At 38.9% G+C, this 57,191-nt stretch carries 58 protein-coding genes and 1 riboswitch (2 of these 59 only partly in view); of the genes, 19 read left to right on the forward strand and 39 right to left on the reverse strand.

Going from position 1 to position 57,191, the window contains the following annotated elements; all coding sequences use genetic code 11:
• From traM to ACOV1Q_RS09445, 5 genes are all read left to right on the forward strand, one after another.
• A protein-coding gene (gene traM, locus ACOV1Q_RS09425; protein ID WP_265164250.1) for a conjugative transposon protein TraM crosses the window boundary here: on the forward strand, positions 1–323 show its 3' end. The gene continues 607 nt to the left of window position 1, outside the view; only the last 323 of its 930 coding nucleotides appear in the window; the start codon falls outside the window, past its left edge; it ends in the stop codon at positions 321–323.
• Complete coding sequence (locus tag ACOV1Q_RS09430) at positions 320–1,159, forward strand: DUF4138 domain-containing protein (RefSeq protein ID WP_424494134.1); 840 nt, start codon at positions 320–322, stop codon at positions 1,157–1,159. The genes traM and ACOV1Q_RS09430 overlap by 4 nt, the downstream gene beginning before the upstream one ends.
• An 8-nt stretch (positions 1,160–1,167) precedes the next feature.
• Positions 1,168–1,530 (forward strand): hypothetical protein, encoded by a 363-nt coding sequence (locus ACOV1Q_RS09435; RefSeq protein ID WP_265164252.1) that lies wholly within the window; start codon positions 1,168–1,170, stop codon positions 1,528–1,530.
• An 82-nt stretch (positions 1,531–1,612) separates the two neighbouring features.
• Positions 1,613–2,638, forward strand: a complete 1,026-nt coding sequence (locus tag ACOV1Q_RS09440; RefSeq protein ID WP_159039955.1) for a nucleoid-associated protein — start codon at positions 1,613–1,615, stop codon at positions 2,636–2,638.
• Positions 2,625–3,827 carry a hypothetical protein gene (locus tag ACOV1Q_RS09445; RefSeq protein WP_265164255.1) on the forward strand — a complete coding sequence of 401 codons (1,203 nt, stop codon included), beginning with the start codon at positions 2,625–2,627 and terminating at the stop codon, positions 3,825–3,827. Before ACOV1Q_RS09440 ends, ACOV1Q_RS09445 begins: the two co-directional genes overlap by 14 nt.
• 45 nt (positions 3,828–3,872) lie before the next feature.
• Here ACOV1Q_RS09445 and ACOV1Q_RS09450 read toward each other — a convergent pair whose 3' ends face one another.
• The 7 genes from ACOV1Q_RS09450 to ACOV1Q_RS09480 form a co-directional block, all read right to left on the reverse strand.
• Entirely contained in the window at positions 3,873–4,064 is a 192-nt protein-coding gene (locus tag ACOV1Q_RS09450) for a hypothetical protein (protein WP_424494135.1), read from the reverse strand.
• Complete coding sequence (locus ACOV1Q_RS09455) at positions 4,061–5,644, reverse strand: type IV secretory system conjugative DNA transfer family protein (protein ID WP_424494136.1); 1,584 nt, start codon at positions 5,642–5,644, stop codon at positions 4,061–4,063. Before ACOV1Q_RS09455 ends, ACOV1Q_RS09450 begins: the two co-directional genes overlap by 4 nt.
• A gap of 13 nt (positions 5,645–5,657) precedes the next feature.
• Positions 5,658–6,689 (reverse strand): MobB family relaxase, encoded by a 1,032-nt coding sequence (mobB, locus tag ACOV1Q_RS09460; protein WP_424494137.1) that lies wholly within the window; start codon positions 6,687–6,689, stop codon positions 5,658–5,660.
• Positions 6,690–6,699: 10 nt separating this feature from the next.
• Positions 6,700–7,080 carry a BfmA/BtgA family mobilization protein gene (locus ACOV1Q_RS09465; protein ID WP_424494138.1) on the reverse strand — a complete coding sequence of 127 codons (381 nt, stop codon included), beginning with the start codon at positions 7,078–7,080 and terminating at the stop codon, positions 6,700–6,702.
• A 485-nt stretch (positions 7,081–7,565) separates the two neighbouring features.
• Entirely contained in the window at positions 7,566–7,730 is a 165-nt protein-coding gene (locus ACOV1Q_RS09470; RefSeq protein ID WP_265164261.1) for a hypothetical protein, read from the reverse strand.
• Between the two features lie 11 nt (positions 7,731–7,741).
• On the reverse strand, positions 7,742–8,191 hold the full coding sequence (locus ACOV1Q_RS09475; RefSeq protein ID WP_424494139.1) for a JAB domain-containing protein: 450 nt from the start codon (positions 8,189–8,191) through the stop codon (positions 7,742–7,744).
• Between the two features lie 72 nt (positions 8,192–8,263).
• The gene (locus ACOV1Q_RS09480; protein ID WP_424494140.1) at positions 8,264–8,620 is read right to left on the reverse strand and encodes a single-stranded DNA-binding protein; all 357 of its coding nucleotides are present in this window, start codon (positions 8,618–8,620) and stop codon (positions 8,264–8,266) included.
• Between the two features lie 515 nt (positions 8,621–9,135).
• Here ACOV1Q_RS09480 and ACOV1Q_RS09485 point away from each other — a divergent pair.
• Complete coding sequence (locus ACOV1Q_RS09485; RefSeq protein WP_424494141.1) at positions 9,136–9,276, forward strand: hypothetical protein; 141 nt, start codon at positions 9,136–9,138, stop codon at positions 9,274–9,276.
• 310 nt (positions 9,277–9,586) lie between these two features.
• On the opposite strand, the gene hutU is transcribed toward ACOV1Q_RS09485, so the two are convergent.
• The 15 genes from hutU to ACOV1Q_RS09560 all read right to left on the reverse strand — a co-directional run bounded on the left by hutU (position 9,587) and on the right by ACOV1Q_RS09560 (position 28,684).
• Positions 9,587–11,623: a urocanate hydratase gene (gene hutU / locus ACOV1Q_RS09490; protein ID WP_424494142.1), complete on the reverse strand. Its 2,037-nt coding sequence runs from the start codon at positions 11,621–11,623 to the stop codon at positions 9,587–9,589.
• An 11-nt stretch (positions 11,624–11,634) separates the two neighbouring features.
• Positions 11,635–13,158, reverse strand: a complete 1,524-nt coding sequence (gene hutH, locus ACOV1Q_RS09495; RefSeq protein ID WP_168137838.1) for a histidine ammonia-lyase — start codon at positions 13,156–13,158, stop codon at positions 11,635–11,637.
• Positions 13,159–13,328: 170 nt separating this feature from the next.
• Complete coding sequence (locus ACOV1Q_RS09500) at positions 13,329–14,057, reverse strand: PepSY domain-containing protein (protein ID WP_168025742.1); 729 nt, start codon at positions 14,055–14,057, stop codon at positions 13,329–13,331.
• Positions 14,058–14,128: 71 nt separating this feature from the next.
• Complete coding sequence (locus tag ACOV1Q_RS09505; RefSeq protein ID WP_424494143.1) at positions 14,129–15,577, reverse strand: RagB/SusD family nutrient uptake outer membrane protein; 1,449 nt, start codon at positions 15,575–15,577, stop codon at positions 14,129–14,131.
• A gap of 16 nt (positions 15,578–15,593) precedes the next feature.
• On the reverse strand, positions 15,594–18,674 hold the full coding sequence (locus ACOV1Q_RS09510; protein ID WP_424494144.1) for a SusC/RagA family TonB-linked outer membrane protein: 3,081 nt from the start codon (positions 18,672–18,674) through the stop codon (positions 15,594–15,596).
• 114 nt (positions 18,675–18,788) lie between these two features.
• The gene (locus ACOV1Q_RS09515) at positions 18,789–19,280 is read right to left on the reverse strand and encodes an HYC_CC_PP family protein (RefSeq protein WP_424494145.1); all 492 of its coding nucleotides are present in this window, start codon (positions 19,278–19,280) and stop codon (positions 18,789–18,791) included.
• Between the two features lie 196 nt (positions 19,281–19,476).
• Positions 19,477–19,617, reverse strand: a complete 141-nt coding sequence (locus tag ACOV1Q_RS09520; protein WP_168137841.1) for a hypothetical protein — start codon at positions 19,615–19,617, stop codon at positions 19,477–19,479.
• A 67-nt stretch (positions 19,618–19,684) separates the two neighbouring features.
• Positions 19,685–21,016 (reverse strand): phage integrase SAM-like domain-containing protein, encoded by a 1,332-nt coding sequence (locus ACOV1Q_RS09525; protein ID WP_168137842.1) that lies wholly within the window; start codon positions 21,014–21,016, stop codon positions 19,685–19,687.
• Positions 21,017–21,551: 535 nt separating this feature from the next.
• Positions 21,552–24,719 (reverse strand): M1 family aminopeptidase, encoded by a 3,168-nt coding sequence (locus ACOV1Q_RS09530; protein ID WP_424494146.1) that lies wholly within the window; start codon positions 24,717–24,719, stop codon positions 21,552–21,554.
• Positions 24,716–25,588, reverse strand: a complete 873-nt coding sequence (locus ACOV1Q_RS09535; protein WP_424494147.1) for an ABC transporter ATP-binding protein — start codon at positions 25,586–25,588, stop codon at positions 24,716–24,718. The genes ACOV1Q_RS09530 and ACOV1Q_RS09535 overlap by 4 nt, the downstream gene beginning before the upstream one ends.
• A 21-nt stretch (positions 25,589–25,609) precedes the next feature.
• The gene (locus ACOV1Q_RS09540; protein WP_424494148.1) at positions 25,610–25,813 is read right to left on the reverse strand and encodes a helix-turn-helix domain-containing protein; all 204 of its coding nucleotides are present in this window, start codon (positions 25,811–25,813) and stop codon (positions 25,610–25,612) included.
• Positions 25,814–25,816: 3 nt separating this feature from the next.
• The gene (locus ACOV1Q_RS09545) at positions 25,817–26,197 is read right to left on the reverse strand and encodes a DUF2975 domain-containing protein (RefSeq protein WP_424494149.1); all 381 of its coding nucleotides are present in this window, start codon (positions 26,195–26,197) and stop codon (positions 25,817–25,819) included.
• A gap of 692 nt (positions 26,198–26,889) precedes the next feature.
• Positions 26,890–27,345, reverse strand: a complete 456-nt coding sequence (locus ACOV1Q_RS09550) for a hypothetical protein (RefSeq protein ID WP_424494150.1) — start codon at positions 27,343–27,345, stop codon at positions 26,890–26,892.
• Positions 27,342–27,608, reverse strand: a complete 267-nt coding sequence (locus tag ACOV1Q_RS09555; protein ID WP_424494151.1) for a protealysin inhibitor emfourin — start codon at positions 27,606–27,608, stop codon at positions 27,342–27,344. The genes ACOV1Q_RS09550 and ACOV1Q_RS09555 overlap by 4 nt, the downstream gene beginning before the upstream one ends.
• Positions 27,605–28,684: a M4 family metallopeptidase gene (locus tag ACOV1Q_RS09560; RefSeq protein WP_424494152.1), complete on the reverse strand. Its 1,080-nt coding sequence runs from the start codon at positions 28,682–28,684 to the stop codon at positions 27,605–27,607. The genes ACOV1Q_RS09555 and ACOV1Q_RS09560 overlap by 4 nt, the downstream gene beginning before the upstream one ends.
• Positions 28,685–28,930: 246 nt before the next feature.
• On the opposite strand from ACOV1Q_RS09560, the gene ACOV1Q_RS09565 reads away from it, so the two are divergent.
• Both ACOV1Q_RS09565 and ACOV1Q_RS09570 read left to right on the forward strand, forming a co-directional pair.
• Positions 28,931–29,077 (forward strand): hypothetical protein, encoded by a 147-nt coding sequence (locus ACOV1Q_RS09565; RefSeq protein ID WP_424494153.1) that lies wholly within the window; start codon positions 28,931–28,933, stop codon positions 29,075–29,077.
• A 216-nt stretch (positions 29,078–29,293) separates the two neighbouring features.
• Complete coding sequence (locus ACOV1Q_RS09570; RefSeq protein ID WP_424494154.1) at positions 29,294–30,244, forward strand: aldo/keto reductase; 951 nt, start codon at positions 29,294–29,296, stop codon at positions 30,242–30,244.
• A 4-nt stretch (positions 30,245–30,248) separates the two neighbouring features.
• On the opposite strand, the gene hisS is transcribed toward ACOV1Q_RS09570, so the two are convergent.
• The gene (gene hisS / locus ACOV1Q_RS09575) at positions 30,249–31,619 is read right to left on the reverse strand and encodes a histidine--tRNA ligase (protein WP_424494155.1); all 1,371 of its coding nucleotides are present in this window, start codon (positions 31,617–31,619) and stop codon (positions 30,249–30,251) included.
• 204 nt (positions 31,620–31,823) lie between these two features.
• On the opposite strand from hisS, the gene ACOV1Q_RS09580 reads away from it, so the two are divergent.
• Positions 31,824–33,062 carry an ABC transporter permease gene (locus ACOV1Q_RS09580; protein ID WP_424494156.1) on the forward strand — a complete coding sequence of 413 codons (1,239 nt, stop codon included), beginning with the start codon at positions 31,824–31,826 and terminating at the stop codon, positions 33,060–33,062.
• 198 nt (positions 33,063–33,260) lie between these two features.
• Here the strand turns inward: ACOV1Q_RS09580 and ACOV1Q_RS09585 are convergent, their stop codons facing one another.
• The 4 genes from ACOV1Q_RS09585 to rpsF all read right to left on the reverse strand — a co-directional run bounded on the left by ACOV1Q_RS09585 (position 33,261) and on the right by rpsF (position 34,909).
• A complete protein-coding gene (locus ACOV1Q_RS09585; RefSeq protein ID WP_424494157.1) occupies positions 33,261–33,734 on the reverse strand; it encodes a DUF6495 family protein in 474 nt (157 codons plus the stop codon).
• Positions 33,735–33,809: 75 nt separating this feature from the next.
• Positions 33,810–34,259, reverse strand: a complete 450-nt coding sequence (rplI, locus tag ACOV1Q_RS09590; RefSeq protein WP_424494158.1) for a 50S ribosomal protein L9 — start codon at positions 34,257–34,259, stop codon at positions 33,810–33,812.
• 12 nt (positions 34,260–34,271) lie between these two features.
• Positions 34,272–34,568, reverse strand: coding sequence for a 30S ribosomal protein S18 (rpsR, locus tag ACOV1Q_RS09595; protein WP_424494159.1), 297 nt, complete (start codon positions 34,566–34,568; stop codon positions 34,272–34,274).
• A 2-nt stretch (positions 34,569–34,570) separates the two neighbouring features.
• Entirely contained in the window at positions 34,571–34,909 is a 339-nt protein-coding gene (gene rpsF, locus ACOV1Q_RS09600) for a 30S ribosomal protein S6 (RefSeq protein ID WP_424494160.1), read from the reverse strand.
• Positions 34,910–35,076: 167 nt separating this feature from the next.
• On the opposite strand from rpsF, the gene ACOV1Q_RS09605 reads away from it, so the two are divergent.
• Complete coding sequence (locus tag ACOV1Q_RS09605; protein WP_424494161.1) at positions 35,077–35,787, forward strand: LytR/AlgR family response regulator transcription factor; 711 nt, start codon at positions 35,077–35,079, stop codon at positions 35,785–35,787.
• On the opposite strand, the gene priA is transcribed toward ACOV1Q_RS09605, so the two are convergent.
• From priA to nadC, 4 genes are all read right to left on the reverse strand, one after another.
• The gene (gene priA, locus ACOV1Q_RS09610; protein WP_424494162.1) at positions 35,781–38,234 is read right to left on the reverse strand and encodes a replication restart helicase PriA; all 2,454 of its coding nucleotides are present in this window, start codon (positions 38,232–38,234) and stop codon (positions 35,781–35,783) included. The genes ACOV1Q_RS09605 and priA overlap by 7 nt on opposite strands.
• 129 nt (positions 38,235–38,363) lie before the next feature.
• A complete protein-coding gene (locus ACOV1Q_RS09615; RefSeq protein ID WP_424494163.1) occupies positions 38,364–38,927 on the reverse strand; it encodes a chalcone isomerase family protein in 564 nt (187 codons plus the stop codon).
• A gap of 21 nt (positions 38,928–38,948) precedes the next feature.
• Positions 38,949–39,860 (reverse strand): YihY/virulence factor BrkB family protein, encoded by a 912-nt coding sequence (locus tag ACOV1Q_RS09620; protein WP_424494164.1) that lies wholly within the window; start codon positions 39,858–39,860, stop codon positions 38,949–38,951.
• Positions 39,861–40,721 carry a carboxylating nicotinate-nucleotide diphosphorylase gene (gene nadC / locus ACOV1Q_RS09625; RefSeq protein WP_424494165.1) on the reverse strand — a complete coding sequence of 287 codons (861 nt, stop codon included), beginning with the start codon at positions 40,719–40,721 and terminating at the stop codon, positions 39,861–39,863.
• Between the two features lie 50 nt (positions 40,722–40,771).
• On the opposite strand from nadC, the gene rlmH reads away from it, so the two are divergent.
• From rlmH to ACOV1Q_RS09645, 4 genes are all read left to right on the forward strand, one after another.
• Positions 40,772–41,245, forward strand: coding sequence for a 23S rRNA (pseudouridine(1915)-N(3))-methyltransferase RlmH (gene rlmH / locus ACOV1Q_RS09630; protein WP_424494166.1), 474 nt, complete (start codon positions 40,772–40,774; stop codon positions 41,243–41,245).
• A gap of 30 nt (positions 41,246–41,275) precedes the next feature.
• The gene (locus ACOV1Q_RS09635; RefSeq protein WP_424494320.1) at positions 41,276–41,848 is read left to right on the forward strand and encodes a non-canonical purine NTP diphosphatase; all 573 of its coding nucleotides are present in this window, start codon (positions 41,276–41,278) and stop codon (positions 41,846–41,848) included.
• A gap of 76 nt (positions 41,849–41,924) precedes the next feature.
• Positions 41,925–43,724, forward strand: coding sequence for a DEAD/DEAH box helicase (locus tag ACOV1Q_RS09640; RefSeq protein WP_424494167.1), 1,800 nt, complete (start codon positions 41,925–41,927; stop codon positions 43,722–43,724).
• Between the two features lie 72 nt (positions 43,725–43,796).
• On the forward strand, positions 43,797–44,552 hold the full coding sequence (locus tag ACOV1Q_RS09645) for a carboxypeptidase-like regulatory domain-containing protein (RefSeq protein ID WP_424494168.1): 756 nt from the start codon (positions 43,797–43,799) through the stop codon (positions 44,550–44,552).
• Positions 44,553–44,624: 72 nt separating this feature from the next.
• On the opposite strand, the gene ACOV1Q_RS09650 is transcribed toward ACOV1Q_RS09645, so the two are convergent.
• On the reverse strand, positions 44,625–45,158 hold the full coding sequence (locus tag ACOV1Q_RS09650) for an SRPBCC family protein (RefSeq protein ID WP_424494169.1): 534 nt from the start codon (positions 45,156–45,158) through the stop codon (positions 44,625–44,627).
• Between the two features lie 32 nt (positions 45,159–45,190).
• Positions 45,191–45,847: a TrmH family RNA methyltransferase gene (locus ACOV1Q_RS09655; RefSeq protein ID WP_424494170.1), complete on the reverse strand. Its 657-nt coding sequence runs from the start codon at positions 45,845–45,847 to the stop codon at positions 45,191–45,193.
• Between the two features lie 118 nt (positions 45,848–45,965).
• On the opposite strand from ACOV1Q_RS09655, the gene ACOV1Q_RS09660 reads away from it, so the two are divergent.
• Both ACOV1Q_RS09660 and purB read left to right on the forward strand, forming a co-directional pair.
• On the forward strand, positions 45,966–46,649 hold the full coding sequence (locus ACOV1Q_RS09660) for an SIR2 family NAD-dependent protein deacylase (RefSeq protein ID WP_424494171.1): 684 nt from the start codon (positions 45,966–45,968) through the stop codon (positions 46,647–46,649).
• A 113-nt stretch (positions 46,650–46,762) separates the two neighbouring features.
• Entirely contained in the window at positions 46,763–48,100 is a 1,338-nt protein-coding gene (gene purB, locus ACOV1Q_RS09665; protein WP_424494172.1) for an adenylosuccinate lyase, read from the forward strand.
• A 150-nt stretch (positions 48,101–48,250) separates the two neighbouring features.
• Here purB and ACOV1Q_RS09670 read toward each other — a convergent pair whose 3' ends face one another.
• From ACOV1Q_RS09670 to ACOV1Q_RS09685, 4 genes are read right to left on the reverse strand one after another with little or no spacing between them, the layout of a single operon-like run.
• The gene (locus tag ACOV1Q_RS09670; protein ID WP_424494173.1) at positions 48,251–48,784 is read right to left on the reverse strand and encodes a DUF4252 domain-containing protein; all 534 of its coding nucleotides are present in this window, start codon (positions 48,782–48,784) and stop codon (positions 48,251–48,253) included.
• 8 nt (positions 48,785–48,792) lie between these two features.
• Positions 48,793–49,317, reverse strand: a complete 525-nt coding sequence (locus tag ACOV1Q_RS09675; RefSeq protein WP_424494174.1) for a DUF4252 domain-containing protein — start codon at positions 49,315–49,317, stop codon at positions 48,793–48,795.
• Between the two features lie 23 nt (positions 49,318–49,340).
• On the reverse strand, positions 49,341–49,784 hold the full coding sequence (locus ACOV1Q_RS09680) for a hypothetical protein (protein ID WP_424494175.1): 444 nt from the start codon (positions 49,782–49,784) through the stop codon (positions 49,341–49,343).
• Entirely contained in the window at positions 49,765–50,280 is a 516-nt protein-coding gene (locus tag ACOV1Q_RS09685; RefSeq protein ID WP_424494176.1) for an RNA polymerase sigma factor, read from the reverse strand. Before ACOV1Q_RS09685 ends, ACOV1Q_RS09680 begins: the two co-directional genes overlap by 20 nt.
• A gap of 131 nt (positions 50,281–50,411) precedes the next feature.
• On the opposite strand from ACOV1Q_RS09685, the gene ACOV1Q_RS09690 reads away from it, so the two are divergent.
• Together ACOV1Q_RS09690 and ACOV1Q_RS09695 are read left to right on the forward strand one after the other, a co-directional pair.
• Positions 50,412–51,842 carry a S41 family peptidase gene (locus ACOV1Q_RS09690; protein ID WP_424494177.1) on the forward strand — a complete coding sequence of 477 codons (1,431 nt, stop codon included), beginning with the start codon at positions 50,412–50,414 and terminating at the stop codon, positions 51,840–51,842.
• An 88-nt stretch (positions 51,843–51,930) separates the two neighbouring features.
• Positions 51,931–53,430: a S41 family peptidase gene (locus tag ACOV1Q_RS09695; RefSeq protein WP_424494178.1), complete on the forward strand. Its 1,500-nt coding sequence runs from the start codon at positions 51,931–51,933 to the stop codon at positions 53,428–53,430.
• A 71-nt stretch (positions 53,431–53,501) separates the two neighbouring features.
• Here ACOV1Q_RS09695 and ACOV1Q_RS09700 read toward each other — a convergent pair whose 3' ends face one another.
• Together ACOV1Q_RS09700 and ACOV1Q_RS09705 are read right to left on the reverse strand one after the other, a co-directional pair.
• On the reverse strand, positions 53,502–54,542 hold the full coding sequence (locus ACOV1Q_RS09700; protein ID WP_424494179.1) for a DUF5074 domain-containing protein: 1,041 nt from the start codon (positions 54,540–54,542) through the stop codon (positions 53,502–53,504).
• 4 nt (positions 54,543–54,546) lie between these two features.
• Positions 54,547–56,388, reverse strand: coding sequence for a TonB-dependent receptor plug domain-containing protein (locus ACOV1Q_RS09705; RefSeq protein WP_424494180.1), 1,842 nt, complete (start codon positions 56,386–56,388; stop codon positions 54,547–54,549).
• Between the two features lie 30 nt (positions 56,389–56,418).
• A riboswitch (cobalamin riboswitch) is annotated at positions 56,419–56,792 on the reverse strand.
• Positions 56,793–56,798: 6 nt separating this feature from the next.
• On the opposite strand from ACOV1Q_RS09705, the gene ACOV1Q_RS09710 reads away from it, so the two are divergent.
• Positions 56,799–57,191, forward strand: the start of a protein-coding gene (locus tag ACOV1Q_RS09710; RefSeq protein WP_424494181.1) for an ABC transporter substrate-binding protein. Its footprint extends 804 nt past the window's final position; 393 of the gene's 1,197 nt are visible here — the first part of the coding sequence; the start codon lies at positions 56,799–56,801; its stop codon lies off the right edge, out of view.

Consider the following 57,191-nt stretch of genomic DNA (forward strand, 5'->3'; position numbering starts at 1 on the left):
ATCAATGGATTCCCAAAAATACTGTTGTCTATGGTTTTATTAGTTTTCAGCCGAACAGGACACTGGTCGAAGTTGAAAATATAGACCATCATCCGGTAAACCTGAAGGCGTTCGACCTCCAGGATGGCAGCGAAGGTATTTACGTGGAAAACAGTTTCCGCGCCGAGGCAACCAGTGAAGTCCTGGATGATATTATTCAGGAAATAAACATTCCAAGTGTGCCACAAATTAGTGGAATAACCAAGGTACTTAGGCGCAACAACCGGAACGTAAAAGTAACCGTACTCAATGATTACAAACTCATTTTAAAACCAGGTTTATGAAAACAAATGTATTATTTCTATTGTTCCTCACCGCTTGTGCATTTCACCCCAGTTTGGCACAAGAAAGAAAAATCCTCGACACCATTTTTGCAAATGACCAAAAGAATGTGGCTCTGTTCTTTCCGAAACCTATAAGGCAGGGAATAACAGGTTCTGACAATTTTGTTTTTACATATAACCGGGAAGCGGAACAGCATTTTGGACTCTTACAGGCCAAACCCGGAAAAGAAAGTAATCTTCTGGTAATCAACTCAAACGGCTCTATTTTTTCTTATATTTTAAAATATAAGGAACACCTTGATCAGCTGAATTATTTTGTTTTAAAATCTGACACCATAGGCAATGAAAAACCTGAGGTCATCGGTGAATCGCGGGTAAACAAGGAAGAGCCTAAAGAAAGCGACAAAACCTACTACTACGACAAACTTTGCTCCTTTCTGGTTGAACGCAAACAGAAAATAGGGGGGCTAAAAAAACGGAATCAGGATATCGTCTTAACTGTTGAAAATATTGTATTTGATAAAGAAGAACTGTATTTCGTTATCCATATAGAAAATAAATCATCCCTGGATTATGATTTAAATTTTCTGAATGTGGGAATTGAGACTAGGCAAAAAGGTAAAAAGAAATCTTCTCAGACCAATTATCAAGAACCAATATTTACATATGGTCTGCCCACTAGAGTCAAAGAAGGTGAAACAGAAAAACTGGTGTACGTGCTACCAAAATTTTCTTTGGGAGATGACCGTAGGGTAGTACTGGAACTGAATGAAAAAAATGGCGGGAGAAATATTAAATTAAAAGTACCACATAAACATATCAATAATCCTAATTAAAAAGCGTCATGAAAAGAATCCTCCTTTATTCTGTCATTCTAGCTTTGGTAGGTTGTAATGAAAAGAAAATGGCCCACACAGAGACCGCTAAAATTGTTGCAGAAAGTTTCTACTACAAGGACAATGCTACCCTGAAAAAACATACCACCACCGAAAGTTATGCCATTTTATCAAGCCTCCAGGATTTATTTGCTGAAGATGAAAAATCCGAAATTAACTTTGAAGTCATTGAGGATACCATTAATAGTGACGTAGCCTGGGTGCGCTATTCTACTTCGTTCGAAGAAAAACCGAGTATTTTCAAGTTAGTTAAAGAAGATGGGCAGTGGAAGGTAACAGAGCAGAAACCGCGGGAGGAAGAACCATTTTAATTTAACATTTTGCTATCCGATTTTCGAGTGCTGTGATTTTAAATTACATTAGTGGCCCTAAATGATAGAAACCCTCCACTTTATGGAATTAGAAATCCGACAAATTGCCATACATTATTTAGAAAAAGAAGCTAAAAAAACGATGGCTGATATTGATTACTCCGACCAGCCGTTGGAAAAAAATGAATTTGCTTTAAATCTTATTGAACAAGTCCATAAGGCAGTAAATATCAGTCCAAGCTTAAAAAATGCATCCTTTAAAGAAGATGAAGAAAATAAATTTACCCTTACACTAAAGGATTATATAGAAAATCCATCAGATGATAATTTTTCCTCATTTACACATTCTTTAGATATATTGAGAGAAAAGGTTGCCAAAGAACCTTTTGCGGTAGGGGGATATTATCTCTTCGCGGATTATACTATTCAAAAAGTCAGATATCTTTCAGTAATACTGCTTAGAAAAAAATCCGGGATAAACATTATTAAAAAGGAAGGGGCTTACGTTTTAGATAGTACTGAAAACATAAATATTGAGAAAATAGCGATGGGAGTGAGGCTTAACTTCAGTATCTACAATTCCCAATCAGATGATCGCAATTATTTAGCTTTAATAACCACTCAACAAGACGGGGAAGTGTCAGGTTATTTTAAAGATTGGGTACTTGCAGCAGGCTTAATTAAGAATTCTGTAAATACTGAAAACATGATTAAGCTAATTAAAACAATTCCTTTACCAGTGGACGAAGAGGGCAAAGAACTTTTTAGTCGCGGAGAATTCAATAAAGCTATATTTGAGCAGGTAAACAATAGAAAAGATAAGCGTGTTAATTTATTTGAACTAGGGGCTACTTTCTATGGCGAAGAAAACAGAAATTCTCTTCGAGATTTTGCCGATTCTAACGGGATAACTATAGATTCTGAATTCAAAAGAGACGCACCGAAATGGAAATCGTTGATTTCCATAAAGGCATCAGTTCCAGGAATTAATATAAATGTTGACTTTGATCAATTTGGGCAACATGGAGTGCAAATCAAAAATGGTAAGGTGATTATAAATTCCGAAGAACTGGCTAACTCTATGCAGGAGCAATATGATCAATACTAAGACCGGAAATAAAAATATTGATACATTTTTAGAATGTTATAATAAGAACCTTAAATCTGGTTCACCTAGATATGATGGTAGTAGATTGATACTAAATATTAAGTCTGATTTTCAGGAAGCAAAATCAAATATTGAAAATGTTTTTTATGAGGTGAACACGCTGGTGGCAGGTTCAATTGAAATTAAGTTATCTTCTTGTAAAATTACCAATGTCAGCTTTTTTTTTGGCACGAATGATTTTTTTCAAAAATATGACCGCATAAAAAAGAACTTCATTCTTCAAAATATAATTATATTAAATAGTAGCGGACATCATATCCTGAAGAAAGAATATGACACCTATGACGAAGGCAATGCTGTCATTTACAATATTCATGAGTATCATCAAATTTTAGACTACTTCTTACGTACCCCGGAATTTACTCCATATAAGAGCGATACAGATAATCAATTTACCCTGATAAGTAAAACCCACGGCGTATTTAATGTAGGGTACAACTTGCCTGATGTTACTTTCTTTCAGAACGTGAATCTAAACGGCTTATTCAGCCGATTCCAAGAACAATTTGAAAAGAAAGAATTTATACAATTTTTTAAGGAGATTGTAATAGCAGGAGTACATAATACTCCTGAAGAAAATCGATATAATGAAATTATCAGAGAACATAATAGTCTTCTGAATCTCGCTAAAAGAGATTATGAAACCTACGTCTCAAATTTTGCTTTTGATAAAATCAAATCAGAATTTAAAGAAGAGAGAGGGAAATATTTTGAAACTATCGATCGAAATATAGATTCGATTGGTAAGCAAGTAATATCATTCCCTCTTACGTTTGGGGCGACCGTATTCGCAAGTTATAAGGTAAAGGATCAACCTGAATTTCTAATTCTCATACTTGCGGCATATTTACTCTATACGATTATAGCTTTTCTAATCCTAAGAATGACCGCTTATAATGTAAAATGCCTTCGTAAAGACGTTAACGACGAAGAACTAACGATTCAAAAATCTTATGGAGTAATTTATGAGGGGTTCAAATCAGATTTTAAAAAAATCAAGCATAAAATATTAAACCTTCGGTTTATCATTGGTGTGTTATACTTTGTACTCATAATGTTATTACTCCTTTTTACAATTTTCACTTTTTATTATATCGATATAGATTATTTATCCTATTTAATGGAATGAGATCGGTCAATTTAAGCACAGTCAAACTACAATTTAAAGACTCGTTTACACCGCTCTATTTTTCTTAAAATTTTCCACTTGTTCAAAGATTTCCTCACAAATCTTATCTCGTTCTACCGGTGGATAACCATGTTGATCAGGCAATAAAATAAGTCCGAATTTAGGGCCTATTCCATGTCTTTTCTTTTGCTCCAGTCCGGGAATTTTGGAAGAAGGAACCTTTGGGCAAGTCTTCATTTACCAAAAATAGACTTTGCTTCAGAATAAATTCTATCAAAATTCTCCTTTAGTTCAGCCTGCGAAAATATTCTATATTTCTCAGGAAGCTGTCTTGAAATATTAGGAAGTTTGAACTGGACCTTTTTATCCTCCCCATCCGCATAGGTAATAAACTCTCCCTGCTTTAAACGAAAAAAGGCATCTGCCCTTATTTTAGGAATTTCCCGTTCCCCGGTAGTAATACGGGTATCAAAATCAAGGCTGTATCCTCGGTTGATACTGGTAGTTTCTTTTTTCACTATTTCGAAGAAGCGTTCATAATATTTAGCCGTGTCTGGATCATTCACCTTCCCGAAAAATTGATAGGAAAGGTTACTTAAAATCGCTTTACTCGCTTTATCACCATACATCATATCGTTTTGAATCTTGTCCTGCATTACGTAAATGGTCGCTATATCGTAACTTCTCAAGGTAGCCGGAATGCGATGCATATTTAATAACCGAATGGTTGGTGCTTCTTCCATCAACAAGAAAGACGGCTTAGAATTGCGCACACTCATTTGTTTAATAACCATATGGATAATCGCGGCAATAACAGGAGAATAGGAGGTTTCAAATTTAGGATTGTTCACGACTGAGATCACAGCAGGATTTTCCGGATTATTGATATTTAATGGCACTTCATCTGCAGACAGGGCCATAAAAATATTTTGAGTGCTTATGCGTTTCAGAGCATTGGCCAGAGTACTTTTCACTCCAGCAGTCTGTCTTTCAGAATCTTTGCCGCTAATAAACGCATCTGCCATTGCCCTGGATGTCGTGTTGGTCTCTAAAAATTTTATCAGACTATCGGTATCCAAAAATTGGTAAATAGCGATTAAATGGGGTAAAGTGCAAAAGTTAGGATAGGATGTTTTCAGTTTCCAAATCAATCCACCAATCAATCCTTCTGCTGCATCATTAAAAAATTTAGAGGTTCCTGTAGTTCCCGATTCCCGCTGTTCCAGAAGATTTTCAATAAGTACTCTCGAAATCTCATTCACACTCTCTTCGTTTTCAAGATACCGGGGTGCAATGGGATTGACCCTATGAATAATTTTGTCAAAGGAGATAATATGAAAAGGAATATCCGGATTTTTAAATAGCGGGTAGGCTATTTCGGTAAGTTCAAAATCTTTGTAGTCGTGAATAACCCCACAGAAGTTATGTTCCTGGAAATGTTTTAAAAATCCATAAACTACGCTTTCAGTCTTTCCACTTCCAGCAGATCCGATGATAGATGCTCCCCGTTTAATGTTTTCAATTCTAAAAGTTTTTTTATCTGTTTTAAAGGTTACCCGATATTTTTCAGAGATGGTTTGCATTAAATCCGGTTTATGCAGAAAAACGTAAAATACCGTATTGACCAACAATAAAGGACAGCCTAAATAAAGTAATGCTTTTATCGCATTATGAGGATAAAACGTAAAGGCTAGTATTCCAAAGAGCAGCATGATGTTTATCAAAAAGGCATATTTTGATAACCGATACAGTGCGTAAAATACTGAAATTGTCAAAACGATCATTAAAAGTATGTGTAGTGGATTAGCTAGTTGCATTAGACTTTTCCCTTTAGATACCTATTGAACTTGATTTTATAGCGATGTCCACACCACGTCTTAAGCGATTAAATACTTTCATTGCCAGTTGTGCCTGTGTAACCGGAATACTTGGTAACATTGGAACATCACTTTCTTTCATTATTCTAAAGGCAATCGCTCTTTCACTGGTCGGCAATTTCATAAGCGAAGCAAAATAGATTTCAGGATTTCTGATAAAATCCTTGCGAGCCTGATAGGTTTCGGCAAAGTTTCTTTGGTAGCCAAAAGTTCTGTCAAAGGTCTTTTCTGCCCGGTCAAAAAACTTATCCCGGTCGAAGCCCCGTTTTATGTTCTTACCGTGCATCTCGACTTCCGAGGCCTTATGTTTGCTCCCGGGTGAAAGGCTAAAGGTATTGGATACGTCTTTTCTGCTTACGATGATATGGATATGGCTTTGATTTCCTGCCTTTGGCATCCCCTGGACAATTCGCTTCCCGTCTTGTTGCTGCGGAGCCTCCTTTTCCAATCGGTCAATTTTATTCTGCAATAGTTTAATATTGCCTTCAGCTCGCCCCTCTTTAACGTTTCTGATTTCAGTTTTGAGCTGCAATATTTTGGTAGCAAAGGGTTGGTTTTCCCTAATCTGCCAATCCGTTCCCTTAAAAGTTCGTTGGTGTTCTATTTTGGCGTAATATTTTATATCATCGATGTTAATCGGTCTTCCGTTGATTTCCCGATTGAAGGATGCCACATAGTCCTTCATCAGTTCACGGGTGTATCTCTTTAGATCCTCGCTGTTATTCTGTAACCGGTTCAGTTCATATTTGGAAGGACTGACCGTAATCGAATAGAATTTCGGCTCGGTCTTTTTAAGCTTGGCACCATTTCCATCAATTTCCTTTACAACTTCATCCGCTGATATTCCCTCATCATATTGATTGAAAAAATGTTCCATAGCTCCCTGTTCCAAGCCCTGGTTTTCTTTCTCCAGATAGCCCACAAAATCCGCTGAACTTTGTGAGTAATTGTTCCCTAATTTTTGGGGTGTGATGGTGATGTACATAGCTCAAAAATTAGAGTTCGCTGTTGTCGTTTAGCTTTTCCCGAAAACCTACTTCATTCTTTTCTTGAAGGATTTTCTTTTCCAGAATCAAGGGCTTCTTTTTGGGTTCCTCGGTTTGGAAAAGAGATTCCAACATTGCGACGGTGGGTTTGGTCTGGCTCTTTTCCATATCCCTCATAATGGCAATCACCGCATTGATTCGCTTCTTGATTGAAGCTTCGATTGTCCTTCCTGTAGGCCCTAGTTTTTCCTTTGGGGAAATTTCGTTGTAGAAGAAAAAATCGAGCATTGTTGCCATTGCTTCGGTGTGCGATTTGAAGTGTGTTCGTGAAAATTCCTGAAAACGTTTTGCCGTTTCCTTTTTGAACCTGATGCCGATAAATGAGTCCATAATTCGACGATTTGTCGCAAATCCTTCCCTAAAAATGGGCATTCACAGGGCATTTGTCGCAAAGTGTAGAAAGTCGGGAATTTATATTTTTTACAATACGCTGAATATGAGCGTACTAAAAACAGAAAGGAGTGCTTAACATCGCATCGCGTGTTACCCTCTTGCTACTCCTTTTCGTTCGCCACAGGCGAACAAAAATTCCGTACAATTTGGTCAAAAGCCAATTGCCAGTTCCAGGGAAACAATTTCCTGTTATGTATTTTTTGATGGGTACGGTTATCGGCGAAAGTCAAAAAATGGATAACCCTACGTAAAAATAAACGCTGAATTTCAGCGAGATAAATATACTGATTTTTCTTCACTTGAAATTATTTGAACGGAAAAACACCTCCAAAAATTTAGAGGTGCTTTACTGCAAATTTCAGAAAATCAGATGTTGAATATCACAGGATAGAAGTACAATTTTGTAGTGCTTCCCTTCGACTTCACTCAGGACAGGCTTCCTCTACCATCATCTCAAAACAGGTATAATTTTCTCTAAGGTACTTGCTCATATCATCCCCTAATTTTCGTTTCACATCCTTTTTGGAATTCTCCAAAAGTCGGTTTTGGGCTTCTTCGGTCAGGTCTGAAAAATTAAGATAAATCATAAGCTTTGCATTTAAAGCATTCCTTCATCTGCAAAACTGAAATAATTTCCATCAGGTGTCAGGATCAAATGGTCCAATACCTTTATATCAAATAATTCCCCTGCCTTCTTAATTTTTTGGGTCAGGCGTTTATCCGGTTCACTCGGTCTCAAGGTACCGCTCGGATGGTTGTGAGCAAGGATTACAGCCGTGGTAAGGCTTTTGAGTACTACTGCAAATACGATCCTTAAGTCTACCAAGGTGCCGGTAATGCCTCCTGTGGATACCTGATAAATACCTTTTACTTTATTGGCATTGTTCAGCAACATTATTTTAAAGGTTTCGTGCAGTCCGATACTGTTTTTGTCCCATTGTCCGTAAAGGAGTTCGGCTGCATTTTGAGAGGAAGTTATTTTTGGAAGCTGATTTATTTTAAGGCTTCCACTATAACTTATTGCTATTTCGTTAACTTTGATTTCCATTATGATCTGATTTAGAAGGTGAATAATGAAAGAGGGCGAAACTTTCCACTGAGACGCCCTCTTTAGTTTAATTTACTCGGCTGAAGTATTGCCGTTCTTTACGCCTAACAAGAGGATCTCATTGGCTTCCACCTCGGTAACATAGCGTTTAATGCCGTCATTATTCTCGTAACTACGGGATTTCAATTTTCCGCTAATTCCAATTTCCTTACCCTTTCCTGCATACTTCTCAATGATTTCTGCAGTTTTTCCCCAGGCGACTACGGTATGCCATTCTGTATTTTGCACTTTTTCGCCCTTTTCGCTTTTGTAATACTCATTGGTGGCAAGTGAAAAACGGGCTACTTTTTTACCGTTTTCAAGGTTTGTAATGGTTGGTTCCTGACCAACATTTCCAATTAGCTGTACGTGATTTTTGATAGTACTCATAATAAAAGAATTAAAGATTAATTAATAGACTACCTGAACCCTTCAGGCAGTTTTCGTTTATATTTTTTTGAAGTGATTTACTTATTGTATCCTGAGCGTTTTCCTCTTTTTGTTTTTTTGGCCCCGCTTCCTTTTTGATGTTTTTGTACGATTTCATAATGTTCATTTTAGATTTACTTCCCGTAGTGCCGTCGCTGTTACCTTTTTTTGTTGCTTATACATTTTCAATATTTGGAATTGGTAAGGACTTATAAAAAGGAGGTACGACTGGCTTATGCAGTCCGTTCAACTTTCAAATGTTGGTATTTTGCTTACAAAAAAAGGGAAGGGACAGTGACGGCGCGGAAGTTGGTCTAAAGTCCTTATGTGAAGTACAAAAACATTGGAAGCGGGGCCAAATGCAAGGATGGATATCCGATTAAGCGGACTCCATTTCCGATTTTGTAGTGAGAATGTAGCATTTCGTTTCGGCGTAGCAGAACGATTAGCGAAATGGAAAGGAAAAATTGGGGATGGTGTCCAAGATATATTTAGGAAAGCTCTTTGCCCGAAATGCAGCTTTTCGCGAAATAGAGCGGCAATGTGCTGACGGGCTTATGAAAACGGCTTACCCTCCTGAAGTAGGATTTAAAGCCGACTTGACTTCAAAGATGTAGATTTTGAATGAAGTTAGCCGCTTTCCGCAATTTTCACAGAAAGAATTAACTTCAGAATCAAACCCTTAACCCCTTAAAAATAAAAAACCCCGAAATGTTACCTTCGGGATTCTATTCATTTTTGTGTTACAGGAAATGAGAATAGTGGTCTTGCAATTTGTTGTTATAAGGATGTAACTTCAGATAAAAAGCCAAACTGCTCTATTTTATCCAAAATTAGTATATTAATAAATGAAACGGGGCTCTGCATGTTATCCTACTGCTATTCTCCCCTTATTTTGGAATTACATAATCTTACTATTTGTTGTATTTAAAAAAGGCATTCATCTACCACATGTGGTAAAGTGATTTTTAATTTGGGTTCTGCTTCCATGGCCCTTTTTATGGCAAACATTGCACCTTCGTTTCGTGCCCAGGATCTTCTGGCAATTCCATTATTTACATCCCAATGCAACATAGATTTGAGACGTCTTTCCGACTCTTTGTCTCCCTGGAGAACCATACCGAATCCGCCGTTTATCACTTCTCCCCAGCCAACTCCGCCGCCGTTATGAATACTTACCCAGGTCGCACCTCTAAAGCTGTCACCTATAACATTCTGAATAGCCATGTCTGCGGTATAACGGGAGCCGTCGTAGATATTGGAGGTTTCTCTGTAAGGAGAATCTGTTCCCGAAACATCATGGTGATCCCGGCCCAAAATTATAGGTCCAATTTCCCCTTTTCCGATAGCCTTATTAAAAGCACGTGCTATCTCGATGCGGCCTTCGGCATCGGCATAAAGGATTCTGGCCTGTGAGCCTACTACCAGCCTATTGGCGCGCGCACCTTCTATCCATTTGATATTATCCTGCATTTGCTGCTGAATCTCCTGGGGCGCTTCTTGTTTTAACTGCTGAAGCACCTCTCGCGCAATTTCATCTGTTCGTTCTAAATCTTCTTCTTTTCCGGAAGCGCAAACCCAGCGGAAAGGTCCGAAGCCATAGTCAAAGCACACGGGTCCCATGATATCCTGTACGTAACTGGGGTAAGCGAATTCCTTATCGTCGCCGCCTGAAGTCCCGCTTATGAAATTTCCATCCTCATCCTTGAAAATCCTGGCTCCGGCTCGAGAGGCTTCCAGTAAAAAGGCGTTTCCGTAATCAAAGAAGTACGTGCCTTTCTTGGTATGGCGGTTGATAGCTTCAGTTTGCCTACGCAGGCTTTCCCTTACCTTATCCCTAAATCTTTCAGGATCTTTGCTCATCATCTCTTTCGATTCTTCCAGAGTTAATCCAGCGGGATAATAACCACCGGCCCACGGATTGTGAAGAGAGGTCTGGTCGCTTCCCAAATCGATATGTATGTCTGCCTCGTCAAATTTTTCCCAAACGTCTACTACATTTCCTAAATAGGCGAAGGAGATGGTTTTGCCTTCAGCTTTTGCGGCAGTAACTTTATTCACCAGCACGTCAAGGTCCTCAACAACTTCATCCACCCATCCCTGAGAATGACGAGTATGAACTGCTTTTGGATTTACCTCGGCACAAACAGTGATGCAGCCGGCAATGTTTCCGGCTTTGGGCTGAGCGCCGCTCATGCCTCCCAATCCCGAGGTAACAAATAGAGAACCCTCTCCTAAATTGTCATTTTTGATACCTCTGGTTTCGGCGATCTTTCTCAAGGCGTTGAGCACCGTGATCGTTGTGCCATGGACAATTCCCTGCGGACCAATGTACATATAGCTGCCGGCAGTCATCTGGCCATACTGGGTTACTCCCAGTGCATTGAATTTCTCCCAGTCATCCTGCTTTGAATAATTCGGGATCATCATACCATTGGTCACAACTACGCGGGGCGCATCTTTATGAGAAGGAAAAAGCCCCAGCGGGTGGCCGGAGTTCATGACAAGCGTCTGTTCTTCGGTCATTTCCGCCAGGTATTTCATCACGAGCCTGTACTGCGCCCAGTTCTGAAAAACTGCTCCGTTACCACCGTAAGTAATTAACTCATGCGGATGCTGGGCCACTTTAGGATCGAGGTTGTTTTGGATCATCAGCATAATAGCCTTTGCCTGCTCGCACTTTCCCGGATATTCAGAAATGGACCGCGCATACATCGCATAATCGGGACGCAGGCGGTACATATAGATCCTACCATAGGTCTCCAGCTCATGGCGAAATTCCGATATCAGTTCTTCGTGATGTTGTTTCTCAAAATACCTGAGTGCATTGCGCAGGGCGAGCTTCTTTTCTTCGGGACTTAATATATCTTTTCTTTTTGGAGCGTGATTTACTTTGGATTCATAAGGTTTTGCCGTAGGCAGCTCATTTGGAATACCTTCTAAAATTTTATCTTTGAAATTCATTTCTAAAGTGGTTAGTAATTGTTGTGGTTGATTTTTTCTTCCATCTTACCTATTGCTATCTCAGTAAGGAATTGCCGGGCAGCAGCAATATGCTTGTACATTATCTCATCTTTTTCCAGGATGGGGACCTGAGATCGAAAGCCTTCTAAAAAGGTTTCCAGTACTGGAGACGTTTTTTCCGGTTCTCTAAAATGAAGTGCCTGGGAAGCATTAAATAATTCAATCGCCAGAATATTCAGAACATTTCCAGTAATCTTTAAGAGTTTTGTCGCTGCATTGGCTCCCATACTGACGTGGTCTTCCTGCCCATTAGACGAAACAATTGAATCTATACTGGCAGGGGTAGCGTATTGCTTGTTCTGGCTTACCAGACTGGCGGCAGAATACTGTGTGATCATGAAACCACTGTTAAGACCGGGATCTTTCACTAAAAAAGCAGGAAGATCCCTTGTGCCAGAGATCAACTGGTAAGTTCTTCGTTCAGAAATATTTCCTAATTCTGCCATGGCAATTGCGAGATAATCTAGTGCCAGGGCCAAAGGTTGCCCGTGAAAATTCCCTCCCGAAATAATCTTGTCTGCTTTAACAAAAATGTTAGGATTATCGGTAACTGAATTCACCTCCGTAAGAATCACCTTTTCCACAAAGGCTAAGGTGTCCTTACTGGCTCCATGGACTTGTGGAATACATCTAAAGGAATAAGGATCCTGCACATTGTTTTTCTTTTTTGAAGAAATTTCACTTCCTTTCAAAACATTCCTAATTCTTTGTGCAGTCCTAATCTGTCCGGCATGCGGCCGGATCTCATGCACCAGCGAGTCAAAAGGTGACATATTACAGTAAAAAGAATCTACTGAGGTAGCGCCAATAACATCTGCCAAAAAGCATAATCTGTGGGACTCTAATAGAGCATAAATTCCATGTGCCGCCATGAATTGAGTCCCATTGAGGAGAGCCAGCCCTTCTTTGGCCTGCAAAGTGAGTCTCTTCCAGCCCAATTGATCAAGCACCTCTAGTGCCTTTCTCCTTCTCCCTTTGTAGTAAACCTCTCCCTCGCCCAGTAAAGGCAGAGAAAGATGAGCTAAAGGTGCCAGGTCACCCGAGGCTCCGAGAGATCCCTGTTCATAAACCACGGGAAGAACATCATTATTGTACATTTCAATTAGCCGCTCCACCGTTTTAAGTCTGACTCCGGAATTACCGTAACTAAGGGATTGAATCTTTAAAAACAACATTAGTTTTACAAGTAATTTATTAATTGCTTCCCCGGTACCACAAGCGTGGGACCTGACAAGGTTTTCCTGTAATTCTTCCAGTCGTGCTGAAGAGATAGGAACATTACACAAAGAACCGAAGCCAGTATTAATACCATAAATCGGCTCTTCATTATTTTTTAGGTGGTTTTCCAGGTATTCCCGGGATACAGTTATAAGACTTCTAGAACTTTCACTTAATCTAAGTTTTTTTTCTTTCTGAACGATTTCCCTAATCTGTTCCAGATCTAGAGAATCAGGCGATATAAAATGAATACACATTGCTTTATTTTTTCGAACGTCTCTTAAAAGGAAAGGAACAAACAAATTGTTTCCTGACTTACAATCCAGCTAATAAAAAAGGCTGTCTTTTGACAGCCTTTTTGGCTAATTCAATTCTATCCTTGAAAGAGTAGTAATGGATCCGCCAGGGGGATCCAGGTTAATAATAATTAAACACGAGCTTTCTTTTTCTTTTTCTTCTTAGGATTAATAATTTTCCTAATAGTGGGGGAAGATATGTACCAAAGCACAAATCCGCTCAATACGGTGATTAATCCCAGTAAAGAGAAGGCTCTCAGAACAAAGTTATTGAAGTCATCCCTGCCATCATAATCCATGGTGTGGGTCATCCAGAGGAAATCGAACCACCGCCAGTCCCTGTGTCTCAATGTCCTAAAAGTTCCATCAGCAATGGATACATATGCTCGAATATTTTCGGGAGTGTTATAAGAAATCACATATGCGGGCAGAGGGCCACTGCGATATTCATGGTGATCACCGGTTTCAGTTATCCTCTCCACATTTTCTACTTCCAAACCATCTATCATATTCTGGTCTGCTATAGATAGAGCTTCAGCTTCTGTTAAACCCATTTTCATTTCACCGGTACGGGCATTATGTAACATACTGTGATTGATCCAGTAGTAGGGATCTCCGGCGATCTCCTTCAGTTCGACAGAATGCACCTTCATTCCTGACGATTCCGATGGACTTAAAAGCCCTTCAAAACTCGAGTGATTCATTTCAGTCTTTCGATATTGATCTCCATGGATCTCGTCTATATCAGTCCAACTGAAGTATAATCCGCTCACGGTCCACATAATGAATTGTAGTCCTAGAAATATTCCCAAGTACCTATGGGCCTGTCTAATTTTTAAGGCTGTTTGTCTTCTTACCATTATTACATTGTTAAAGGAGATTAGAGGCTTTTTCTTAAGATCTCATCTCCTGAATTGAAAATTTATTTGTTTTAATATCCTTCTGTTTGATCCATTCCCGAAGCTTGTATTTCACTCGCAGGGATAGGACAGATTGTTCTGTTATCACTCGCCGGGATATCAAGATTGGCTGCATCTACTCCTGTATTCACATGTTCATCTACCGGACGAATAATGGCTTGTCCTCTGCGAATATAGTCGTATACGCCATGACCCTCCAAGGCCAGCTCCCTTCTCCTCTCTTCGGCAATTTTTTCTTTAAGAGCTTCCCCCGTTTCGGTTACACGATGGGAAGCAAAGTTGGTTGTTCTGTTTTCAATAAGTGTATTCAAATAGTTCAAAGCTTCAGATTCACCTCCGCCGGCACCGTGCGCAGCTGCTTCTGCTGCAATTAAATACATTTCGGACAACCTGAGAACAGGAATATTGTGAGCACTCAGCCCTCCGCCTTCGCTTCTGTTAGTATATTTTACAAAAGCCTGCTGTGTACCTTCCTTATCCTCCTCGAGGAGAGCGGCGCGCGGATCATTTTCATATGCCCCCAACAAATCCTCAAAGGTCTTAGTGGCAATAACATCTCCCTGCCCACCGTCTTTCACGTCAAACTGGGCTCCAAGACCATTACTCCCTAAAGAGTTCTGGCTGGTGATACTCAACTCAAATAATGATTCAGAATTATAGTCAGTGAAGACATAAGAATCTACACCCATAAGATTGGATTCTCCTCTGGCTGCAATTACTTGCTCAGCATAATTTAGAGCATTCTCCCAGTCTTGTTTGTATAAATAAACTCTGGCCAGTAAAGCTTTCACACCTGTTTTGGTAAGGTATTTAGTACTACCCTGCTCCCAGGTATTTTCCTCCAGGAGATCATGTGCCGTTTGGAGATCAAGAAGAATCTGGTCATAAGTTTCTCCCAGGGAGCTTCTTTCAACCACAACTTCTTCCGAGGAAAGTTTAAGAGGCAGGCCTTGTGAAGAAGCACCGGCCCTTATCCAGGGGTAGGCAAAAGTTCTGGCGAGGTCAAAATAGACCATTCCTCGAAGGCCTAAAGCCTCTCCAAGGATTTCCTGTTTTGCAGCAGCATTGCCTTCAGCTGCATCTATGTTGGCAATGATGAGATTGAGGTTGTTTATCGCTTTAAAAGACTGTCTCCAAAGCTCTTCACAGCTTCCACTATTGTTCGCGCTTTCTTCGTATTTATAAGCAATAGATTCGTAATCCCTTGGATTAAAAGTGGTTTTTACAAACCTGAAATCTGTTCCTTTAACAGCCGCTCTTTTATACAAAACCCTTCCCAGATATGTATTCCGGGAAACTTCATTGTAGGTACCGATTAGTAATTTATCCAGCTTTTCTACAGAATTAAGGACCAGATTTTCAGAAATAACATGGTCTGGTGTTTGGGTGAGTACATCCTCGCTACATCCCTGAAGGGATAGTATACCTAGGATCACTAATGTGTTTTTTAATATTTTCATTTTCTTGCTTTTTAGTCTAAAATTGTAATTGAAGTCCCAGCATTAAGGTTCTTGCTGTTGGTACCTGGAAGAAATTCACTCCATCGACAACTGCCTCGGGATCATATCCGTCAAGTTCTGTCAACAGCAGTAAGTTGTCCCCCTGCACATAAACAGATCCGCCTTTTATAGTATTCCACATTGCCGGGAGCCTATAACTCAGCTTCACGTTCTTTAACTTCAAGTAATCTGAATCATAGAGGTGCCTTGTGGACACATCATTGGAAAAAGTTGGATTTCCGTTGATCCTGATCGGCACAGTAGCATCTGTATTATTAGGATTCCAAGGACTTAACTGAGCCACCGTATTGGTGAACTGTGGAGCGTAACCGTCATCATCCCTTTTAAAGGCTGTTCGGTCATACACCTTTCCTCCCATTCCAAATGTGAATAAGAAATCGAGAGAAAAGTTCTTATAATTGAACTCGTTAAAGAAGCCTCCTTGTAAATCCTGCAGAGCATCCCCGAAAATACCAAAACCTGCACTCTGGGCATCTGTTGTAATTTCTCCGGTTCTTTCCCCGTTTTCCAGCACGTAATACTGGGCCATTCCTGTCTCAGGGTCTACTCCTGCATACTCTCTCAGGTAGAAAGAATAAATACTCTCTCCCTCTTTGATGATCAAAGGATCCTGCCCATATCTTGAACTATAAGTAGATACGATAGTATTTTTCAGTTTCGTGATCTCATTGTCAAGAATAGTGAGATTCGCACTGGTTCTCCAGGAGAAATTGTCATTAGTATAAGGTGTATAACCGATTTCAAATTCCCAACCCTTATTCACCATTTCTCCATAGTTCTGTAGTTGGGTCAGGAAACCTGTTGTAGAAGAAACTGGTACATTCAACAACAGATCTTCTGTCTTTTTATGAAAGTAATTCACAGAAAGATCAAATTCGCTGAAGAGGTTAAGATCTATTCCCAAATTAAAATTTTTACTTTGTTCCCAAGAAAGGTCTGGGTTTTGCAGTTGCCCGTAAGACAGACCTGATTCTCCTCCGTACCCTTTCCCGTCAGTTTCAAAAAATGCCAAAGCTGCGTAATACTGGGGAGGCAGATTCCCGTTTGTCCCGTAACTACCTCTAAACTTTAAATAATCCAAACCATCAACATCTAATAAGCTTTCTTCAGTTACGACCCAGGCGCCAGACACTGACCAAAAAGTTCCCCATCGGGCATCTTTTCCGAATCTTGAAGATCCGTCTCTTCTAAAACTGGACGAGAGATAATATTTTTGGTTATAGTTATAAGCCACCTGTGAGAAATAGGAGAGTAAAGAGTAATTTTCTGCATAACCAGTATGCGACCATAGAGCACCAATACTACTTGCCGACAGTAATTCACTGTCGAGAACGTCATAACCATATACATTGATAGAATTCATCTCAGAAACCTGCGACTCCTGACCGAGCAGAACGTCCAACCCATGGTTCCCATACATTTTATTATAGTTTAGAATGTTCGAAATAGTGTATTGGAAAACTTCACTTTTTACACGATTAAGAACTCCATTCCAGATGCCACCCCCTGCACCAAACTCTTTATTGTCATACAGGGTTTCATCTATTGCTTGCTGGTCTATTCCAAATGTGGTCTTGAAACTTAGGGGATCTATAATTTGAAATTCTGCAGAAGCATCTCCTCTGACACGGAATTCCTTATTTTCATACTCACCCACTTTTAGAACACCTATAGGATTTGCATTTTTTTCTATCTCATTCGGGAGGTTAGCAAATCCTCCATACCCCTCTGGATCATAAATGGGGGCAGCAGGGGGCAGCACTCTCGCCATGTACAACGGGTTCAGGCCTCCCGCATAAGTTCCGTCGATGTTAGCTGCATCCCTTTCAGATTTGGCCACAGAAAGATTAACTCCTAATGTAATCCAGTCCTTTGCCTGGTTCTCAAGATTTACACGACCTGAATATCGTTTCAACCCGGTCTCTATTATTGTCCCTGACTGATCGAGATAATTTCCTGAAACAAAAAAAGAAGTGTTTTCATTTCCGCCCCTGGCCGAGAGATTATATTTTCTCATGAAGCCGGTCTGGTAGATAGCATCCATCCAATCTGCGTTGGCGTTTGTAGTTCCGTAGATATTCTGGTAATCGCTTACAGCCTGACTCTGGTATGTACTATACAAGCTATTGTCGGCATACACTCTTTTGAATTCGGCATTCTCGTTATTCTGAATATATTGGTTTATTTGCCCTTCTATCCACAGATCTTTGAACTGCTCATTGTTGATCAGCTTTTCCTCGGTAAGATTCTCACTCCAACCGGTTTCTACTCCAAGAGCAATTTCAGTCTCCCCTCTTTTACCTTTCTTGGTAGTGATGATCACCACTCCATTAGCCGCCCTTGAACCATAAAGAGAAGAAGCTGCAGCATCCTTGAGAACCGTTATACTCTTAATATCTTCCGAATTGATAGTAGACAAAGGGTTATAACCCGTACTTCCGGTCATAAAATCACCCGCCCTCAAATTTGAATCAGTATTTATCACCACCCCGTCGAGAACGTACAGAGGCTGAGTTGAACCACTTATAGATCCAATCCCCCGAATTTGCACATTAGACTGACCTCCAGGCTGGCCTGAAGTAGAAATATTTACCCCTGAAACCTTTCCCTGTAAGGCCGTTTCAAAACTGGCAGTAGCCCCTCTAGTCACAGCTTCATTGGTGACTGTTTCTGCCGCTCCTGTAAAACTTCGTTTGTTGGCTGAACCATAAGCTACCACCATAACTTCATCGAGCGATTCGGCGCTTTTCACCATTTCTACGTTAATCACATTAGACGCACCAATGGTCTTGTTAACTATTTTCTTTCCGATATAGCTAAAGTTAAGAACATCTCCCACCTGTGCCGTTATTGAATATTCCCCGTCGAAGTTAGTTTGGGTTCCATTGGTTGTATTTTTCACCATCACATTCACTCCGGGAATAGGCATGCCATTCTCGTCGCTCACAGTTCCGGTAACTGTTTTTTCCTGGGCATAAGATAACTGCCCTACTAACCCTGCACACAGGGTTAGTATCAATAAAATTTTACTTTTCATAAAGTGAGTTGTTTTAAAATTGGATAATCTGAAATAAAGTTGGGAAGATATCAGCGCATACATTTAATGTACAGCCGAATCTCCATAAGCATCAGTGAATGATGCGCCTGTAAATCAGATGGTAAATACCTGGCAAAGGACTTGTATGTCGTAAACCAGTTGTGGAGGTTGATAAGGAGGATAATTGATTACCTCCGGAGATAACTCAGGTAGAAGATCAACTATAATGAAAGACAACGGAATAATAAATGTCTGCGGTATAAAGTCGAAAGAGGTAGAAGCAAAATTTAATTCATCTTGACCCTCAATTCGATCGGTTTCGTCTGAGCAACAAGCCTCTTTATCCATTTTCATATGGCCCATCATACTATCCACTCCACAGGAGTGTGTCTCGGATTTGCATTTTTTTACAGAAGAAAAAACAGCGTGTCCTACCAAACTCTTACCGCAAAAATGCTTCTCCACAGTGAAAGACATCGTGGAAAAGAGGACCAAAATGGCCATCAGAAAAGAAAAAGTATTTAAAAAAACTTTCTTCATGAATTCCAAATATAATAAAATGTTAATAGGAATTATTTTTTTAACATGAAATTCTGCTTTTTTCAATTAGAAAGAAAAGGAATTTAATTGTAGTCACAAGATGTTGCATTATTCTACACTCTTCTTATAGAATGACTAAAAAAAGAGAGGTCAACTTGTTCTAATATCAGTAACTTGGTTTGCTATTGCTACATTACCAACTCCTGCAAGGCTAATTTTGGGCTATAACTTCACCATTTCTTTTGGAGGAAGGAAAGATCTTTTATGGACTCTGTTGGGGACGGTTTAATTCTCCCTTTGGAGGGGATGGCACGACAGCTCGTGCTACAGCAATGCTGAAAGCATCTCCTTTCAGGAACATAGAATTTACCACTGTAATGGCATTACACTCATAATTTCCCATAAAGCGTGAATTTCACCTTCTCATATTAAATATTAGTTATATTCTTCACAAGATAATCTTCACCTATTCAAAAATTTATCACACTATCCAAAGCTTCATCAGCATCTCGATGAATGAAATTGGCCTGGTAATTCAAAGTAGTTTTTAGATTACTATGTCGATAGAGCTTTTGCAGCATCAAAGGATGTATTTTATCACCTGCAATATTCCCAAAGCTGTGTCTCGCAATGTGATTGGATAAATTTTTATCTATACCACATTCCTCTGCAATTCGTTTTAGATATTTATTGAGAAGTTTGGTGGCATTTTTTGTTTTTATATAAATTTCTTCAGCATCTTTAGGATGGACATTTTTTAGAAAAGGAAATACATAACCATTATAAAGTAACTTGTCCTTTCTGTAATAGCTTAATATTTTTTCGGCTTTATCAGGAATTTTTAAGCTCAACGCCTTTTCATTCTTATTCATTACATAATAAAGACGATTATCTTTAAAATCAGACCATTTCAGTTTAACCACATCAGAAATACGTATGCCTGCAAAATAGAAGGCAAAAAGCCAAACATTGTGAGTATGCCAAATTGAAGCACCTTCTTCAAATTTTAGAGCTTCTATTTTTTCAACCTCCTCTATAGTCAGACCGATTTTATTACCAGAACCAATACGAATTTTCTCTTTTTCCCCTGCAAAAGGATAATATTTTTGATCAATAATACCTTCTTTTATTGCTAGGTTAAAAAGTGTTCTAATAAAAATAAGCTGATTAGTAACAGTTCTGGTTGTTTGGTTTAAATAAGAAAGACAAAAAGTTTTATATTTATTTATAAATGCCTCATCAATTTCCTGAAATCGTAAAGTTGTACTTTTTTGGAAATAGTTCACTCCATCCATCCACATATATTCGGCCCTTTTTGCCCTACTTATACGCTCTCTACGCCGTTCTTTGATCTCTTTGATAACTGTAGATTTGTTTTTAGATTTTTTAAGATGTAAAAATTCTTCTAAATTATAGAGGATTGACAATTCGGATTTGGCTACAGAGAATGTCCCCCTTTCATATTTGTCCTTTATACGTTCAGCTGCTAATGCAAAAAAAGATTTTAAGCCTCCAGGACCTTTTAATTTTTGTTTGATTTGTTTGGGAGTAATACGATCTTTCGACTCAAAATAAATATCATTGACCTCGGTCAACTTTTTCATCAAAAAATTGTTCAATTTTCTATAATTGGGATGAGTTCTCTTAACTTTTCCAGCAGTTTTATCCCAGTCCTTTTCAAAAACATATTGTCCAAGCCAATGATAATTTGTTTTATAATTTTCACTAATCCTCAATGCAAGGGGAATTGTGCCATCCTTTCTTATCATGTTCTTCCGTAAAACAATCTTTACATTAGCCATAATGATCTGATTTAAAACTTAGTAAAGATAGTGAAATGTTTAGGCAGTTAGTACAGAATAAGTACAGAATAGTACAGAATAAGTACAGAATAATTTAATATTAATACCTTCTAATTAAGATCAGGTATTATATAAAGCACTGGGAATCAAATATTTTGCATGGTTTTAGTTGGAATTGCATAGATAAAACATCAAGTTCATAACCCGGAGGTCACGAGTTCAAATCTCGTTCTCGCTACTTTAAAAGGCTTTCAGGAAACTGGAAGCCTTTTTTATTTTTCCCCGAGTACAGATTAAGTACAGAATCTGATCTTATTTTCCAATATTTCATAGGAGTCAATTGGAATACGTTTTTAATACCACTATTTCACCAATTTATTTCTCAACATAAAAACCAACTTACCCACTCGGGCAGATTGCTTGCCAAAATACACCCGCAAGTAATAAAGATATATAGTATTACTAAAAATGGTATACAGCATTAAAAAATTAAATTTTGGACTTCCCAAAAAATTTAAGTTATCTGTAAAATTTTTCACTCAAACATAGCTTTAATTTTCTGTTCTAAATTAGTATCGCTAACCCTTAGAACTTCTTTTAGTAAATCCGTTGAAGTTGGTTTAGCATGTGGATAGTTATGTTTGGTTAAAAAAGATTGTAATGCAAAATTCAACCGCTCTTCTCCAAGTAATTCGCTCAATTCTACAAAAACAATAGCACCTTTAGAATAAGAAATAAAAGCATTATTTTTTGTAGCTTTTAATAAAGATAAATCTTCACTAAAGCCCTTTTCTGCGTCATAAATTTGCTTATGTACTGCCAAGCGTTCTAGCATCTTATCTTTACCGTACATTTTTTTATAAATCATCATTTCTGTATACATAGCCAAGCTTTCTGTAAGCATCGCATAGCCTTCACGATAATCGGGGTTAATCTGGTTTGTTCCCCACCAAAAATGCGCCACTTCATGCCCGGCCAGTTCATTGATAACGTCCTGATTATGATTATCAGCTATGTTTGCGTGAAAAGTCATGTGCTCTGTCATAAATATAACACCAGGATAAGCCGTTCCTGCAAAACCTTGTGTAAACGATGAAACCTCTGCAAATCGAATGGAAGAAAAAGGATAGGGTCCAAAGTATTTGGTACAATAGTCTAGAGAAAGTTTTGCATTTTCTATAAGATGGTCCACATTTTTTTCATGTAAAGGATGATATAAAACCTCAATAAAAATATCTTTGTAATCTACTCGTTTAACCTCATATTTAGCCGATGAAACGGCAAACCTAAAAGGTATGGAATCTGCTTGGTACTTATAGTACTGTCTATTGCCGTCTTGCCAATGTGTTTTTAATGCACCAGTACCAACAGCAATTTGATTTTTAACTGTTGAAATTTGCATGTCCAACGCAATAAAATCATCTATATTGGTCTTTTCAGCATCAAATGGTTTCATGGCTGTTGCTTCCCCCAATGCATGCTTGTTTCTAATAGTATTATCTAAAATCTCCTTGCTAGCATCATAACCAAATTGAGGAAAATAACGACTAATCCGCATGAAAGAACCATCTTTAATAATAGCATTAAAAGGATTATGACCGTTAACTGCACGCCATTCATAAGTCAATTCGAATACCAGTTTTGCCGTGTCCTGAGTTTGTACCGCCTGTTTTAATTGCAATTCTGAAATAGCATCATGTAGCTTTATAGTATCATTTTTATAAATAAATAAAAGCGATTGTACCTCAAAATCTTTAGGGACACTAATAAGTATAGAATCTAAAGCTTGCTTGTTTTGGTTTACCAACCAATAAGTTCCTTTTACATGGTATGCTTGTTCTTCAGGAAATAGATCTATTTCAGTGTTCACCTTTTTTATCGTTGGCTGTGGAAGGTTTTGGTATTTTCGGTAATTCTTTTCGTAAGCAACACCCTCTAAAATAACAGACTCTTTGTCTTTAGGGTCATAGCCTTCTAAAAAAACATAACCACTTGCAATTGCTATAAATACAGAAGCAATAAAAGCCATAAGCATACTGTTTCTTTTGGCTTTAGTTTTTATCAAATGAAATAAAGAAAATAGAATACCAAGAAAGGAAAACCCAAAAATCAACCTATAGGTAAACTGCAGTAAATAGGATCCGTAAGCTATAAAATCGCTATAAGCACCTTTGTACCCAGATAAGAACCTAAACAACGGATTTGTTATAATGCTTTTTGAAATAGGAGTTACGAACAATAAGAAAAACAAAATTGAAACCCCTAATGCAACCGATTTACTTTTACTTATGGAATTAATAAAAAGCAGGTTTAAAGATATAAGTATAAGAGGGAATGTATTAAAAACAAGAACACCAAAATACGCCTGCCAATCAACAAAGGGATATTGGAAAATAATTTGAAAACTAATTGCTTCCAATAGCATTAGACCCGTAAGAAAAAGAATTAAAAACACTATGCTTAGGCCATGACCCATTAATCGCTCTCTTGCGTAATAGGTAGTAATTTGAATTATAGAAAAACCACTAGCTCTAGCGCGCCAAAACACATCATTGGTGAAATAAACCAGAACCAAAGCACCTATAAAGTAAAAGGTTTCATTTATAGTTTTAGCCAGTAAGCCAGAGCTAGCGTACTTTTGCGGTAACCTAATCCCCATATCAATATCGCCATACATTTCTACACCTACATAAAATAAAAGTAAAGCAGAAACCGAAATAAGCGGAATACTTTTAAACAGATAAATGAGATCGATTTTTACGAAGGAGAATAGGGCTTTTTGTTTTGTTTTCGAATTAAACTGCGTGTCTGCTATTGCAAGTGGCACATCTAAACGCTTAATCTTTTTAGGAGCTGCGACAGCGTGTTTCCTTTTTAACTTTTGCTTGAAAACAGGCAGAAATGAGAACACGCGAATACCTAATGTTACAAATACTAATGATAGCAAAACAACACCGAATCGATTTATCAATAGAATATTATTAAGCGAAACAACTTTATTGTTTCTTTCAAAAACACTAAATTCTTTGGCATCATAAAAATAAGCTGATAACCCAAAGACATCCGTTATGGCAGAGATTTTTTGAGCAAATAAAGATTGTGGTAACGATTGCGCCATAAACGGTGCGTTCGAAAACATCAACATAATCATATAGGTCATGTACAGCATTAAACCTGCAACAGCAACCAATAATTTATTCTGAAATTTTTTCGCAAAGAAAAACAGCAGGCTGCATACCAGTAAGCTATTTACCACGCCAAAAATTAGAAAAGGATATACGTAATGCCATAGATAAAATCCTGAAAGGATTTCAGAATCTGTTTGAACATGCAGTCCTATAACATAACCAAGTATTAAAATGAAAAAGCTAAATATTGTTAGTAAAAAAAAGGATAAAAAGCGTGTTAAAGCAAAGACGCGTTTTCTTATGGGTGTGGTAAAAACTATCAAACCAAAATTGCTATCGCGTTCCTTAAATAGCCCCGTAAAAGCCAGCAGTGTTGCTATCAAAATAATTATTAAGCTTAACAAACCGGTCATGAAACCAACTGAGTAGGGCGCATTGGCTGCAATATTATTACCTACATTAATATGAAACTTAAAACCCGCAAAAAAACCGATCACCAAATAAACCAACAAAGCAAATTGCGTCGCTATTTGTTTTAGCGAGCTGCATATGTCGTTAATTAAAACTGTTTTCATTTTGCGTTGTTTAAATAAGTGAAGTAGGCGTGTTCCAAATTTGGCGTTACAGCTTTAAACCCGATTGGGCAAGCATCTGCATAAACGGTTACATGCATTACTCTTTCGATAAATTGTTTGCTGATTACTTTATATTTTGACTCTAGGCTAAGCAGCTCGTTCTTGTTGGTAGCCTTTTGCCAAATTTTCCCACGCAGTACATCAATAAAATGATTTGGGCTACCTTTAGTGACAATAGTTCCTTTTTTAATTATCGCCATTTCCGAACAAAGATTTCGTACATCTTCAACCAAATGAGTTGATAATAAAATAATAATATCTTCACCTATTTCGCTTAGTAAAGCATTGAATCTATTACGTTCTTCTGGGTCTAATCCTGCTGTAGGTTCGTCTACTATTACTATTTTTGGATTTCCTAATAATGCCTGAGCCACTCCAAAACGTTGTTTCATACCTCCTGAATATGTGTGTACCTCTTTGTTTCTAGCATCAACTAAGTTTACTTTATCCAGAAGATTCAATATTTGATCATGGCGCTCTTTCTTATTATGAATACCTTTTAATTTGGCTAAATGTTGCAATAAACTATAAGCCGAAACTTTAGGATAAACACCAAAATACTGTGGTAAAAAACCTAGTTGCTTTTGTATCTCCAATGGCTTTTTTACAATATCAACCCCGTTCAAAAAAAGTTCACCTTCTGATGGCTTTTGCAAACCTACAATGGTTTTCATAAGCGAAGATTTACCAGCGCCATTAGGCCCCAGTAAGCCAAAAACACCTTTGTTTATCTCTAAATTTATGGCACTAAGAGCTTGGTGTCCGTTGTTACACACAAGGGACACATTGTTGATATTCAATGTGTACATGAGGTAGTATTTAAGGGAGCATTAGTCTACATAGTCTATGATGTCTCCAGGTTTACAATCTAAAGCTTGGCATATTTTTTCTAAAGTCTCAAAGCGTATGCCTTTAGCTTTTCCATTTTTGAGTATGGATAAATTTGCAGGAGTAATGCCAATTTCTTTAACTAATTCTTTACTCTTCATTTTTCGTTTGGCAAGCATTACATCTATATTAATTACAATTGGCATAGTTTAGATATATAAATCTTGTTCGTTTTGTAAATGCAGTCCTTGGTTAAATATTTCTGACATGAAAAACACAAAAACCCCAATAACAAGATGCAGGATAATGATTAAAAACAATTCGCGATCTATCTGCACAAAAAACGATGTGAATATAGTTAACACAGTAGGTAGAAAAATATTGACAAGATAAAACCGTCGCATATGAACAACATTTTCTATTGTAAATAACTTGTCTTGGTAAAAAACCTTAAAAACATTAGACAGTAACCAAAAAAATAAACCATAAGCAAAAACAGGAATTAAAAATGAAAAGATTAAATACTCTGCATTGCTGTCTAAAATTAAAAATGATACATCTGTAAATGGGTAGGTGATAATTGTTTGCATATTTTTTATTAGCAAATTCGTTTTGGTAACCCAGCTAAATACCCCATAAAATCCAGTAATTAAGTATAAACCACTAAGGATCTTCGAGATATAATTTAAAACTCTGGAAATAATGATTGATTTTCTCATACAATAAAGCATAAAATATTATTGCAATAATATAAAAAATTATTGTCATACAATAATTTTTTATTATTTAGATGATTTTATTTCTGGTAAATATTTTGATGATGGTTTAGAGACGGGCTGTCCCTATTCCACGAAAGTTAACCATTAGATTAAACTGAATTTTAGCTTGACCCTAAACTTTTGGGGTGTATCATATTATAATAAGGGGTAAGTTTTTTGAATTTTTGATAACGTCCAAAAAGGAAGAGGTAAGTCGTCATTACTTTCAGGTAATATTTTTTTCAGGGGGTAGTTTATGCTCCACCACTTAAATTTTCGAATCGCCATTTAAATCTCTTTTGATAAAATTCAAAGCCTTTTTTATTTCCATGACACTACAACTGCCAGAAGCAAAAAAAAAGTTTGCCCAGCAAGTACATATTAAAAAGTCTTCCTTCCTCTGGGCACCATTATTGTTTTATCCTGCACGATAAATTTTGTAGGAAGAACGAAGCCAGTTTTTTTCCTAAAATGACATTTTTGGTGGAATTTCTACTTTCGCCTTATGCAACTATTGCATATCCTCATCTCATCATGAGATATTTTTTTACCCCAAAGTTATTTTTACTTTCAGAAATAAAGGATTTATTGTCATTTCTGGAAGGTTTAGGAGTTCCTAATTGCTGCACGGCGCCTTTAAAAAGCCTGGGGAAACCGGCTGAAAAGATGGCAATGGTGAAAAAACTTAAATCCTCCTGGTTTTCAGAAATAGTAAAATAAAAATAGGAGCCTAAAGAAAAAATAATGACCGAAGAACAGGTAATGACCCAGTATGCAGTAGAATTCAATTCTGGCGGAACCTCTCCCCTAGCAATTTGATGTCGAAGCTCAAACCAGTAAATGAACTCCTGGAGCAAACATCCGGAAACCGCTGAAATAAGTACATACCAGTTGACTGAAAAGGAACCTGTATCGTGCACACCTTCCTGTATAAAAGGAAAGAAATGAAGCCATAAAGCACTTAGCAAATTAATGTTCATCGCAGTCTCTCATTAACTTTTTTTATAATTGGAAGCATTTCCTCACTAATAAGGGTTTCATCAATCACCACTTCTCTTTCGGGATTCTCTTCAATAAAGAGAAAGCGATAAACATAAGTGTCACGAGCCTCTTCGCTTTGACGGCTTCTTTTTTGAACCTCTCGCAAGGCATCTTTTTCTGTCCCATTCAATTCCTCGAGCTCAAAATCACAAGTCTTCGTTTGTCCAAGGAAGCCACCGCTTTTATAACATCTCACCCTCATAATCCTACTGTTTGCCAACCATATTCCACAGCCTTAAATTCCTCACTATCGATCCCATAACTGGTTTCAGCTATGTTCTTCGTAATTTTCACCATTCGGCTGAAGTCGCTGGTAGGAGTTAGCTGCAACATGGTTTCATACCAAATCTTTCCTGCTTTTTCCCATGCGAATCCACCCAACCTAATAGCTGTTTCACAAAACGCCTTATTGGGAATGCCTGAATTGATATGCACCCCGCCATTATCCATGGAACCTGCATATTTTTTCGAGATATGATCGGGTTGCGGATCAGATCCATTTAAATCTGGGTCATTGATATAAGCCGTTCCCGGATTCTTCATATCTCTTATCGCCCTCCTGGTGGGTGCCGAAATAAGAATATCATTACCAATGAGCCAGTCGGCCGCATCTACCGCTTGTTTCTTAACCCATTGTTTTACAAGGGTTCCAAAAACATCTGCCAAATGCTCATTTATAGCCCCCGATTCATTTCGGTACACCAGGTTGGAAGTATATGAAATCACTCCGTGTGTCAATTCATGTCCCACTACATCAAGGGATTTGGTGAATCTCTGAAAAACGATTCCGTCGCCATCTCCATAGGCCATTTGATTACCGTTCCAGAATGCATTGCTGTAATTCTCATCGAGATGCACCGAAGAAATCAATGAAAGTCCATTATCATCCAGGGAATCCCTGTCAAATATTTCCCGGTAAAAGTCGTAAGTAAGCCCAGAATGGTCATAGGCCTCATTGACTGCTACATCTTCTACCGGAGGGTCACCTTCTTTCCTCGCCAACACACCGGGCAGTAGATCTCTGCGGTTGCGCCTGTTCATCATATCATAGACCTCCCGGTTTTTTCCTGCTCTGTTAGGAAGAATGGAAGCTACTGTTTCCGGTGCAGTTAAGCGCCTTTCCGTCCTCATTTCTGTAGAACATTCTATATTCCTAATGGCAAATTTTCTTACTTGTTCATTTGACGAAGCAGCCATGGCCTCCAGCATATATGGTGGAATAATGCAATACAATGGAGAGCGGCTTATGCAGGAACAGGAAAGTTTTCGATTCTTCATCTCTTTGGTTTATTCTGAAAAGGCAGCAGGGGGAATTTGACTTATTGTAACGATTAAATTTATAAAAAAATAAGATACAAAGTTCTGAAAATCAATTTATAAGGATATATATTTTAATTCCGGACCTGAACTTGGTCGAAAATTCAGCAGGAATCTTCATTAATTCTGAAAATCTTTAGAATTTGTAATTTCTGCTTTGATGTTATTTCATAATGTACTATTTATGTAATCACAAGCCCCTGCAAAATGACATTAATAGAAATTTACGATAGGATTGAAGTATTATTAGAGACTATCAAAAAGAATCCTGAAGACCAGGATTGTATTTTCAACAGCGAAATGGAAATTGCTTATCTGGAAGCACTAAGAGAAGATATGGAAGAGAGCGATTAATTTTTTTCGTCTTTTCTTTATTTCCAGTTATAAGGTGTCCATATTGTTTCAGCTAAGATCTTTTCTTTCTTCTACTGGAACTTCCAGCTATAGAAGCCACAAAAAAGAACATCCAAAAATGCCATTTTTGGAGTTAAATCCTTGCAAAACTTTCTTCAGAAGTCTTCGTTCTTTTATACGCTTTTTATCTTTATGGTAAATGTAAAACTGAAGAAGATGAAAAATATAAAACTGGGAAATACAGATTTACAAATACCACCCATCGTATTTGGAGGTAATGTTTTTGGATGGACCCTTAATGAAAAGGAATCTTTTAAGATGCTCGATGAGATCTTTGAAAAAGGATTTAGAACCATTGATACTGCAGATGTATATTCTCGCTGGGCCGATGGTGTGGAAGGCGGCACTTCAGAAAAGATCATTGGAAAATGGATGAAAGAACGTAACCTTAGAGATAAAATCACCCTCATTACCAAGGTTGGTTCCAGCATGCAACAGGGCGGAGAAAAAAACATATCAAAAAATTACATTTTAAAGGCTGCTGAAGATTCCCTGAAGCGCCTGCAGACAGATTATATTGACCTTTACTTTACCCATTTTGACGACAATAGAACCCCTGTTGAAGAAACCCTTGCAGCTTACCAAAAGCTGGTGGATGAAGGGAAAGTCCGCTACATAGGAACTTCAAACATGTCTGCGGAACGCCTGCAAGAATCCCTGGATGCCGCAGAAAAAGAAAATCTTCCGAAATACGAGGTTTTCCAGCCGGAATACAGCCTCGCTGAACGCAGCAAATTTGAAGGAAAATTAGAAGAGATCTGTCTCCAGAATAATTTAGGTGTAATTCCCTATTTTTCGCTCGCCAGCGGATTTCTCACCGGGAAATACAGGAAGGAAGAAGACCTTGAAAACCAGGACCGGAAGGAAATGGTTAAAAAATACTTCAATGACAAAGGCTTAAAGATTATCGAAACTTTAGATGAAATCTCAAAAAATCATGAGGTATCCAATGCAGGCGTAGCCCTGGCATGGCTCATGCAACGGCCCGGCGTAACCGCTCCTATTGCGAGCGCAACAAAATCTTCTCACTTAAAATCGTTTGAGGAGGCTGTAAACCTTAGTCTTTCAAAAGAGGAAATGAACAGGTTAAATGAAATAAGCAAATAAAGTCTTACTTCACCTTCTCCAGCATTTGCTCGAGAGAAACCGTAAACTGTTCACCAGATTTCATGTTTTTCAGGGTGAATTTCTCCTGTTCCATTTCTTCGGCACCGGCGAGAACTACAAACGGAATATCGCGCCGATTGGCATAGGTCATTTGCTTTTTCATTTTTGCCGAATCGGGATAAATTTCTGAAGTAATGCCCAATGTCCGCAGCTTTTTCACCGCTTTTAAGGCATAAAGTGCTTCCTTTTCTCCAAAGTTGATAAAGAGTACCTTGGTGTTTTGAGCGACGGTTTCGGGAAATAATTCTAATTCTTCCAGGACGAGATATATTCGGTCTAACCCAAAGGAGATCCCAACACCGCTCATATCTTTTAAACCGAAAATACCTGTAAGATCATCATAACGGCCACCGCCACCAATAGAACCTAATTTCACTTCTTTTGGCGCAGAAACTTCAAAAATGGCACCTGTATAATAATTTAATCCGCGGGCAAGGGTTACGTCCAGGTCTAAAGTGGCAGATTCGAGTCCAAGAGATTCAATTGCTGAATTAATGAATTCCAGCTCTTCAATTCCTTTCTTACCGACTTCAGAAGTAGCAAGAATATCTTTCAAACCTGCGGTTTTATCTGAAAAACTTCCGCTTAAGCTAAAAATAGGCTGTATTTTTTCAATTGCTTCTTTAGAAATTCCTTTTTCAAGCATCTCTTTCTTCACACCTTCCTCGCCTATTTTATCCAGCTTGTCCAGCGCCACTGTAAAGTCAATCAACCTGTCAGATTCACCAATAACTTCCGCAAAACCAGATAACACTTTCCGATTATTGATCTTAATCGTCGTTCCTTGAAGTCCAAGTTTGGTAAAAACGGCATCGTAAAGCTGCACAAATTCCACTTCCTGCCATAGGCTCGTGCTTCCCACTACATCTGCATCACATTGAAAAAACTCTCTAAAACGCCCTTTTTGAGGCCTGTCTGCCCGCCACACCGGCTGAATCTGGTATCTTTTAAATGGAAATTCCAGTTCATTCTGGTGTTGCACCACGTAACGCGCAAAAGGAACGGTTAGATCATAACGCAAGGCCTTTTCACTAATAGAAGAAGTGATTTTTAAGCTATCTTTCTTCTCAAAAGCCTCTGGATCTGCTTTCTTTAGAAAATCACCTGAATTAAGAATCTTAAAAATGAGCCTGTCTCCTTCTTCTCCATATTTTCCCATCAAAGTTTCGCTGTTTTCGAAACTTGGAGTTTCAATAGCCTGGAAACCAAACTTCTGAAATTGTTCTTTTATCGTTTCGAAAATATAATTTCGCTTTGAAACTTCAGCAGGAGAAAAATCACGGGTTCCTTTTGGAATAGAAGGTTTTTGTGCCATTTTTGGATCATATATTTAGAAGCGCAAATATCTGAAAAAATGCCCGAAAAGGAAGTTTTGCCTGTTGAAGAATATCAGCTTTTCTCAGGAATATGTAAATTCCCCTGGCATTCTTAATATTACAGCAGCATTTTTAAAAGATAGTAATAGCGCCTGTAACATCTTAGGTTGAAATGCGTCTAATAAATAAATTTAGCCAAACCAATGTTTTCACTTTTTAAAGAAAATGTAAGGATCGCTTTTGATTCAATTAAGAGTCAATTGCTAAGGACCATACTTACCGTTTTAATCATCGCTATTGGAATCACAGCGCTTGTAGGGATTTTGAGTGCTGTAAATGCCCTTGAAAACACCATTAGCAGTGATTTTGCTTCTATGGGAGCCAACACGTTTAACCTGCAGCGATATGATTCTGAAGTGCGTATGAACGGCGGCGAAATTGAGAAAGTAAATCCCATTATTGGCTATCGTGAAGTAAAACAATTCAAAGAAAATTACGTATATCCCGGCACCCAGACTTCCATTTCATTTACCGGAACCTCTTCTGCTGAAGTAAAATATGAGAATGAAAAGACAGATCCCGAAGTTAGCATTGTAGGGATCAATGAGAATTTCCTGGAAAATTCCGGTCTTTCTCTGGAAGCAGGCAGAAACCTCACCTTTTTTGATGTTCAGAATAATAACAATGTTGCTGTTCTTGGTTCAGATTTCAAGGACGGACTTTTTCAGAATGAAGATCCAATAGGAAAAACCATAAGTGTTCGCGGTGTAAAATTCACCGTAGTGGGAATTTTGGAATCTGAGGGCTCTACCTTTGGAAATAACCAGGATCTAAGGGTTTTAATTCCTATTGAAATCGCACGATCAGTTTATACGCAAGCCAATATTAATTATCAAATAAGCGTAAAAGTTGACAATAAGGAAATGCTGGAAGGGGCACAGGACGAGGCGGTAATTACCTTTCGGAACATACGTGGCTTAAACCCTATAGAAGATAATAATTTTGGGATGGGCCGAAGCGATGATTTGATCAACAGGATCTTTTCTATCACAAAATACCTGAATTTAGCAGCCTGGGCGATTTCCATTATTACCATTTTTGGGTCTTCCATCGCACTTATGAATATCATGCTGGTCTCGGTTACTGAAAGAACCCGGGAAATTGGTGTTAGAAAGGCATTAGGTGCCAAAAAGAACACGATCGCAACCCAATTTTTTATGGAAACGCTTATTATTGGGCAACTTGGCGGAATACTTGGTATTATTCTGGGAATTCTTATTGGGCTCTTAGTCTCGGCAGCCGCAGGTTTTGACTTTGCAACTCCCTGGGTAGCGATTTTATGGGCAACCGCAATTACCATTTTTGTAGCGATTCTCGCGGGTAGTTATCCCGCAGTAAAAGCGGCGAAACAGGATCCTATCGAGTCATTAAGGTACGAGTAAGCGAAAATTAGAGACTTAGAAGTTCATCCGAGAACGGATGAAAGATTCGGGTGACAAGAAGCTAAGTGCTTATTCAAATCACAATTTTAGAGAAGCAGCTTGTTTTTTGTCCCCAGTATATCAAGCTATTGAATAATAGAAAAATAGCGCTCCCGTGAAAGCATGCCGATGTTCTCTTTTTCAGAGAGAACACATTTCCTATAAATCCAGATGTTTTTCAAAAAAGCCGTATAATTCTCCCTTTGTAATCACTGCGCCCTGCTGAATTAGAGCAAAAATATCCTTATTTCGGTCATCGCTAATGGCTTTGGAAGAAGTATACAAGGAAACAGAATCATCCATAAGATTTTGCTGCAGCCAGTCATAACCGGCCCTAGTGGTAACATCTACCTTTTTATCTTCCACCTTTATAGCTATAAGATAAAGAGCTGTTTCAGTTATTTTAAAAAGATGAATTTGCTGCGGAGAAAAATGCTCCAAAAACCTGGCCTGGTTTAACACTCCTTCCCACACAAGATCACTAAAAACATCCAGCTCTTCTTCGGCAGTTTGAGGTTTATTGATTTTGATATCTTCCCATTCATCTGCCGTGATGCTTTGCGTGGCCAGGAAATTGATGAATTCCTGGTGCAGTTCATCAAATTGTTCTTTGGTAAGTCGGGCGTACTTCATTTTTTAAAAATTAAGGTGATAAAACAGAAAAGCCTACTTCAACAGAAGCAGGCTTTACTTTATATGCTTAGAAGATTATGCTTCTGAAACCACATCAAAAGAAAAGTTAGAAATAACTTCTCTGTGAAAACGAAGGGTAGCATCATACTGCCCTAAACGCTTGATATTTCCACCGGCAATAGAAATAAATTTCTTGTCGATCTCCACACCTTCTTTAGCCAAAGCATCAGAAAGATCTGCATCTGTAACAGATCCATAGATCTTATCACCTGCACCTGCCTTGGCAGTAAGCTTAATATCAAGTCCGTTTAATTTTTCGGCCTGTTTCTTAGCTTCATCTATTTGTTTCTTCTCTTTATAAGCGCGTTGCTTAAGAGTTTCATCCAAAACTTTTTTGGTAGACGGAGTCGCCAATTCTGCATAACCCTGAGGAATTAAGTAGTTTCGGCCGTATCCGTTCTTCACGTTTACCACGTCATCTTTAAAACCTAACTTCTCTACGTCTTTTTTAAGTATCAATTCCATAATAGCCCCTTTTTATTTTAATAAATCGCCAACATAAGGCATTAATGCTAAATGACGTGCACGTTTCACAGCTACAGCCACTTTTCTTTGATATTTCAAAGATGTTCCTGTAAGACGACGTGGAAGCAATTTCCCCTGCTCGTTTACAAAACTCATTAAGAAATCGGGATCTTTGTAATCGATGTATTTAATACCAGACCTCTTAAAACGACAATATTTCTTCGCTTTGCTGGTCTCGATATTTAACGGGGTAAGATATCTAATCTCCCCATCTTTCTTTCCTTTCGCTTGTTGTTCTATAGATGACATACTTACGCTTTTTCTTTATTTCTGTTTCTTCTTTTCTCAGCCCAGGCAATCGCATGTTTATCTAACTTCACAGTTAAATAACGCATGATGCGCTCATCTCTTCTGAATTCAAGTTCCAGTGGGGAAATAGCTTCACCGGGAACGGTGTACTCCAATAAGTGATAAAAACCACTCTTCTTGTGTTGAATTGGATAAGCTAATTTTTTTAGCCCCCAGTTCTCTTTTGATATCATCTTGGCACCGTTAGAAACAAGAAAATCTTCGTATTTCTTAACTGTTTCCTTTACCTGGTCATCAGATAAAACGGGATTCAAGATGAAAACAGTTTCATAATGATTCATAAAAATTTACTTTAAATTAAATTGGGTGCAAAAATATAATTAATATTTCTATTTTCAAAGCAAAGATTCAATGACAAAATGCAGGATTAATCGGCCAGTGGTTAATTTAAATTGTTTCTTTTGATTTTTATATGTAATATTGCTCTAAACTAACCTATTTAACTACTGTGGAAGATGTTATACTAAAATGTGCTGTAGTTGATGATTCCAGCTTACAACGTTTGTCTATTGTAAAGCTGATAAAAGATCATCCTTCCCTTAAACTAGTAGCCGAATACAACAATGCCATTGAAACTAAAAATGGCCTTTTAGACACCGAAGTTGACCTTATTTTCCTCGACATTGAAATGCCGATCCTTTCGGGATTTGATTTGCTGGATGACCTCCCCAATAAACCACAAATCATCTTTGTAACAGGAAAAACAAAGTATGCCTTCAAGGCATTTGATTATGACGCCATCGACTACCTTCACAAGCCCATTTCCAAAGACAGGTTCCAAAATGCCGTCTCTAAAGCACTCAACCTTTACAGGCTTAAAAATGAAGGCATGCCTGTTGAAGATGATAACTACATCTTCGTAAAAAGCAATTTAAAGAACCGTAAGGTATTTCTCAATAAGTTAAAATATATTGAGGCGCTGGGAGATTATGTGAAGTTTGTTACAGAAAAAGACAGTTTTGTTGTGTTGGCAACTATGAAATCTTTTGAGAACCAGCTTCCCTCAGATAAATTCCTGAGAATTCACAAATCTTACATTGTAAATCTTGATAAGATTGAGCGGTACAACAGCAGGAACATAGAAATTGACAAGCAGCAAATCCCTTTAAGCAGGCACAAAAAGTCAAATCTTATTGAAGCCCTTGCCGCGAATCAATAGGGATCAACGTTTATGACCAGCCTTAAACTCCTGTAAGGGCCAATAGCTCTAAAACTGGTAAATATTTTTTCCATGACCTTCTTGGTCCTGGTAACCGACTGCTCCTGCGGAATCTTCACGAGAATGTTTTTGTAATATTCATTTCTAATTCTGGCGACCGGTGGAAATTCTGGACCCAGCACATGTTCGCCAAACACCTGCTTTAATCCTTTCGCAAGCCAGTCTGCGCCTTCGTTTACTCTTGAAAAATCCCTGCCCTTCAAAGTGATCCTTATCAACCTGAAAAAAGGTGGATATTTATACTGCCTTCTTTCTTCAAGCTGTTCCTCATACATTTCCACATAATTGTTGGTAGAAACCTGTTGTACAATCCTGTGATGCGGGTTGTAGGTTTGCACCAGTACCAACCCCTGCTCTTTTGTTCTTCCGGCACGTCCTGCCACCTGCAGCATTAGCTGGAAACTTCTTTCATGCGCCCTAAAGTCAGGAAAATTCAGCAGCGTATCCGCATTCATAATCCCAACCAGTCTCACATTTCTAAAATCCAGCCCTTTAGTAAGCATTTGGGTACCAACCAGCACATCGATCTCCCTTTTTTCAAAAGCAGTGATTATTTTTTCATAACCATGTTTTCCGCGGGTGGTATCCAGGTCCATCCGGCCTATTTTATGCTCCGGAAATAGTGCTTTCAGCTCAGTTTCCACCTGCTCTGTACCAAAACCTTTTGTACTAAGTTCTGGGCTACCACAAGCCATACATTTTTGCTGAAGCGCCATGTGATAGCCACAATAATGGCAGCGCAACTGGTTGTTATGGCTGTGAAATGTAAGGCTCACATCACAATTTGGACACTGCGGGGATTGTCCGCAGGTATTGCATTCCAGAATGGGGGAAAATCCGCGGCGGTTTTGAAAAAGTATCACCTGTTCCCCATTTCCTAAAGTTTCCCTGATCTCTTCCTCCAACCTGTCTGAGAAATGGCCTTTCATCCGCTTTTTTCGATACTTTTCCTTAATATCAACCACCTCGATCTTTGGAAGCAGTACATTTCCGAAGCGCCTGTTAAGGTTCACCAGTTTGTACTTATGATGATCTGCATTAAAGTAAGATTCTAGAGCCGGCGTTGCTGAACCCAACAGCACATTGCATTTATGAAGATTCCCCAGCACCACAGCTAAATCTCTCGCATTATATCGTGGCGCAGGGTCGTATTGCTTAAAAGTAGATTCATGTTCCTCATCTACCACAATAAGCCCCAGCTCCTGAAACGGAAGAAAAATACTGGACCTCACTCCTACCACCACTCTCGCATTTTTATTATTGGCAAGAATATTTTGATATACTTCTACCCGTTCATTGACCGAATATTTGCTGTGATATACCGCCACCTGTTCCCCAAAATAATTCTGAAGCCTGGAAATAAGCTGGGCCGTAAGTGCAATTTCAGGAAGAAGGAAAAGCACCTGTTTCCCTTCAGAAATGACATTTTCAATAAGCTTTACATAGATCTCTGTCTTTCCTGAAGAAGTTACACCATGAAGCAAGCAAACATTTTCAGACTCAAAAGACTGCTGCACTTCGTCGAGTGCTTTTTCCTGGAATTCATTGAGCTCCACCGCAGCAGAAATTTCTTTTTCTTCGTACTGCATCCTTTGCGTTTGAAGATGAAATTCTTCCAACACCTGCTTATCGATCAAAGATTTAATAGTAGTGGCACTTGCTTTGCTCGCTTTACTTAATTCGGAAACCTTTACATGCTTTTTTGTCTTTGCCGCCAACGAAAATAATGTCAATACCACTTCCCGCTGTTTTGGGGCACGATCCAAATTGTCCAGCAATTCATGCATTTTTGCCTCTTCAGAATAAACAGCATGTAATTGAACATAGCGCTCCATTTTTGGCTTGTACTGCTCATAGATTTCCTGGTTTACCACCACCACCTTCTTTTCCACCAGGGAATTAATGACAGAGAGTACTGTTTTGCGGTCTAGCAGCTGCACAATCTCCTGAATCTTTAATGACGACTGACTTTGAAGGGCTTCAAAAAGCAGGAATTCATCATCAGACAAGGTAGCTTCGTCAGGTTTTGCTTCTTTATTCAGCTGCACCACGGTTTCACTCTCCAGCAAAAAAGCGCTTGGAATAGCAGCTCTTAACACCTCGCCTTCTGCACACATGTAATAAGAAGCAATCCATTTCCAAAACTTCAATTGTTTTTGAGTCACCACAGGCTGCTCATCCAGGATTTGCTCTATGGGCTTGGCCTCATAAAGTTGTGGCGCCTCCCCGTGTATCTTTGAAATAATACCCGTATACACCTTTGATTTTCCAAATGGCACTGCCACCCGCATTCCCGGCTGCAGAAAATCTGCTTCAGCCCCGGAAACAGCATAGGTAAAGTGTTTTTCCAAAGGAAGCGGTAAAATAACATTTATGAAATGCGACATGCGAGCGGCTTTTCAGCAAAAATAAAATTCTTTGCGCATAAAAAAGAAACCATTCTGTAAAAGAACGGTTTCTCTACATATTAAGGAATACAGATCCTTTAATTTCCCGCCAAACCTGTATAAATCATATTATTTCCCCAAAAGGTCATCCTTTAAACCATCATCTGCAGGGCGGTTGGACAACCAGATGCCAAAAAGGGCTTTTTTGAAATCCAGTCCTTTCAAAGTTACTTTTTCTTCGCCATTTTTATAAGCGACCACTCCTCCTTCTGAAGGCAAATAAACCAGGTCAAAAATGTCATTTTTCGCTACATCTTCTCTAAGAAAACCCAACATTCTATCAATTTCTCCCTGGATGGGTGCCGTATTTCCTCCGGTGGACTTTTCGAAACCATCAGTCACTGCATCAACCAGTTTCCCACTGCTAATTAGCTTAGACACGATATGCAGTTTAATGGCCATGGGTTTATCTGCATTCAAAATGGCATTTGCATCGCTGCTTTTTTCGCTGAGATACAAACCGGCGGCATAAAGGTCAATCCATAATTTTTCCCTTACCCCACTTCCGTTTAGCATTACTTTTTGATTCTTGTAGGTTTCAGTCGCAGGCAGCTCTACTCCTCCTACTTTTGTTTGCGCCGAGGAAACTGTAATGAAGAAAACTGCGGTAAAGGATAAAAATAGATTTTTCATGATTTTGAGAATTGAGTTAGGTTATTTCTTTTTTAGCTTGATTAATGATGCATTAAGTTCAAATCCGAGCAACAATATATTAGAATTTATCCATATATACACCATTAATATAAGTAATGCACCAATTGAGCCATAAAGCTCATTATAAGAAGAAAAGTTCTCAATATAAATACCAAACAGGAAAGTCATCAAAATGATCAAAAAAGTACTAAAAAATGCACCTATAGAAAAAAACCTGGACAACCTCCCTTCTTTTGTCCCATAATAGTAGAGCGTAGCTACACCCACATATATCATGGCAATAAACATGATATACCTCCCGATATCTGCCCATAGCACTTCGTTTGAAACAACTCCTACAGATTTTAGATCCTCCATGATATAAGTTAGATATATAGTCACTACCACCGAGAACAGCACCAGCAGAGCCAAAATAATAGATACTCCCACTGCAATTATATATTGCCGTATAATCGACCTGTTGACCCGGGTATGATAGGAAAATTCAAATCCGGTGAAAATCGCATTCACCCCATTTGCCATCAAAAAAATAGATAAAAGGAATGCGAAAGAGAGTAAACCTCCTCTCTTTTTTGCTGCAATATCTTCAAGAATAGGATCAAAAAATGTAGAAGTTTCCGGCGGTAATAAGGAATCCAGGTAAACCAGGAATTCAATCTGAAAATCGTCAATGAAGTCTATGAAAGGAACCAGGTTTAACATGAAAAGAAAAAAAGGAAAAACCGCCATAAAAAAGCTAAAAGCAATGGCACTGGCTCTCGTGGAAAAGGTTCCTTTTACAATTCCTCCATAAAAAATAATAATTAAATTGTATAGACTAAGCCCTTCAAAACCGGGCAACACGATGCTCTTCGTTTTGCGGGTCCACCACTTCTTGAAATCATTTTTTTTTGACACCACCCGGCTGCTCATCTAGTGAACGGCTTTTAAACTAAGGTCGAGGTTATGAACAGAATGGGTTAAAGCACCGCTTGAAATAAAATCTACTCCGCATTCCGCATACTTTCTGGCCGTATCCAGGGTGATCCCACCACTGGATTCGGTTTGGCATTTCCCATCGATAAGCTGTACTGCTTTCTTAGTATCTTCATAGCTAAAATTGTCTATTAAAATACGATGTACACCTTCCATTTCCAGAATTTCTCTAATTTCCCTCAAATTTCTTGCCTCCACTATGATTTTAAGATCTAGGTGGTTATCCTGAAGATAATCCTGCGTTTTCTTAATGGCCGTCTTCACACCTCCCGCAAAATCAATATGATTGTCCTTTAGCATGATCATATCATACAAGGCGAACCTGTGGTTTTCTCCTCCCCCAATTTTTACAGCCCATTTTTCAAGAGCTCTAATTCCCGGGGTCGTTTTTCTGGTATCCAGGATCCTGGCATTCGTCCCCTCCAGTTTGTCAACAAAAGTTTTGGTCTTGGTTGCGATGGCACTCATGCGCTGCATGGCATTAAGCACAAGACGTTCTGCCTTTAGAATGGAACGGGAAGATCCTTCCACGTAAAAAGCAATGTCCTTCGGAATAATTTTGCTTCCATCCTCTAGTAAAACTTCCATTCTCAATGAAGGGTCTACCTCTTCAAACACTCTTTTTGCAAAATCCACACCGGCAAGTACGCCTTCGTCCTTAACGAGCAATTTAGCTTTTCCCGTTGCAGTTTCAGGAATGCAGGCAAGTGAACTGTGATCACCATCGCCCACATCTTCTCTTATCGCATTTTTTATGATAATCTCAATTTCCTTCTCAAATTGTTCTTTTGAAATCATTGGAGTCCTTATTTTTGCTAAAGTTACAAAGTAAACACTAATTTAACTGCATGACCATAAAATTGCTCGCCATAGGAAAAACCGATGATCACATGCTGCAACATCTCATTGATACCTATGTAAACCGGCTGGGGCATTACAATAAATTTGAAGTAGAAATAATTTCCGATCTTAAGAAGACGAAAAACCTTGATACTAAACAGCAGAAAATAAAGGAAGGAAAGCTCATTTTAGAGAAGTTATCTGCTTCAGATTTTGTGGTACTTCTTGATGAGAACGGAAAACAATATTCTTCGGAAGGATTTTCAGAATTTATTCAGAAGCGGTTAAACAGCGGCATGAAACAATTATTCTTTATCATTGGCGGGCCCTATGGATTTTCAGATGAAGTCTACAAGCAGGCCCAGGCTAAACTTTCTCTTTCAAAAATGACATTTTCACATCAAATGGTACGCTTATTTTTTGTAGAACAACTTTACCGCGCCTTTACCATCCTTAAAAACGAACCATACCATCACAAATAGCTTATGGAAACAAAAACCTCACCTGCAACAATAGAATTGGTTTTCGCTACACAAAACCGCAACAAAATGGAAGAGATCCAGGCACTCATGCCCTCAAATGTAAAACTTCTATGCCTAAAAGACATTAATTGCACCGAGGATATTCCTGAGACCGCAGAAACTATTGACGGAAATGCCATTTTAAAAGCTGAATATGTAAAGAATAAATTAGGCTATGATTGTTTTGCAGATGATACTGGTTTAATGGTAGACGCTTTAGACGGTGAACCCGGAGTTTATTCTGCAAGATATGCCGGGGAACATAAAAATGACATAGCCAACATGGAAAAGCTCCTAACGAACATGGAAGGCAAAAAGAACAGGAAAGCACGTTTTAAAACGGTCATTGCCCTCAATCTCAACGAGCACGAAATTCTTTTTACCGGCATTTGCACAGGAACGATTACCACTCAACCACGCGGAGACCAAGGTTTTGGTTATGACCCTGTATTTCAACCAGATGGATCTAATAAGACTTTTGCCGAAATGACACTTCTGGAAAAATCACAGCTCAGCCATCGCAGTAAAGCTGTTCGCGAATTGATTGATTACCTGGCACATTAAGGCCGCTTTTTATTCGCTAAAGATTTATCTAATAAGCTGCTAACTTATATGTACCTTTGCAGCTTATTATATTTATATGAACAAATTTGAATTACTAGGGTTGAATGATGCCTTACTCAAAGCTATTGAAGACATGGGCTTCGAAAGCCCGAGTGAAGTGCAGGAAAAAGCAATCCCAATTTTACTGCAGGAAGAGACAGATATCGTCGCTCTTGCTCAAACCGGAACCGGAAAAACTGCTGCTTTTGGTTTTCCGCTTATCCAGAAAATAAACGCAGAAAGCAAAAAGACACAGGGGCTTATTCTTTCCCCAACTCGTGAATTGTGTTTACAAATCACCAACGAACTACAAAACTACTCGAAATACTTTAAAGGTTTGAATACCGTGGCCATATACGGTGGCGCAAGTATTACAGAGCAGGCCAGCCAGATTAAGCGTGGAGCTCAAATTATTGTGGCCACACCTGGACGTATGCAGGATATGGTCAACAGGAAGCTGGTTGACATTTCTTCTATCGACTACTGCGTGCTTGATGAGGCAGATGAAATGCTGAACATGGGATTCTTTGAAGATATTACCGCTATTTTATCTCATACTCCCTCAGAAAAGAATACCTGGTTGTTCTCGGCGACCATGCCGAAAGAGGTTGCGATCATTGCCAAGAAATTCATGAACAATCCTATTGAAATTACAGTAGGAACAAAAAATAAGGGAACTTCAAACGTTTCTCATGAATATTACGTGGTAAACGCCAGAGACCGTTATGCCGCTTTAAAAAGATTATCTGATGCAAATCCTGATATATTTTCGGTGGTTTTTTGCCGAACCAAAAGGGATACGCAAAAGGTTGCTGAACAATTGATTGAAGATGGTTATAACGCAGCTGCCTTACACGGTGATTTAAGCCAGAATCAACGAGATCTTGTGATGAAAAGCTTCAGAGCACGTCAAATACAAACCCTTGTTGCTACAGATGTTGCCGCAAGAGGAATTGATGTTGATGATATCACCCACGTGATCCATTACCAGTTACCCGATGAGCCTGAAGTGTACACGCACCGTAGCGGTCGTACAGGAAGAGCCGGAAAAAGTGGGGTTTCCATGGTAATTGCGGCAAAAAGTGAAGTACGAAAGATCAAGGGAATTGAGCGAATTATTGGTCAGAATTTTGAGAAAAAGGAAATTCCGGGTGGTCTCGAAATTTGTGAAGTACAATTGTTCCACCTCGCAAATCAAATCAAGAATACCGAGATCAATCATGAGATCGACCGGTACCTCAACGGGTTAAATGAAGTACTGGAGGATTACAGTAAGGAAGAATTGATCAAAAAATTCTTCTCTGTGGAATTCACCAGGTTCTTTAATTACTACAATAACGCATCAGATCTTAATGCAAAAGCCTCCAATGACAGAAATGAAGATTCCGGTGACACCACTCGTTTCTTTATTAATGTAGGTGCAAAAGACGATTTTGACTGGATGACATTAAAAGATTTCCTTAAAGCTACTCTGGAACTGGGAAGAGATGATGTCAACCGGGTAGAAGTAAAGAATAATTTCTCCTTTTTCAATGTAGATGCTTCTGTAGCAGATAAAGTAATCGCCACATTTGATAATTTTGAGTACCAGGGTCGCCAGGTAAACGTAGAGATCACCAAAAGCTCCCCGAGAGGTGGCGGCGGTGGAAGACGAAATTTTGATAGTGGAGGAAGAAAAAAGAAAACTTTTGAAAAGTCTAAAAGCTTTGACAAACCATCTTCTGGAAAAGGAAGAAGAAGATCTTCAGATGCTCCTGCAGGAAAGAGCAGTAAAAAAGGTGGTGGAAGAAGCGGTAATATAGAAAGCTCCATTAAAAGAAGACGATCAAAAAAATAAACAATAAAATTCAGGAAAATCAAACTTTGGTACGATTTTCCTGAATCCCTTTTTATTTTTAAGCAGCATACCATGAAATATTTTTTCGTCCCCCTTTTTCTTCTGTTCAGCATCATTTGCTATGGCCAGGATTCTACCATGGTCGTAGGAAAAGTGCTTAACGCGGCCAATGATGTTCCTATAGAAAATGCGCATGTCGTAAACCTTAATCAGGTAGTAGGTGCAGTGACCAATGAAGAGGGAGCATTTAATATAAAGGCATCTGTAAATGATACGCTGTATTTCTCCTATTTGGGATTTAAATCAATCCAGGTAAGGGTGACCAATGACTGGATGAAATATGGTGAGGTAAAAGTAAAAATGACCGAGCTGGGAATAGCGCTGGAGGAAGTAGTCGTAAGACCAATCCAGCTTACAGGTTATCTTGAGATTGATGCCAGGAATATTCCTATTTATGAAAATTATCGCTACAGTATTTCCGGGCTTAATTCTGGTTATGAAGGTGGTGATCGCAGCCCGAATGCTGTTTCACGTGTTTTGGGAGCAGTTTTTAATCCGGCAGATGCTTTATATAATCTCTTCGGAAAAAAACCAAAGGAAATGAAGAAGCTGCGGGAAATGAAAGACGATGATGCGATTCGAAATTTACTGCAGTCTAAATTTGACAGGCAAACTTTAATGGCATTACTGCAGGTGAATCGTCTTGATATCGACGAAATTCTTAGGCGCTGCGACTATTCCAAAGACTTTATTGAATCTGCAAATGATTTGCAGATACTCGATGCCATAAGTGGATGCTATGAAGAGTACAAGCTTCTCAACCGGTAAACCTTAAGGTTCCAAAAATGACAAAAATCCCGGACTTTTTAAAGTCCGGGATTTTTATTTATGAAGTAAAAATTATTTACTTTCCAGATTTTTCTTTAAGTTCTGCAAGCTGACATCAAAATGTTTCCCAATTGCTTTTTCGAGGCTATAAAAAAGAGTAACCACAGAAGCTGGAAATTTATGGGAGCCGCGAATGCCCCATACAAGTTTCGTTCGCTCCGGCTCCACTTCCTTGACTGCAAAATATTGCATGCTTATGGACTTGTAAGGTTTTAAAAACAATAACTGTGTCTCCATTAATTTACCTTCTTTAATTTTGGTGATTCGCTGTATTCCCTCACCGGTTTTGCGATGGTCTCCTTTCCAGTACGAAGAAGCCCCAAGTTTTCCATCTTCTCCTTTAAACTTGGTGATCACATTGGGATTTTCTCTGTACCATTGCATCCATAAAGGCTGTTTTTGAAGCTGCCTTATATAGGCATATACTTCCGCTTTTGGTCGGTTAATAATAATGATCCTGTTTAAATCGTACGTCTTTTTAGACCATGCATGGAGAAAGGCCACAAACGTGATCAGCCCAATAATAATATAAAAGAATAGTGTCATATTGCGACCTTAGGGGATCTAAAAATATGCAATTATTGTGATGCCTGAAAGGCTTCTATAAGATCTGCTGAATTTTTCAGGTTTTTTATCGCCCATTCATATCTCTTCTGAAGTTTTTCCTCCTCCAAAAATCTCCAGTCTACATCGCTTTTACGAAGCCTCGCCGTAATATCCTGTAGAATGATGGCTGCAGAAACCGAAATATTCAAACTCTCTGTAAATCCCACCATGGGGATACGAATAAAATCATCGGCTTCTTCCATTACTTCCGTGGAAAGCCCTTCTGTTTCGGTTCCGAAGAAAACAGCCGCGGGAGCATCAATATCAAAATCCTGAAGCGCCTTTCCCTTATGTGGAGAAGTTGCAACGATGCGATACCCTTTTTCCCGTAAGGCTTCGATACAGTCTATTGAAGAATGATAGCGGTTAATGTCTACCCATTTCTGGGCTCCCATAGCGATCTCCCTATCAATTTTCTTCAGGTTCACTTCTTCTACCACATGCACATTTTGAATTCCGAATACATCACAACTTCTTATGACGGCGCTGGTATTGTGCAACTGGTAAACGTCCTGAGTTGCCACGGTAAAATGATTGGTCCTGCTTTCAATCACCTTGCTAAACAATTCTCTTCTTCTTGGGGTAAGTTTTGATTCGAGGAAATCAACCAGTGCTGCAGTTACTTTCATGCTGCGAAAATAGTAAATCTCCAACGAAATATGCTCTTTTGCAGCTACCACAAATTCCGCCAGACTCTATGAAATCCCGTGTAAGTTTCCTATTTTATTCTCCTAAAATTACATGTACATGAAGAAAGCAGTTGTACTTACCGGCGCCGGAATTTCTGCCGAAAGCGGAATTAATACCTTTAGAGATGCAGATGGCCTGTGGGAAGGCCATGATGTAATGGAAGTCGCGTCACCTATGGGCTGGAGAAAAAACCAGGAACTGGTGCTGGATTTCTACAACAAAAGAAGACGCCAGTTAAAAACTGTGCAACCCAATGCTGGTCATTTTGCCTTAAGAGATCTGGAAGAAAAATATGATGTACAGATAATTACTCAGAATGTGGACAATCTTCATGAAAAAGCCGGCAGTCAAAACGTGCTCCACCTGCACGGTGAGCTCATGAAGGTGCGCAGTACCTTTGACGAAGATCTTGTCATGGATTGGGAGGATGACCTCAATAAAGGAGATTTTTGCGAACACAACCACCAGCTGCGTCCACACGTGGTTTGGTTTGGGGAAGCAGTACCAATGATGGAAAGGGCAATGGAAGAAACCACCAAAGCAGATATTCTTTTAATCATTGGGACGAGCATGCAGGTTTATCCCGCGGCTAGTTTGATACATTACGCTCCCAATGGAATCCCCGTCTATTTTATTGATCCAAAACCTGCAGTTGATGAAAAAAGGAACCTTAAAGTCATTGCTGAAAAAGCTTCTGTGGGTGTGCCAATGGTGGTGCAAGAATTACTTAAGAAAAAATAAGGTTTGAAAAAATGACATTTTAAGCAGCTTTTTTCCGAAGTAATTATTAGGCATGGCTTTCGGGAATAAACCTGAAGCCGTATCTTTACTCCTTTAATTTTTAACCGAACCAAATGACTGCCCTTCAAGCAATTTCTCCTATAGACGGACGATATTTTCAAAAAACCAAACAGTTATCTGCCTTTTTTAGCGAAGAAGCCCTTATCCGTTATCGAGTAAAGGTGGAAATAGAGTATTTTATCGCACTTTGCGAACTTCCGTTGCCTCAACTCAAAGATGTAGCTTCTGAAACATTTCCAAAACTGCGAAAAATCTATCAGGATTTCTCTTCTGAAGATGCTGTTGCGGTGAAAGAGATTGAAAAGGTCACTAACCACGATGTAAAGGCGGTAGAATATTTCATTAAAGATAAATTTGACGCGCTGGGCCTTGAAAAGTCTAAAGAATTTATACATTTTGGACTAACTTCACAAGACATCAACAACACGGCAATCCCGTTAAGTATCAAAGATGCCCTGGAAAAAGTGTATTTTCCTGAACTTGAAAAACTGGTAAAAAAACTATCTGAACTTTCTGAAGAATGGAAAGAAATCCCCATGCTGGCAAGAACGCATGGCCAACCTGCTTCGCCAACTCGTTTAGGAAAAGAAGTTGCTGTTTTTGTTGAAAGAATTCGTGCTCAAAATGACCTTTTAAAGGAAATTCCTGCTGCGGCGAAATTTGGCGGGGCTACAGGAAATTTTAATGCTCATAAAGTGGCATACCCTTCAATTGACTGGAAAAAATTCGGGACTTCATATGTAGAAGATACCCTGGAGCTGCACCACTCCTTCCCTACTACGCAAATTGAGCATTATGATCATATGGCTGCGCTTTTTGACGGACTAAAAAGAATCAACACCATCATCCTGGATCTCGACAAAGACATTTGGTCTTATGTTTCTATGGATTACTTCAAGCAAAAGATCAAAAAAGGGGAAGTCGGTTCTTCGGCCATGCCTCATAAAGTGAACCCGATAGATTTCGAAAACAGCGAAGGAAATTTAGGTATTGCAAATGCCCTTTTTGAGCATTTAGCGGCAAAACTTCCTGTAAGCAGGTTGCAGCGTGACCTTACAGACAGTACTGTCTTACGGGCTGTTGGAGTTCCTTTTGGACATACGCTCATTGGCTTTGCCTCCACACTAAAGGGCCTCGGAAAATTACTTTTGAATAAAGAAAAATTGAATGCCGATCTTGAAAATAACTGGGCGGTGGTTGCCGAAGCCATTCAAACCATCCTTAGGCGAGAAGGTTACGCAAATCCATATGAAGCTTTGAAAGGGCTTACCAGGACAAATGAAGCAATCAATAAAAAGAGTATTTCAGATTTTATTGACCAGCTGGAGGTTTCCGAAGAAGTCAAAAAGGAGTTGAAGGGAATTACTCCTCAGAATTACACGGGGATTTAAAATTAAAAAGACCGCCTAAAAGCTGATTTTTCGTCCTCCTGAACTATTTGTGATTATACAGACTCCAATCTTTATAATTATCTCAAATAACAGAAACGAATTTTCAGCTTTTCAGCAGTCTTGTGTATAGGCTATTAAAGCCGGAAGATTTTAATTTTTAAAGGTGCTAAGGGCTTCCAGTCCTTGTAAATTTAGATCTCCTTTATTAAAAGATTTCACCAGTTTTATGAGTGCGGCAGGTTCCATATTATTCCCCAAAATGCGGGCAACGGCAAAACCTTTTTCCTCATCAGATCCAAAGACGATGAATTCGTCAATCGCATCTTCTTCTCCCAGGTAATAGAGTTCAGCTTTTCGCGTTCCTCCACCATACTTGATCAAGGTTTTATATTTTTCAGCCTGCAGGATTTCGGCCAGCTTTTCCCTTTCCTGATCATAAGTAGCCTTGTTTTTATCATTCATGGGATATGCCATAAGATTGACCTTTCGAATGGTTTCCAGAGTAGCTTTTTGTTCAGCGTCCAATTCAGCTACATCTGCAGAGAGTAAACTTGCAGGAATATCAAGCGCCATGAATTGATTGTTATCCTGGTTTTGAACATAATACTCCTGGAGCGTCGTCTCATTGTCGCAGGAAAGGAAAATTAATCCCACAGCTACAATTATTACTTTAAAGGTTTTCATCTCTTAATTTAGTTTGTATCTATGTTCTCCAATTCTTCTCCACCAGGGATTTGTAGATCTTGTGCAAGTTTTGAAACCTGTGTAAGATTGATATCTCCCGTAATATTAAGGATCACCGAAACCGGCGTCTTTTCATCCTGTCCTTCCATGAACATAAATAACTGACTCACATAATCGTCATTTCGTCCCGGCTTATAATAGAATTTTACATTTTTCCCATCGCTGGAAACACGCATTAATTCTTCCATGGATCCATTTTTCAAATAAGAATTCACATCGGCTGCCATTTGACGGCGTACACTGGCCTGTTTCGATGTAAAAACTTTTATTTCTTCAAGATTCTCAATAAGATCAATATATTGCTGTGTTTCAGGATCATCGGCATTGAGATCTATCTTGGTAAGTAGTTTAAACATTTTACTGGTAATGACTACCGCATCAACTTCTTTCATATTCTCATACTTCGCGAAGTTTTGTGCCCCCGCCAGGAAGGGTAGTAAAAATGCGCAGGTTGCAATTATTAGCTTTTTCATTAGTTCTAGGATTTAGATTTAGTTTATTTTCTTGAAATTTTATTTGTTGCGTTATTGAATTCTTTTAAATACCCAAGGTCTTCTGTCCCGGTGTTCATATATTGAGAGACCATTTGTAATGCTTCCTTGGTTTTTTGCATAGCCAGTTCGGGGTCTTCATAAGAGCCAAACTCTGTAACCTCATTAGGCTGCTGAAAGAAAAGCCCTGCAGCGAGAACGACCGAGGCAGCTACTGCCACCCAGGAATATACTTTCTTTCTGCCATGGCTTTGGGCCTCAAGGCGAACATCTCCAGTATAATGCTCTTCTTTGGCGGCACTAAAGTAGTCGAACATTGGCGTGTACTCCTGTAAATGAGGCGCTACTTTGCCCGACTTAAAATATTCTCTTAACCTGGATTCTTCCTGAAGCGAAGTCTCGCCTTCTAGATATTTCTTGATCAGGTTGTCAATTACTTTTGATTCCATAGCGGTGTCTTTTTATCATTTCTTCCCTTATTTTTTTTCGTGCCCGGGACAAGGCGACCCTTATTGCAGTTTGCTGCATTTCGGTCATTTCTGCAATCTCGTCATAGTCATATTGCTCCACTTCGCGAAGCTGAATAAGCACCTTCTGTTGTTCTGGTAAGGTTTCAATAATCTTCTTTACCCTGTCCAAATCATCCTGCACCTCTACTTTCCTTTGCAGCGACGGGTTTCCGTCATCATAGTTACTGTGGACGATTCGCAGGTTGTTGTTTGACTTCAGTTTCAATTGATCCAGGCAATAATTCTTTGTAACCGTCATCGCAAAAGCCTCCAGGTTGTCATAAGAGGATAATTTTTGCTTTCTGCTCCACAATTTCATCATGACCTCCTGTATCGCATCTTCTGCAGCCTCTTTTGAAACAAGCAGTCTTAATGCCATCCGGTACATTTTATCCTTGACCGGATTCATAAGATCTATGAACGTATTCTCTTTCATTCGTGGTTGGTTAAAAGGCCATTTTCAGGCGCTCTTATAATTACGACGGACCAAAAACAATATTGTTACAAAAAGTTTTTAATTATCCTGAAACTCTTTACTTTTAAGCACTTATGAGCAGCTGTAAATCTATGAAAAGCATTAGAATAATAATCCTCTCCTTTCTCTTCGGAAATCTGTTCTTTTCCTGTTCACAAGATATGGATGATGTGGTCGATAATGCCTCCACCCTTGAAGTAAATCAATTTATCTGGAAGGGCTTGAACAATATCTACCTTTATAAGTATGATGTCCCTCAACTTCAGGACGACTACTTCGGAAGTAATCAAGAACTAAATGATTATCTAAGAAGTTTTAATTCACCCGAAGATTTGTTTGACGCACTGCTCGCCCCTCAGGACCGCTTCAGCTTCCTGGTAGACGATTATATTGAGCTTGAAAATGCATTGGAAGGAATCGCTCTTACCAATGGTATGGAATACGGACTGGTAAGAATATCAAATAATTCCTCCCTGGTTCTGGGCTACGTGAGGTATGTTCTTCCTAATACCTCGGCCTCCAAAAATGGTATTCAGCGCGGAGATTTATTTCATACAGTGAACGGGCAGCAGTTAACTACCGAAAATTACAGGCAGTTGCTGGCAGAACCTCAATATACCATCGGTTTTGCTCATTTAGAAGATACTAATATCATTTCCACAGGTCAAAGCGTTAGCCTTGTAAAGGAACAATATACTGAAAACCCCATCTTTTTTGCAGATGTCCTGGAGACAGGTCAGGGTAACGTGGGTTATCTTATGTACAACAGCTTTTCGAGCAGTTTTGATGATGAACTAAATGCTGTTTTCGCCAGGTACAAGGCTGAAGGTGTTACAAACCTTATCTTAGACCTGCGATACAATGGTGGAGGCTCTGTAGAATCTGCTACAGATCTTGCCAGTATGATCACCGGCCAATTTACGGGAGAAGTTTTTTCTACCGAACAATGGAACGAAGATTATCAAACTTATTTTGAAGAAAACAATCCTTCAGAATTGATAAATCGCTTCGACAATAAAATAAGAACGGGCGAAAGCATCAACAACCTTTTCCTTTCAAACGTATATATCATAACTAGTTTAAGGACAGCTTCGGCCAGCGAACTGGTAATTAACGGGCTTATGCCATATATTGATGTGGTACAGGTTGGTGATACCACTACAGGAAAATTTCAGGCTTCGGTAACTTTATATGATTCCCCAGATTTTGGTCGAAGAGGTGCCAACCCTTCTCATACTTATGCTATACAACCCCTCATCTACAAATCTGCAAATGCAGCAGGTGTCACCGATTTTTTAGAGGGTTTAGCTCCCGATGTTGTCATTATTGAAGATATTACCAATCTTGGCACAATTGGTGATTTAAATGAACCCTTGCTGCAGGCCAGCCTGCAACACATTAAAGGAGAGCCCTTTAAAGTGAAGAGAAAAGGGAATATTTTTGAGATAGTTGGGGAAAGCGGGATGGATTCACCCTTGTATAAAAACATGTATGAAACCGCCAACTATCTAGAAATAGAATAATTAAGAACATTTAACTTTTTTTTAAAATTACTTTTTTCTTTCTTCCGAATGTGTTTATTTTTAGCTTCTTAAAAATCAAAAACTACTTATGAAAAAGACCAGTTTATTATTACCATTCTTCGCGCTTGCTTTTCTTTTTACCTCCTGCTCCCAGGATGATGAAATAAAAAAAGTTGAAGAAGGAGAAGGAACCGAAAACCCTGAAAAAGATACCAGAAATCTTGAAATAGAGGAGTTCATATATGCCGGAATGAATGAGATTTATCTTTACAAAGCCGATGTTCCTGAACTTGGAGATAGTTATTTTACTACAGAAAAAGAGAGGAGAGATTTTCTCGATTCATTTGACTCTCCTGAAGAACTTTATGACGGAATCCAGTCCGCTGATGACCGTTTTAGCTTCCTGACCTCCAATTATGTAGCACTGGAAAACAGTTTTGCAGGAAAAAGTACCACCAATGGAATGCAACTGGCTCTAAGTCTTTACGGGGGTAATAAAATTCTTGCTATTGTAAATTATGTGCTGCCAAATACTTCTGCAGAGGCAGAAGGAATTAAACGTGGCGATGCTTTCACAACTATTGATGGGCAGCAAATGAACTTAAGTAATTACCAGAGTTTAATGGGCTCTTCGACCTATACTATTACTTTGGCAGACCTTCGGGATAACACCATATATCAATCTGAAGAGACTGTAACCTTAACTAAAGCCGAGTATAATACCAATCCTGTCTATATCACCAAAACTCTGGATGTGGAAGGTACTAAGGTAGGATACCTCATGTACAACAGTTTTACTGCAGATTATGATGAACAATTAAACAATGCTTTTGCTGAACTGCAGGGACAGGGAATCTCTGAGCTTGTACTTGATCTAAGGTACAATGGAGGTGGTTCTGTAGCCAGTGCTGTTGGTTTGGCGGGAATGATCACCGGCCAGTACAAGGATCAAGTTTTTCTTAAACAACAATGGAATGATAAGTATCAAAATGCATGGTCTGAGGAGAGCTATATTGATAGATTTCGAGATAACATTACACTCAACAGAGGTAAAGATGATGCACGAGATGTTCCGCTTAACAGTTTAGGGTTGAGCAGGGTATACACACTTACCACGGGTCGTACAGCATCGGCGAGTGAACTTGTAATCAACGGGCTAGATCCTTATATTGATGTGATACAGGTTGGTGATACTACAACAGGTAAATTTCAGGCTTCTGTAACATTATATGACAGCCCTAATTTTGGACGTTCGGGTGCCAATGAAAATCATACCTACGCTATCCAGCCTTTGGTTTACAAATCTGCAAATGCTGACGGCGTAAGCGATTATGTGGATGGGCTTGCCCCCGATATTTTAGTTGAGGAAGATCTTAACAACATGGGCACCCTTGGTGACGAGAACGAACTTCTTTTACAGGCAGCGTTAAATGACATTGCCAATATCCCTCAAAACAAAGCTGCAGCTGCAATGGCTAAAAGAGCTTCTAGAAAATTCAAGTTCATTGGAGAAACCGGAATGAACGAACCGGATTATCAAAAAATGTACATTGAAAAACTTCCTGAAACTTTTAAAAGGAGTAACTAAAACCTCCTTTTTGAATAATAAAAAATCCCGCAATTGCTGCGGGATTTTTTTTGCTCTAATAATTCCTAAGATTAATTATTGAAGTAGAAGCCGTTTGGAGCAATTCCTACAGCAATTTCTTCCAAAAGCTCTCCTCCTATTGAATAAATGTAAATGGAACTGTTTGATGAATAATCCCCGCTGTCTGCGACATAAATTCTTCCACCTTGTACTTCAAATCCATATAAATTACTAAAAGATTCTGAACCACTAATAGTAATGATCGCATTTTCCGCAGGTTCCGTAGCATCCGCTCCTACCATATATACGTCACTATTGATCGTGTAATAAATAACATCATTATCAACATCAAGCTCACCGGCACCGGTCAAATCTTCAGAAAAAGTAATTTCAGAAACTATTTCTCCACTCCCTAAATCTCTCACCTGCAGTCCACCTTCACTAAGTGCATAAATACGGTTCTCGTAAATTTCAAAATCGTTTAATGCTGCGTTTGCCTCTATCGTTCTTTCAATGGCTTTAGTTTCAGGATTGAATACACTTATATTATTACTACCGTTTCCAAAAGCTGCATTTTGAATATAAAGAAGTCCATCTTCTGCAATAACCGTTTCTGCAACGTCACCAATAACAATTGTTTCCTCTATTTCAAGAGTTTCCACATCTATCACCACGAGGTAGTCATCGGTATAATTGTCCCACGCACCGTGATTGGTTACATAAGCTTTCCCATCTACAACTGCACCATATCTTGGCCCCTGCAATCCTGTGTCAACTTTACCTACCAGTTCAAAAGTGTACCGGTCAACAACTGTAATTACATTGGAACCACTAATAATAAAAGCCAGTTCATCTGTAAAGAACATTGATTGTGCATATTGCCCTATATCATCTCCTTCATTAACAGCAGCATATATATCATTTTCAACAGTTTGCAAGTCATCGCTAATGTAAGTAACAGATCCTATTCCGCCTTCATTCAACACGAATAGTCCGTTATTATAATCCCCTTCAGAAATGGGTTCCGGAGTAATAGTGTCATCATCATTACTACACGAGTTCAACAGGAATATTCCCATTAATCCAGATAAAAATAGTTTGCTAATTTTCATAGTCTTAAAAATTAAGGTTTAGATATATACTAAAATTGATTCCCGGCATCCACCGGTTTTCTACACTCTCATAGGCTTCATTAAAAAGATTAAAAACCCTTGCCCCCATCCTGTAATTTTGATTTGCTCCAAATCTGTAGGAAGCACCAAGATTTGAAACCAAATAGCTTTCCAGGTTGTACTGTGAATCATTGTCTGACCGGGTGTAAACTTCGCCGTTAAATAGAAACTGATAATCCAGTTCCAATCTCTTATAAGAGTATGCAATAGCAGCCGTAGCTTTATGATACGGGACATAAATGAGCTGGTTGTGTGTTTGTTTGTTTTCGGAAACCGTGAAGGCATAAGTCCCTGCAAGGTTTAAAAACCCATAATTTCTAAAATCCTTTTTCCAGTTAAGTACCCCTTCCACCCCGTAGGTTTGTACCTCATCTTCGTTCTCTGGTCGCCATGCACCGTCACTACCAGGGAGCCAGCGAATCATGTTATCTATATCTATATAATAAGCCGTCACGTTCAACTCCACATCCTGCCAGGAAAAGCGGTTCCCAATCTCTCCCTGCAAGGAAGTTTCAGCAGCTAAATCAAGATTTCCGGAAGAAGACCAGTAAAGATCATTATAGGTGGGAATCCTGAAATTTCTTGATGCATTTAGTTTTATCCCGTAAAATTCTGAAAACTGGTAATTCGCACCCGCAGAGAACAATACCGGACTATCATAATTTTTAGTAATTTCTTTTCTAATTCCGGCTTCATAGCTCAACTTCTCATTAAGCCAGTGCTTCAGAAGAAATGCTGCGGAAAATATATTCCTTCTGTTTTCACCAAGATCACTGCCTTCTCCCACAGTATGTGTATTAGTAAGAACAGTATTCAGCTGTAGATTATCTGAAGCTGTATATTTGAATTCGTGTTTAGCAATGAAAGTTTCTGCCTCTCCAAAAGTGAAATTTTCAGACGCAACATTCGCAAAGTACTTGTAATTTTCATCAAGAAAAGCCAGTTTCGCCGAAGAAGTAAAACGAGAGAATTTGCTCTCCCACTCCAGCAAATTGCGGATGTTCAAATCCTGGTATTTTGTTCTAGTTTCAGAAGGTCTTATTAATGAAAAATGGCGTTCTCCATCAAAAAGTTCACTGTAAAAACTAAAGGTATTGCGGCTATTTATCCGATAGGCTATCCCAACACTGAGATTATTATTATAAAATTGTCCATTAATATTCTCTCCTTCATTTTGAGGATATTCGTAATCATTATCTGAATTATTGCGTGCCCCTGAAACACTAAAGCTAACGTCACCTGTCGCCCCTTTTACCTGATACCTTGCATCCAGCGTGTTAAAACTTCCATATTGAACAAAGATGTCATTTTCCAGCTTTTCCCGAAAAGACAGGTTAGTATTCAAATGTACTGTACCTCCAATCGCACCCGTACCATACACCACACTTCCGCCACCACCCCGCACCGCTATTTCATCATAACCTGCAGCATTAATGGTATTAAAATCTGTTTGGCCGTTAAACTGTGAATTGATATTTATGCCATTCCAAAGCACGGCTGTTTGAGAAGCCGTTGTTCCTCTAAAAGAAGGAGAAGACACCATTCCAAGGCCATTTTCTTTAAAGTACACCGGGGTGTTATAATTTAAGACTGAAGTTAGCGTGGGGCGGTTTTTTTTGGTAACAGAATCTGAAATCGTCTGTACCAGCTGTCCGGTTGAAAACACCTTTAGCTCGGCATCAATAAGCACTTCGTCAAGTACATTAATGGAATCCTGCTGCGCAAATACAGAAGAAAACTGCAGCAGCACTAGCATTAATAATAAGTTGAAACGTAATTTTCTCATCTGCCTCTGACTCTTATCCCGAAAGTCTCGATTTTATAGTTGTTTTTGGCAGGTCTCCTGGCTCGCGTCCTGTTTGTTTACCTTCCCATGCACAATGAATTGGCACAGTGGTATTTGAAGTTTTAACAACAGGCATCCCTTTCGGGACTTAGCTTACAGTTGCGGGAACAGCTCAGGCTTATTCGAAGTTGGAGGTGAGAAGTTGAAATTAGAAGTATAATTTCTGGCATTTCACTCACTCTCGTTCTTCAATGGAAAATATTCAAAAAGTTGATTTTACGCTATATTTCTAACTTCGTACCTCGTATTTTCAACTTCAGAGGTTTTCCCCTGATTCCCTTTTAATCAATTCAGATTCCCTATTTCTTCAGGATCTTTATTGAACCAAAGTTTGCACGAAAGTAAACATTTTGTCTTATTTGGCAGCTGAAAAATTAAAAATCTTACTTTTGGTTTCTGAAATGAGATTTACAAGAAACATAACCGGCCTCATCATTTTCTTATGCTTTCTAAGCTGTAAGACTGATGAAAAAGAGAAAACCGAAATTCTTCCGGAAGCAGGAACCGAAATTCCCGTTGAACATGCAAAGGGATTTTCAATTATAGATCACGGCAGTTACAAGATCTTAAGTGTAAAAAATCCCTGGCCCAATGCCAACATCACGTACAGGTATTTATTGGCCGAAGAAGGCTCTGAAATTCCGGAAGGGCTGGAATATGACCAGCGGGTTAATGTTCCCGTGGAAAAGATCGTGGTGACTTCCACCACGCATATTCCCTCGCTGGAAATCCTCAATGAGGAA

This window comes from Salinimicrobium maris (assembly GCF_049680855.1).
Taxonomy (GTDB): domain Bacteria; phylum Bacteroidota; class Bacteroidia; order Flavobacteriales; family Flavobacteriaceae; genus Salinimicrobium.

Excerpts from the sequence above, each read along its gene's own strand:
- ACOV1Q_RS09430 (WP_424494134.1), top strand. The coding sequence starts at position 320 with ATGAAAACAAATGTATTATTTCTATTGTTCCTCACCGCTTGTGCATTT.
- ACOV1Q_RS09435 (WP_265164252.1), top strand. The coding sequence starts at position 1,168 with ATGAAAAGAATCCTCCTTTATTCTGTCATTCTAGCTTTGGTAGGTTGT.
- ACOV1Q_RS09440 (WP_159039955.1), top strand. The coding sequence starts at position 1,613 with ATGGAATTAGAAATCCGACAAATTGCCATACATTATTTAGAAAAAGAA.
- ACOV1Q_RS09445 (WP_265164255.1), top strand. The coding sequence starts at position 2,625 with ATGATCAATACTAAGACCGGAAATAAAAATATTGATACATTTTTAGAA.
- ACOV1Q_RS09450 (WP_424494135.1), bottom strand. The coding sequence starts at position 4,064 with ATGAAGACTTGCCCAAAGGTTCCTTCTTCCAAAATTCCCGGACTGGAG.
- ACOV1Q_RS09455 (WP_424494136.1), bottom strand. The coding sequence starts at position 5,644 with ATGCAACTAGCTAATCCACTACACATACTTTTAATGATCGTTTTGACA.
- mobB (WP_424494137.1), bottom strand. The coding sequence starts at position 6,689 with ATGTACATCACCATCACACCCCAAAAATTAGGGAACAATTACTCACAA.
- ACOV1Q_RS09465 (WP_424494138.1), bottom strand. The coding sequence starts at position 7,080 with ATGGACTCATTTATCGGCATCAGGTTCAAAAAGGAAACGGCAAAACGT.
- ACOV1Q_RS09470 (WP_265164261.1), bottom strand. The coding sequence starts at position 7,730 with ATGATTTATCTTAATTTTTCAGACCTGACCGAAGAAGCCCAAAACCGA.
- ACOV1Q_RS09475 (WP_424494139.1), bottom strand. The coding sequence starts at position 8,191 with ATGGAAATCAAAGTTAACGAAATAGCAATAAGTTATAGTGGAAGCCTT.
- ACOV1Q_RS09480 (WP_424494140.1), bottom strand. The coding sequence starts at position 8,620 with ATGAGTACTATCAAAAATCACGTACAGCTAATTGGAAATGTTGGTCAG.
- hutU (WP_424494142.1), bottom strand. The coding sequence starts at position 11,623 with ATGAATTTCAAAGATAAAATTTTAGAAGGTATTCCAAATGAGCTGCCT.
- hutH (WP_168137838.1), bottom strand. The coding sequence starts at position 13,158 with ATGTGTATTCATTTTATATCGCCTGATTCTCTAGATCTGGAACAGATT.
- ACOV1Q_RS09500 (WP_168025742.1), bottom strand. The coding sequence starts at position 14,057 with ATGGTAAGAAGACAAACAGCCTTAAAAATTAGACAGGCCCATAGGTAC.
- ACOV1Q_RS09505 (WP_424494143.1), bottom strand. The coding sequence starts at position 15,577 with ATGAAAATATTAAAAAACACATTAGTGATCCTAGGTATACTATCCCTT.
- ACOV1Q_RS09510 (WP_424494144.1), bottom strand. The coding sequence starts at position 18,674 with ATGAAAAGTAAAATTTTATTGATACTAACCCTGTGTGCAGGGTTAGTA.
- ACOV1Q_RS09520 (WP_168137841.1), bottom strand. The coding sequence starts at position 19,617 with ATGGGAAATTATGAGTGTAATGCCATTACAGTGGTAAATTCTATGTTC.
- ACOV1Q_RS09525 (WP_168137842.1), bottom strand. The coding sequence starts at position 21,016 with ATGGCTAATGTAAAGATTGTTTTACGGAAGAACATGATAAGAAAGGAT.
- ACOV1Q_RS09530 (WP_424494146.1), bottom strand. The coding sequence starts at position 24,719 with ATGAAAACAGTTTTAATTAACGACATATGCAGCTCGCTAAAACAAATA.
- ACOV1Q_RS09535 (WP_424494147.1), bottom strand. The coding sequence starts at position 25,588 with ATGTACACATTGAATATCAACAATGTGTCCCTTGTGTGTAACAACGGA.
- ACOV1Q_RS09540 (WP_424494148.1), bottom strand. The coding sequence starts at position 25,813 with ATGCCAATTGTAATTAATATAGATGTAATGCTTGCCAAACGAAAAATG.
- ACOV1Q_RS09545 (WP_424494149.1), bottom strand. The coding sequence starts at position 26,197 with ATGCAAACAATTATCACCTACCCATTTACAGATGTATCATTTTTAATT.
- ACOV1Q_RS09550 (WP_424494150.1), bottom strand. The coding sequence starts at position 27,345 with ATGAACATTAATTTGCTAAGTGCTTTATGGCTTCATTTCTTTCCTTTT.
- ACOV1Q_RS09555 (WP_424494151.1), bottom strand. The coding sequence starts at position 27,608 with ATGAGGGTGAGATGTTATAAAAGCGGTGGCTTCCTTGGACAAACGAAG.
- ACOV1Q_RS09560 (WP_424494152.1), bottom strand. The coding sequence starts at position 28,684 with ATGAAGAATCGAAAACTTTCCTGTTCCTGCATAAGCCGCTCTCCATTG.
- ACOV1Q_RS09565 (WP_424494153.1), top strand. The coding sequence starts at position 28,931 with ATGACATTAATAGAAATTTACGATAGGATTGAAGTATTATTAGAGACT.
- ACOV1Q_RS09570 (WP_424494154.1), top strand. The coding sequence starts at position 29,294 with ATGAAAAATATAAAACTGGGAAATACAGATTTACAAATACCACCCATC.
- hisS (WP_424494155.1), bottom strand. The coding sequence starts at position 31,619 with ATGGCACAAAAACCTTCTATTCCAAAAGGAACCCGTGATTTTTCTCCT.
- ACOV1Q_RS09580 (WP_424494156.1), top strand. The coding sequence starts at position 31,824 with ATGTTTTCACTTTTTAAAGAAAATGTAAGGATCGCTTTTGATTCAATT.
- ACOV1Q_RS09585 (WP_424494157.1), bottom strand. The coding sequence starts at position 33,734 with ATGAAGTACGCCCGACTTACCAAAGAACAATTTGATGAACTGCACCAG.
- rplI (WP_424494158.1), bottom strand. The coding sequence starts at position 34,259 with ATGGAATTGATACTTAAAAAAGACGTAGAGAAGTTAGGTTTTAAAGAT.
- rpsR (WP_424494159.1), bottom strand. The coding sequence starts at position 34,568 with ATGTCATCTATAGAACAACAAGCGAAAGGAAAGAAAGATGGGGAGATT.
- rpsF (WP_424494160.1), bottom strand. The coding sequence starts at position 34,909 with ATGAATCATTATGAAACTGTTTTCATCTTGAATCCCGTTTTATCTGAT.
- priA (WP_424494162.1), bottom strand. The coding sequence starts at position 38,234 with ATGTCGCATTTCATAAATGTTATTTTACCGCTTCCTTTGGAAAAACAC.
- ACOV1Q_RS09615 (WP_424494163.1), bottom strand. The coding sequence starts at position 38,927 with ATGAAAAATCTATTTTTATCCTTTACCGCAGTTTTCTTCATTACAGTT.
- ACOV1Q_RS09620 (WP_424494164.1), bottom strand. The coding sequence starts at position 39,860 with ATGAGCAGCCGGGTGGTGTCAAAAAAAAATGATTTCAAGAAGTGGTGG.
- nadC (WP_424494165.1), bottom strand. The coding sequence starts at position 40,721 with ATGATTTCAAAAGAACAATTTGAGAAGGAAATTGAGATTATCATAAAA.
- rlmH (WP_424494166.1), top strand. The coding sequence starts at position 40,772 with ATGACCATAAAATTGCTCGCCATAGGAAAAACCGATGATCACATGCTG.
- ACOV1Q_RS09640 (WP_424494167.1), top strand. The coding sequence starts at position 41,925 with ATGAACAAATTTGAATTACTAGGGTTGAATGATGCCTTACTCAAAGCT.
- ACOV1Q_RS09645 (WP_424494168.1), top strand. The coding sequence starts at position 43,797 with ATGAAATATTTTTTCGTCCCCCTTTTTCTTCTGTTCAGCATCATTTGC.
- ACOV1Q_RS09650 (WP_424494169.1), bottom strand. The coding sequence starts at position 45,158 with ATGACACTATTCTTTTATATTATTATTGGGCTGATCACGTTTGTGGCC.
- ACOV1Q_RS09655 (WP_424494170.1), bottom strand. The coding sequence starts at position 45,847 with ATGAAAGTAACTGCAGCACTGGTTGATTTCCTCGAATCAAAACTTACC.
- ACOV1Q_RS09660 (WP_424494171.1), top strand. The coding sequence starts at position 45,966 with ATGAAGAAAGCAGTTGTACTTACCGGCGCCGGAATTTCTGCCGAAAGC.
- purB (WP_424494172.1), top strand. The coding sequence starts at position 46,763 with ATGACTGCCCTTCAAGCAATTTCTCCTATAGACGGACGATATTTTCAA.
- ACOV1Q_RS09670 (WP_424494173.1), bottom strand. The coding sequence starts at position 48,784 with ATGAAAACCTTTAAAGTAATAATTGTAGCTGTGGGATTAATTTTCCTT.
- ACOV1Q_RS09675 (WP_424494174.1), bottom strand. The coding sequence starts at position 49,317 with ATGAAAAAGCTAATAATTGCAACCTGCGCATTTTTACTACCCTTCCTG.
- ACOV1Q_RS09680 (WP_424494175.1), bottom strand. The coding sequence starts at position 49,784 with ATGGAATCAAAAGTAATTGACAACCTGATCAAGAAATATCTAGAAGGC.
- ACOV1Q_RS09685 (WP_424494176.1), bottom strand. The coding sequence starts at position 50,280 with ATGAAAGAGAATACGTTCATAGATCTTATGAATCCGGTCAAGGATAAA.
- ACOV1Q_RS09690 (WP_424494177.1), top strand. The coding sequence starts at position 50,412 with ATGAAAAGCATTAGAATAATAATCCTCTCCTTTCTCTTCGGAAATCTG.
- ACOV1Q_RS09695 (WP_424494178.1), top strand. The coding sequence starts at position 51,931 with ATGAAAAAGACCAGTTTATTATTACCATTCTTCGCGCTTGCTTTTCTT.
- ACOV1Q_RS09700 (WP_424494179.1), bottom strand. The coding sequence starts at position 54,542 with ATGAAAATTAGCAAACTATTTTTATCTGGATTAATGGGAATATTCCTG.
- ACOV1Q_RS09705 (WP_424494180.1), bottom strand. The coding sequence starts at position 56,388 with ATGAGAAAATTACGTTTCAACTTATTATTAATGCTAGTGCTGCTGCAG.